Annotated in this window: 51 protein-coding genes and 4 tRNA genes (1 of these 55 only partly in view); 28 read left to right on the forward strand and 27 right to left on the reverse strand. The window is 63.6% G+C overall.

Annotated features, from left to right (window positions below):
* The first annotated feature begins 236 nt into the window (after positions 1-236).
* From ACYVB7_RS11475 to ACYVB7_RS11505, 7 genes are all read left to right on the forward strand, one after another.
* Positions 237-743: a DUF4405 domain-containing protein gene (locus ACYVB7_RS11475; RefSeq protein ID WP_460507609.1), complete on the forward strand. Its 507-nt coding sequence runs from the start codon at positions 237-239 to the stop codon at positions 741-743.
* 25 nt (positions 744-768) lie between these two features.
* Positions 769-1,821: a hypothetical protein gene (locus tag ACYVB7_RS11480; RefSeq protein ID WP_460507612.1), complete on the forward strand. Its 1,053-nt coding sequence runs from the start codon at positions 769-771 to the stop codon at positions 1,819-1,821.
* Positions 1,822-1,857: 36 nt separating this feature from the next.
* Positions 1,858-1,945: transfer RNA gene (locus ACYVB7_RS11485), tRNA-Ser, on the forward strand.
* A gap of 353 nt (positions 1,946-2,298) precedes the next feature.
* A complete protein-coding gene (locus ACYVB7_RS11490; protein ID WP_460507614.1) occupies positions 2,299-5,160 on the forward strand; it encodes an SNF2-related protein in 2,862 nt (953 codons plus the stop codon).
* Positions 5,160-6,977, forward strand: a complete 1,818-nt coding sequence (locus ACYVB7_RS11495; protein ID WP_460507616.1) for an AIPR family protein — start codon at positions 5,160-5,162, stop codon at positions 6,975-6,977. The genes ACYVB7_RS11490 and ACYVB7_RS11495 overlap by 1 nt, the downstream gene beginning before the upstream one ends.
* On the forward strand, positions 6,974-8,659 hold the full coding sequence (locus ACYVB7_RS11500) for a site-specific DNA-methyltransferase (protein ID WP_460507619.1): 1,686 nt from the start codon (positions 6,974-6,976) through the stop codon (positions 8,657-8,659). The genes ACYVB7_RS11495 and ACYVB7_RS11500 overlap by 4 nt, the downstream gene beginning before the upstream one ends.
* Positions 8,659-11,394 carry a DEAD/DEAH box helicase family protein gene (locus ACYVB7_RS11505; RefSeq protein ID WP_460507621.1) on the forward strand — a complete coding sequence of 912 codons (2,736 nt, stop codon included), beginning with the start codon at positions 8,659-8,661 and terminating at the stop codon, positions 11,392-11,394. Before ACYVB7_RS11500 ends, ACYVB7_RS11505 begins: the two co-directional genes overlap by 1 nt.
* Before the next feature lie 30 nt (positions 11,395-11,424).
* On the opposite strand, the gene ACYVB7_RS11510 is transcribed toward ACYVB7_RS11505, so the two are convergent.
* The 3 genes from ACYVB7_RS11510 to ACYVB7_RS11520 form a co-directional block, all read right to left on the reverse strand.
* The gene (locus tag ACYVB7_RS11510) at positions 11,425-11,955 is read right to left on the reverse strand and encodes a virulence RhuM family protein (RefSeq protein ID WP_460507623.1); all 531 of its coding nucleotides are present in this window, start codon (positions 11,953-11,955) and stop codon (positions 11,425-11,427) included.
* Entirely contained in the window at positions 11,952-12,086 is a 135-nt protein-coding gene (locus ACYVB7_RS11515) for a hypothetical protein (protein ID WP_460507625.1), read from the reverse strand. Before ACYVB7_RS11515 ends, ACYVB7_RS11510 begins: the two co-directional genes overlap by 4 nt.
* A 77-nt stretch (positions 12,087-12,163) precedes the next feature.
* A complete protein-coding gene (locus ACYVB7_RS11520; RefSeq protein WP_460507627.1) occupies positions 12,164-13,546 on the reverse strand; it encodes a Fic family protein in 1,383 nt (460 codons plus the stop codon).
* 201 nt (positions 13,547-13,747) lie between these two features.
* Here ACYVB7_RS11520 and ACYVB7_RS11525 point away from each other — a divergent pair, with 201 nt between their 5' ends.
* Positions 13,748-14,761, forward strand: coding sequence for an AI-2E family transporter (locus ACYVB7_RS11525; RefSeq protein WP_460507629.1), 1,014 nt, complete (start codon positions 13,748-13,750; stop codon positions 14,759-14,761).
* Positions 14,762-14,791: 30 nt separating this feature from the next.
* On the opposite strand, the gene ACYVB7_RS11530 is transcribed toward ACYVB7_RS11525, so the two are convergent.
* A complete protein-coding gene (locus ACYVB7_RS11530) occupies positions 14,792-15,751 on the reverse strand; it encodes a LysR family transcriptional regulator (RefSeq protein WP_460507631.1) in 960 nt (319 codons plus the stop codon).
* Between the two features lie 185 nt (positions 15,752-15,936).
* Between ACYVB7_RS11530 and ACYVB7_RS11535 the strand changes: the two genes are divergently transcribed.
* The gene (locus ACYVB7_RS11535) at positions 15,937-16,236 is read left to right on the forward strand and encodes a hypothetical protein (protein WP_460507633.1); all 300 of its coding nucleotides are present in this window, start codon (positions 15,937-15,939) and stop codon (positions 16,234-16,236) included.
* 102 nt (positions 16,237-16,338) lie between these two features.
* Here the strand turns inward: ACYVB7_RS11535 and ACYVB7_RS11540 are convergent, their stop codons facing one another.
* Genes ACYVB7_RS11540 through ACYVB7_RS11555 form a run of 4 tightly spaced genes read right to left on the reverse strand, consistent with a single transcriptional unit; the run spans position 16,339 to position 22,634 of the window.
* Positions 16,339-16,791, reverse strand: a complete 453-nt coding sequence (locus ACYVB7_RS11540; protein WP_460507635.1) for a hypothetical protein — start codon at positions 16,789-16,791, stop codon at positions 16,339-16,341.
* A gap of 10 nt (positions 16,792-16,801) precedes the next feature.
* Entirely contained in the window at positions 16,802-18,235 is a 1,434-nt protein-coding gene (locus ACYVB7_RS11545; RefSeq protein WP_460507637.1) for an outer membrane factor lipoprotein domain-containing protein, read from the reverse strand.
* A complete protein-coding gene (locus tag ACYVB7_RS11550) occupies positions 18,228-21,395 on the reverse strand; it encodes an efflux RND transporter permease subunit (RefSeq protein ID WP_460507639.1) in 3,168 nt (1,055 codons plus the stop codon). Before ACYVB7_RS11550 ends, ACYVB7_RS11545 begins: the two co-directional genes overlap by 8 nt.
* A gap of 15 nt (positions 21,396-21,410) precedes the next feature.
* Positions 21,411-22,634, reverse strand: a complete 1,224-nt coding sequence (locus ACYVB7_RS11555; protein ID WP_460507641.1) for an efflux RND transporter periplasmic adaptor subunit — start codon at positions 22,632-22,634, stop codon at positions 21,411-21,413.
* Between the two features lie 136 nt (positions 22,635-22,770).
* On the opposite strand from ACYVB7_RS11555, the gene ACYVB7_RS11560 reads away from it, so the two are divergent.
* Positions 22,771-23,412, forward strand: coding sequence for a TetR family transcriptional regulator (locus ACYVB7_RS11560; RefSeq protein ID WP_460507644.1), 642 nt, complete (start codon positions 22,771-22,773; stop codon positions 23,410-23,412).
* Here ACYVB7_RS11560 and ACYVB7_RS11565 read toward each other — a convergent pair.
* Complete coding sequence (locus ACYVB7_RS11565) at positions 23,358-24,290, reverse strand: LysR family transcriptional regulator (protein ID WP_460507646.1); 933 nt, start codon at positions 24,288-24,290, stop codon at positions 23,358-23,360. The genes ACYVB7_RS11560 and ACYVB7_RS11565 overlap by 55 nt on opposite strands.
* 104 nt (positions 24,291-24,394) lie before the next feature.
* On the opposite strand from ACYVB7_RS11565, the gene ACYVB7_RS11570 reads away from it, so the two are divergent.
* Positions 24,395-25,594 carry an acyl-CoA dehydrogenase gene (locus tag ACYVB7_RS11570; protein ID WP_460507648.1) on the forward strand — a complete coding sequence of 400 codons (1,200 nt, stop codon included), beginning with the start codon at positions 24,395-24,397 and terminating at the stop codon, positions 25,592-25,594.
* Positions 25,595-25,607: 13 nt separating this feature from the next.
* Entirely contained in the window at positions 25,608-26,813 is a 1,206-nt protein-coding gene (locus tag ACYVB7_RS11575) for a CaiB/BaiF CoA transferase family protein (protein ID WP_460507650.1), read from the forward strand.
* Here ACYVB7_RS11575 and ACYVB7_RS11580 read toward each other — a convergent pair.
* On the reverse strand, positions 26,798-27,385 hold the full coding sequence (locus ACYVB7_RS11580; RefSeq protein WP_460507652.1) for a hemerythrin domain-containing protein: 588 nt from the start codon (positions 27,383-27,385) through the stop codon (positions 26,798-26,800). The genes ACYVB7_RS11575 and ACYVB7_RS11580 overlap by 16 nt on opposite strands.
* A 40-nt stretch (positions 27,386-27,425) precedes the next feature.
* On the opposite strand from ACYVB7_RS11580, the gene ACYVB7_RS11585 reads away from it, so the two are divergent.
* On the forward strand, positions 27,426-27,944 hold the full coding sequence (locus tag ACYVB7_RS11585; RefSeq protein WP_460507654.1) for a GNAT family N-acetyltransferase: 519 nt from the start codon (positions 27,426-27,428) through the stop codon (positions 27,942-27,944).
* A 42-nt stretch (positions 27,945-27,986) separates the two neighbouring features.
* On the opposite strand, the gene ACYVB7_RS11590 is transcribed toward ACYVB7_RS11585, so the two are convergent.
* The gene (locus tag ACYVB7_RS11590) at positions 27,987-28,895 is read right to left on the reverse strand and encodes a LysR family transcriptional regulator (RefSeq protein WP_460507786.1); all 909 of its coding nucleotides are present in this window, start codon (positions 28,893-28,895) and stop codon (positions 27,987-27,989) included.
* A gap of 99 nt (positions 28,896-28,994) precedes the next feature.
* Here ACYVB7_RS11590 and ACYVB7_RS11595 point away from each other — a divergent pair, with 99 nt between their 5' ends.
* Entirely contained in the window at positions 28,995-30,071 is a 1,077-nt protein-coding gene (locus ACYVB7_RS11595; RefSeq protein WP_460507789.1) for an ABC transporter permease subunit, read from the forward strand.
* Between the two features lie 15 nt (positions 30,072-30,086).
* On the opposite strand, the gene ACYVB7_RS11600 is transcribed toward ACYVB7_RS11595, so the two are convergent.
* The 6 genes from ACYVB7_RS11600 to ACYVB7_RS11625 form a co-directional block, all read right to left on the reverse strand.
* Positions 30,087-30,800: a CBS domain-containing protein gene (locus ACYVB7_RS11600; RefSeq protein WP_460507656.1), complete on the reverse strand. Its 714-nt coding sequence runs from the start codon at positions 30,798-30,800 to the stop codon at positions 30,087-30,089.
* An 89-nt stretch (positions 30,801-30,889) separates the two neighbouring features.
* Complete coding sequence (hemW, locus tag ACYVB7_RS11605) at positions 30,890-32,152, reverse strand: coproporphyrinogen-III oxidase family protein (protein ID WP_460507658.1); 1,263 nt, start codon at positions 32,150-32,152, stop codon at positions 30,890-30,892.
* 4 nt (positions 32,153-32,156) lie between these two features.
* Entirely contained in the window at positions 32,157-32,780 is a 624-nt protein-coding gene (gene rdgB, locus ACYVB7_RS11610) for a non-canonical purine NTP pyrophosphatase (protein WP_460507660.1), read from the reverse strand.
* Between the two features lie 45 nt (positions 32,781-32,825).
* Entirely contained in the window at positions 32,826-33,566 is a 741-nt protein-coding gene (gene rph / locus ACYVB7_RS11615; RefSeq protein WP_460507662.1) for a ribonuclease PH, read from the reverse strand.
* Between the two features lie 8 nt (positions 33,567-33,574).
* The gene (locus tag ACYVB7_RS11620; RefSeq protein WP_460507665.1) at positions 33,575-34,477 is read right to left on the reverse strand and encodes a PP2C family protein-serine/threonine phosphatase; all 903 of its coding nucleotides are present in this window, start codon (positions 34,475-34,477) and stop codon (positions 33,575-33,577) included.
* Complete coding sequence (locus ACYVB7_RS11625; RefSeq protein WP_460507667.1) at positions 34,474-35,487, reverse strand: serine/threonine protein kinase; 1,014 nt, start codon at positions 35,485-35,487, stop codon at positions 34,474-34,476. Before ACYVB7_RS11625 ends, ACYVB7_RS11620 begins: the two co-directional genes overlap by 4 nt.
* A gap of 59 nt (positions 35,488-35,546) precedes the next feature.
* Here ACYVB7_RS11625 and ACYVB7_RS11630 point away from each other — a divergent pair, with 59 nt between their 5' ends.
* The 4 genes from ACYVB7_RS11630 to ACYVB7_RS11645 all read left to right on the forward strand — a co-directional run bounded on the left by ACYVB7_RS11630 (position 35,547) and on the right by ACYVB7_RS11645 (position 39,671).
* Positions 35,547-36,449: a YicC family protein gene (locus ACYVB7_RS11630; RefSeq protein WP_460507670.1), complete on the forward strand. Its 903-nt coding sequence runs from the start codon at positions 35,547-35,549 to the stop codon at positions 36,447-36,449.
* A gap of 7 nt (positions 36,450-36,456) precedes the next feature.
* Positions 36,457-37,092: a guanylate kinase gene (gmk, locus tag ACYVB7_RS11635; RefSeq protein WP_460507672.1), complete on the forward strand. Its 636-nt coding sequence runs from the start codon at positions 36,457-36,459 to the stop codon at positions 37,090-37,092.
* 18 nt (positions 37,093-37,110) lie between these two features.
* Positions 37,111-37,314, forward strand: a complete 204-nt coding sequence (gene rpoZ / locus ACYVB7_RS11640; RefSeq protein WP_460507674.1) for a DNA-directed RNA polymerase subunit omega — start codon at positions 37,111-37,113, stop codon at positions 37,312-37,314.
* Between the two features lie 110 nt (positions 37,315-37,424).
* Entirely contained in the window at positions 37,425-39,671 is a 2,247-nt protein-coding gene (locus tag ACYVB7_RS11645) for a RelA/SpoT family protein (protein ID WP_460507675.1), read from the forward strand.
* Between the two features lies 1 nt (position 39,672).
* Here ACYVB7_RS11645 and greB read toward each other — a convergent pair whose 3' ends face one another.
* The 4 genes from greB to hrcA all read right to left on the reverse strand — a co-directional run bounded on the left by greB (position 39,673) and on the right by hrcA (position 41,655).
* Positions 39,673-40,218 (reverse strand): transcription elongation factor GreB, encoded by a 546-nt coding sequence (greB, locus tag ACYVB7_RS11650; protein ID WP_460507677.1) that lies wholly within the window; start codon positions 40,216-40,218, stop codon positions 39,673-39,675.
* A gap of 95 nt (positions 40,219-40,313) precedes the next feature.
* A tRNA-Arg gene (locus tag ACYVB7_RS11655) sits at positions 40,314-40,390 on the reverse strand.
* Positions 40,391-40,500: 110 nt separating this feature from the next.
* Positions 40,501-40,577 (reverse strand) — tRNA-Ile (locus ACYVB7_RS11660).
* Positions 40,578-40,626: 49 nt separating this feature from the next.
* Positions 40,627-41,655, reverse strand: coding sequence for a heat-inducible transcriptional repressor HrcA (gene hrcA, locus ACYVB7_RS11665; RefSeq protein ID WP_460507679.1), 1,029 nt, complete (start codon positions 41,653-41,655; stop codon positions 40,627-40,629).
* Between the two features lie 36 nt (positions 41,656-41,691).
* Here hrcA and ACYVB7_RS11670 point away from each other — a divergent pair, with 36 nt between their 5' ends.
* Genes ACYVB7_RS11670 through rapZ form a run of 3 tightly spaced genes read left to right on the forward strand, consistent with a single transcriptional unit; the run spans position 41,692 to position 45,134 of the window.
* Positions 41,692-42,618, forward strand: a complete 927-nt coding sequence (locus ACYVB7_RS11670; protein ID WP_460507682.1) for an NAD kinase — start codon at positions 41,692-41,694, stop codon at positions 42,616-42,618.
* A gap of 12 nt (positions 42,619-42,630) precedes the next feature.
* Positions 42,631-44,277, forward strand: coding sequence for a DNA repair protein RecN (gene recN, locus ACYVB7_RS11675; protein WP_460507684.1), 1,647 nt, complete (start codon positions 42,631-42,633; stop codon positions 44,275-44,277).
* Positions 44,274-45,134, forward strand: coding sequence for a RapZ family nucleotide-binding protein (gene rapZ, locus ACYVB7_RS11680; RefSeq protein ID WP_460507686.1), 861 nt, complete (start codon positions 44,274-44,276; stop codon positions 45,132-45,134). Before recN ends, rapZ begins: the two co-directional genes overlap by 4 nt.
* Positions 45,135-45,170: 36 nt before the next feature.
* Here rapZ and mutY read toward each other — a convergent pair whose 3' ends face one another.
* Genes mutY through mutM form a run of 3 tightly spaced genes read right to left on the reverse strand, consistent with a single transcriptional unit; the run spans position 45,171 to position 49,115 of the window.
* Complete coding sequence (mutY, locus tag ACYVB7_RS11685; protein WP_460507688.1) at positions 45,171-46,256, reverse strand: A/G-specific adenine glycosylase; 1,086 nt, start codon at positions 46,254-46,256, stop codon at positions 45,171-45,173.
* Between the two features lie 12 nt (positions 46,257-46,268).
* On the reverse strand, positions 46,269-48,218 hold the full coding sequence (locus tag ACYVB7_RS11690) for a dynamin family protein (RefSeq protein ID WP_460507690.1): 1,950 nt from the start codon (positions 48,216-48,218) through the stop codon (positions 46,269-46,271).
* A gap of 60 nt (positions 48,219-48,278) precedes the next feature.
* A complete protein-coding gene (gene mutM / locus ACYVB7_RS11695; RefSeq protein WP_460507693.1) occupies positions 48,279-49,115 on the reverse strand; it encodes an Fpg/Nei family DNA glycosylase in 837 nt (278 codons plus the stop codon).
* Positions 49,116-49,161: 46 nt separating this feature from the next.
* On the opposite strand from mutM, the gene ACYVB7_RS11700 reads away from it, so the two are divergent.
* The 7 genes from ACYVB7_RS11700 to pth all read left to right on the forward strand — a co-directional run bounded on the left by ACYVB7_RS11700 (position 49,162) and on the right by pth (position 54,955).
* Positions 49,162-50,928, forward strand: coding sequence for a tetratricopeptide repeat protein (locus ACYVB7_RS11700; RefSeq protein ID WP_460507695.1), 1,767 nt, complete (start codon positions 49,162-49,164; stop codon positions 50,926-50,928).
* Positions 50,922-51,455 carry a lipoprotein insertase outer membrane protein LolB gene (locus ACYVB7_RS11705; RefSeq protein ID WP_460507697.1) on the forward strand — a complete coding sequence of 178 codons (534 nt, stop codon included), beginning with the start codon at positions 50,922-50,924 and terminating at the stop codon, positions 51,453-51,455. The genes ACYVB7_RS11700 and ACYVB7_RS11705 overlap by 7 nt, the downstream gene beginning before the upstream one ends.
* 10 nt (positions 51,456-51,465) lie before the next feature.
* Positions 51,466-52,326: a 4-(cytidine 5'-diphospho)-2-C-methyl-D-erythritol kinase gene (ispE, locus tag ACYVB7_RS11710; protein WP_460507699.1), complete on the forward strand. Its 861-nt coding sequence runs from the start codon at positions 51,466-51,468 to the stop codon at positions 52,324-52,326.
* A gap of 68 nt (positions 52,327-52,394) precedes the next feature.
* A tRNA-Gln gene (locus tag ACYVB7_RS11715) sits at positions 52,395-52,471 on the forward strand.
* 77 nt (positions 52,472-52,548) lie between these two features.
* Positions 52,549-53,520, forward strand: a complete 972-nt coding sequence (locus ACYVB7_RS11720) for a ribose-phosphate pyrophosphokinase (RefSeq protein ID WP_460507701.1) — start codon at positions 52,549-52,551, stop codon at positions 53,518-53,520.
* Positions 53,521-53,622: 102 nt separating this feature from the next.
* The gene (locus ACYVB7_RS11725) at positions 53,623-54,246 is read left to right on the forward strand and encodes a 50S ribosomal protein L25/general stress protein Ctc (protein WP_460507792.1); all 624 of its coding nucleotides are present in this window, start codon (positions 53,623-53,625) and stop codon (positions 54,244-54,246) included.
* Positions 54,247-54,334: 88 nt separating this feature from the next.
* Positions 54,335-54,955: an aminoacyl-tRNA hydrolase gene (pth, locus tag ACYVB7_RS11730; protein WP_460507703.1), complete on the forward strand. Its 621-nt coding sequence runs from the start codon at positions 54,335-54,337 to the stop codon at positions 54,953-54,955.
* Positions 54,956-54,961: 6 nt separating this feature from the next.
* Here pth and ACYVB7_RS11735 read toward each other — a convergent pair whose 3' ends face one another.
* The 3 genes in view from ACYVB7_RS11735 to rsmD are tightly spaced (at most 28 nt apart) and all read right to left on the reverse strand, a layout consistent with a single transcriptional unit that may run on beyond the window.
* Positions 54,962-55,222: a 4Fe-4S dicluster domain-containing protein gene (locus ACYVB7_RS11735; protein ID WP_460507705.1), complete on the reverse strand. Its 261-nt coding sequence runs from the start codon at positions 55,220-55,222 to the stop codon at positions 54,962-54,964.
* A 9-nt stretch (positions 55,223-55,231) separates the two neighbouring features.
* Complete coding sequence (gene coaD, locus ACYVB7_RS11740; RefSeq protein ID WP_460507707.1) at positions 55,232-55,717, reverse strand: pantetheine-phosphate adenylyltransferase; 486 nt, start codon at positions 55,715-55,717, stop codon at positions 55,232-55,234.
* A gap of 28 nt (positions 55,718-55,745) precedes the next feature.
* Positions 55,746-55,899 carry the 3' end of a 16S rRNA (guanine(966)-N(2))-methyltransferase RsmD gene (gene rsmD, locus ACYVB7_RS11745; protein WP_460507709.1) on the reverse strand. The gene runs 500 nt beyond the window's last position, so the window shows 154 of its 654 coding nt (coding positions 501-654); its start codon lies off the right edge, out of view; its stop codon occupies positions 55,746-55,748.

The raw sequence follows: 55,899 nt of genomic DNA on the forward strand, positions 1-55,899 counted from the left end.
TTTATTTGAAAGCGTAAGAAGCTATATTTTCAGTAGCATGCAACACCTGAATGACCCACCGTTCAGAGGCGCGCAGCGTGCTCGCGGCGGTCGAACGCCACCGGGTTGGCCGCCGCAGCCTGCGCCGGGCGGGGCTGAAGCCCACCCAAGGGTTTACCCCAGGTTTACACACCCGTTACCGGCGCGGCACACCGGCTGCCGACACTCCTTGGGGTAGACACCTCAAGGAGAACACCATGAACCTCAACCCCCACCGCCCCTGGATCACCCCGCTGGTCATCGGCAGCTTTGCCCTGTCGGCCGTCACCGGCGTGCTGATGTTCTTTCACTGGGATACCGGGCTGAACAAAACCGCCCACGAGTGGCTGGGCTGGTTGATGGTGGCCGCCGTGGCGTTCCACGCCCTGCTGCACTGGCCCGCGTTCAAGCGCCATTGGGCGGCCCCCGTGGGCAAGGCCGTCATCGTGGCCTGCCTGGCCGTGCTGGCCCTCAGCTTTGCGCCCCTGGGGGGCAGCACGGGCGGCGAGCCGCCGTTCATGCGCCCCATCAAAACCCTGGCCGCCGCCCCCCTGCCGGTGCTGGCCCAGGTGGCGGGGGTGGACCTGCCCACCCTCAAAGCCCGGCTGGCCGCCGCAGGCAAACCCGCCACTGCCGACGACCAAACCCTGGCCCAACTCTCCGGCCCCGACCCCAAGGCCCAAATGCGCCTGCTCAACCAGGTGCTGGTCGCCAAAGCCCCCTGATGCGCCCAGCCGCCAAAATGGCGGCATGGCCGACACCACGCCCCCCAACCCCACCTACCAGATGCTGTGGCGCTGCACCCAGTGCCACACCGCCGACCTGCTGGCCCTGACCCAGCGCTTCTGCCCCGCCTGCGGCGCGGCACAAGACCCAGACCAGCGCTACTTCCCCCCGCCCGGGCAGGAAGTGGAAGTGCAAAACCACCGCTACGTGGGCGCCGACTGGCCCTGCGCCTACTGCGAAGCGCCCAACGCCGCCGCATCCGCCTTCTGCACCCACTGCGGTGCCCCCAAGGACGGCCACAAGGAAGTGGCCCGGGTGGCCTCACCGGACGAAGCCGCCGCCCCACCCTCCCCGCCCTCCCCACCCAGTGCGCCCGCCCAACCCGCCCAAACCGCCGCGGCCCCCTCCGGCTTCCCCTGGGGCAAGGCGGTGTTGGCCGTGCTGCTGCTGGCCCTGGTCGGCTGGGCCACGCTGTTCTTCAGCCGCCACGACGAAACGGCGCAAGTGGTGCAGCAGCAATGGGCCCGCTCGGTGGAGGTTGAGCAGTACACCGCCGTGTCTGAATCCGCCTGGTGCGACAGCCTGCCCGCCGGGGCCTACCAGGTCAGCCGAAGCCGCGAACAACGCGGCACCCGCCAGGTGGAAGACGGACAGGTGTGCCACGACGTGCGCCAAGACCAGGGCGACGGCACCTTCATCAAACGCCGCGAGTGCGAAACCCGCTGGCGCGACGAACCGGTGTATGACGACCGCTGCCGCTTCCGCCTCAACCGCTGGCAGGCGCTGCGCACCGACGCCCTGCAAGGCGACGCCGCCCTGGCCCCCGCCTGGCCCCAACCCCGCCTGGGCAACGGATGGGTGGCCAACGGCCCCGCCCTGCTGGGCATGCAACGCCTGGGCGCCCGTACCGAACGTTACGAGGTGAAGGTGCGCTCCAGCCAAGGCAAGGAATGGACCTGCACCCTGCCCGAAGCCCGCTGGGCCGCCCTGCGCCCCCACACGCCCGTGACCCTGGCCGTGCGCGGCACGGGCGGCGCCGATTGCGCCACCCTGGCACCCGCCGCTGCGGTGCGCTGAGCCCCTGCGGAGTCAGGCTAGAATCCAGCCCTCTTCGGAAGTGTGGCAGAGTGGTCGATTGCACCGGTCTTGAAAACCGGCGGCCCGCAAGGGTCCGTGAGTTCGAATCTCACCGCTTCCGCCAGATATAACCCTAAGTGATTGATTCACTTAGGGTTTTTTCTTTTAGATAACAAAAACCCACCCAAATACCCGCCCAAAACCTACCCAGTAGGAGGTGCACACGATTGCATAGATTTACGGGCGAACTTCTCGGCAAATTTCTGAGCCGCATGTACTCAAGACGGTAGGTCAATCTGTGGTTTGTTGCCATATTTGGTTCTTCTTGCAAGCACGAGCCAATTTGTAGGCACTGAGTGCCCGCCCGAGTCAAACTGCCACCATCAGCACCAGACAACCCTTGTGAGTCGATTTCTGCCCCGACAAATCGTTGCTACGATAGAACACAAAATTAGGGGGTGACGATTGGATTCAGAGATGCGATTAACGCAGCATCAAAGCCAGTATTACGCTTGGCTTTTGACGCGACGTGCGCCAAGCGACACGGTCGAGTCGCTTGCATCCACCCTCGTCGACTCGCAGGTCGACCTCAACCCGCATCAGGTCGAGACGGCTCTCTTCGCCTGCAGCAATCCGCTGTCGCGCGGCGTCATCCTGGCGGACGAGGTCGGGCTCGGAAAGACCATCGAGGCTGGTCTTGTCATCTCACAGCGCTGGGCCGAGCGCCGTCGCCGCATCCTGATCATCGTACCCGCCAACTTGCGCAAGCAGTGGCATCAAGAGCTGCAGGACAAGTTCAGTCTGCAGGGCCTGATCCTTGAGGCCAAGAACTACAACACCATCCGCAAGCAGGAACGCCAGAACCCATTCCTGATGGCATCGGGGCCGGTCATCTGCTCGTATCAGTTTGCAAAGTCCAAAGCGGACGACATCAAGGACATCGACTGGGACTTGGTCGTGCTCGACGAAGCGCATCGTCTGCGCAACGTCTACAAGACCAGCAACGTCATCGCCAAGACCCTGAAGGAGGCGCTGGCCCGCGTTCACTCCAAGGTGCTGCTGACCGCCACGCCGCTGCAAAACTCGCTGCTGGAGCTCTACGGCCTGGTCAGCATGATCGATGACCGAGTCTTCGGCGACATCGACAGCTTTCGATCCCAGTTCACTGCCCAACCCAGAGAGCAGGCGTTTGCCGCGCTTCGGACCCGGCTGGCACCGGTTTGCAAGCGAACCCTGCGCCGCCAAGTTCAACAGTACGTCCCGTACACCGCTCGCAAGGCAATCGTCGAGGAGTTCACGCCCTCCACAGAGGAGCGGGAATTGTCCAACCTCGTTGCGGATTACCTGCGGCGCCCCAACCTCAAGGCTCTGCCAGAGGGCCAGCGCCAGTTGATTTCTCTGGTGCTCTGGAAGCTGCTTGCCTCCTCCACTCACGCCATCGCGGGTGCCCTGGAGACGATGGCCAAGCGCCTGCAAGGAGAGCTGGACGAGTCCTCGGATGTTCCAGATCTTGCCGACGTGCTGGACGAAGACTATGAGTCGCTCGACGAAACCGCCGACGAGTGGAATGGGCAAGACCCAAGCACAGCGCCGCCGACGCCCAACGAGCGCGATGCCGTAGCGCAGGAGATTGCCGAGCTTCGGCACTTCAAGACGCTGGCGACCAACATCCGCGATAACTCCAAGGGCAAGGCGCTCTTAACTGCCCTGGATCGAGCGTTCGCCGAACTGGAACGCCTAGGTGCGGCCAAGAAGGCCATCATCTTCACCGAGTCAAAGCGCACGCAGGAATACCTCCTCTCGCTCTTGGCGGACACGTCCTACGGGGAAGGCATCGTGCTGTTCAACGGCACCAACAGCGATGCCCGGGCACAAGCCGTCTACAAAGACTGGCTCAAGCGCCACGAGGGAACGGATCGCATCACGGGCTCGAAGACCGCCGATACCCGAGCCGCCTTGGTCGAGCACTTCAAGGAGCGCGGCACGGTGATGATTGCCACCGAGGCCGGTGCCGAAGGCATCAATCTCCAGTTCTGCTCATTGGTCATCAACTACGACCTGCCCTGGAATCCGCAGCGCATCGAACAACGCATCGGGCGCTGCCATCGGTATGGCCAGAAGTTCGACGTGGTGGTGGTGAATTTCGTCGACCGCAGCAACGAGGCAGACGCGCGTGTCTATGAGCTGCTGGCGCAGAAGTTTCAGCTCTTCGAGGGCGTTTTCGGAGCCAGCGACGAGGTGCTTGGGGCCATCGGCTCGGGCGTGGACTTTGAACGGCGCATTGCCGATATCTACCAGAACTGCCGTGATCCGGATGCCATCAAGGCCAGCTTCGAGCAGTTGCAGCTCGACCTGTCGGGCGAGATCAGCGAGGCGATGGTCAAAACGCGCCAGATCTTGCTCGAGAACTTCGACGAGGAAGTCCAAGACAAGTTGCGCGTCCGCGCAGAGGACAGCCGCGCCGCACGCAGCAAGTACGAACGAATGCTCATGGATCTGACCAGGGCAGAGTTGGCCGACTGCGCCACTTTTGACGCCGACGGATTCGTCCTTCAAAGCGCACCGGAAGCGGCTCTCGACGGCATCGATCTGGGGCGCTACGAGCTTCCTCGACGCTCCGGTGATGCACACCTCTACCGGATCGGACATCCGCTCGCCGTCTGGGTTACCCATCAAGCGAAAACCCGCGAACTCGCCAGCACCCGGCTGGTCTTTGACTATGACGCTTACGGCACGCAGATCAGCACGCTCAAGGCCTATCGAGGCAAGACTGGCTGGCTGACCCTGAAACTGGTATCCGTGGAAGCGCTCGGTAACGAGGAACAGCACTTGGTGGTGGCGGCCAGTACTTCAGATGGACAGGCACTCGCAGAGGATGACCCGGAGAAGTTGCTGCGTCTGCCTGCACGGTCGCAATCGGCCGGGCTTTTCAACGCGGCGGACGCCACCCTCGTGGACGACGTGGAGGCCCGCAAGATTGCCCTGCTCCGTGAGATCAACCAGCGCAACCTCGGCTACTTCGACCAGGAAGTCCAGAAGCTGGATGCCTGGGCCGATGATTTGAAGCTGGGGCTTGAGCAAGAGATCAAGGCCATCGATGCCGAGATCAAGGAAGTGCGCCGTACAGCGGCAACCTCACCCACGCTCGAAGAAAAGCTGGCTCATCAGAAGCGCCAGCGGGAGCTTGAAGCCAAGCGCACCAAGCTGCGGCGCGAGTTGTTCGCCCGGCAAGACGAGGTCGAAGCCCAGCGCAACGACCTGATCACGCAACTGGAAGTGCAGCTGCAGCAGCAGGTTGTCGAACACACGCTGTTCACCATCGAATGGGAGCTCGTGTGATGGCTGCACTTGCCCCCAATTTTCTGAACATCCTGAGAGACAAACTCGGGAAAGACTTCGTACCGCATCTACCTGAGCTTCTCGATAAGAAGCCCCCGCAAGAAGAGCAAGACAAGAAGCAGCTATCGCGAGCCTTTAGCGCTTTTGCTCTGCACAAGATGCTGGATATCGGAATCGCAGTGTCGGCGAAATCGGTTGTTGATGATTTTGATGACAATGGCATCGATGCAATCTACTACGCAAGCACCAAGAAAACTCTTTATCTAGTTCAAACGAAATTTCGCGAGCGCGAACAGTTCAGCGAAGAAGACGCCATTAAGTTCCGGAATGGTGTGGAACTGCTACTCGATCAAAAGTACAAGCGCTTCAATGCAAACGTTCAACTTCGAGAAGAAGAGTTAGACAATGCGTTTGACGAAGCAGACCATATTCAATTGGTTATTGCCTATATCGGAACAGGAGTTTCTGAGCACGCGAAAGCCGCGCTAAAGGAGCTCACTGAAGCAGAAGATCACCACGAATCCTCGCGCATTGCGTCTCAAGTCGAAGAATATGGACCCGAGAGGGTCCAAGCAGATCTTCTCGCAGAGCAGAGCGTCGGCGTTGTGAATGACTCGTTGAACTTGAGTAAATGGCAACATCTCGGAGGGCATCCTGATACGCACATTGGCATCGCCTTGATCTCCGATTTAGTGGACCTGCACAACAAGCATCAGAAGGCGCTATACGAACGCAACATTCGCTATTTCCTTGGCACAAGGACGTCGGACGTCAATAAGTCGATCCAGGAAACCTTGCGAACAGCGCCTGATGAGTTCTTCTACCTAAATAACGGCATCACGGCGCTGGCGGATCTAATCGAGCAGCCAAGAGGCACTCGGGCCACGAAGCGGTTGAAACTGCGCGGACTTTCGGTCATCAACGGCGCACAAACTATCTCTTCGTCTGCAGATTTCGTTGCACAGAATCCGGATTGCGACATCTCGACTGCGAAGGTCTTGGTGACGATCATTAAGGCCGACTCAGAAGGCAAATTCGGACGGTCAGTGACACGTGCACGCAATCACCAAAATCCTGTTTCGACCGGCAATTTTGCTTCGCTTGATCCACGCCAGGAAGACTTGCGCCGAGAACTGTCTTATCTCGGTTTCAGCTACCACTACCGGCCTGAAGCGACACCTGTTAACGCAGAGAGATCGCCCAACACCATCACCATCGAGCAGGCCATGAAGGCTCTCGCCTTGTTCGAGGCCGATCCGAGATACGCGTTCTGGTTGAAAAACGAAGTTGTCAGATTTCAGAATGCCGATTCCCCCGAGTACAAGACCTTGTTCTCCGCTTCATCGTCCGGCGCGCAACTCGCAAATAAGGTCTTGTTCTTTCGGTTTGTCCGGGATGTGCTTGCAGCCAATTCTGCGGCGACTCGAGGAGCGGAAGGACTTTTTTACCAACACGGCATCTTTGTCGTAACCAGTGTGCTTGCAAAAGTTTGTCGCAAGCTATTGACTGGTCATGAGGTAATGGACGCAACGCGACTCAACGCGCTCCTAAGCCCCACTCTCGACCAATACCGGCAGCTCTGTTGGGAGCAAGCGGAATCACAAGTTGGTCAAGGGCGTAGCGTGTTGGCTTTCTTTAAGAATCAAGGTAACACCGTCCGGTTGCTGGACAAATGCATGGCCGTAGCCTACGGGCTTGATGAGACCGACGAATATAAGGCGGTAAAGGGTGTAGCGCAAAAGAAGGAAGACTTTCCATTAGAGCGCGTTTTCCGGTACCTGACATCCAAAGCGCCGCAGATTGAGGAAAAGAAATGAAGCAAAAGCTCGAACTCACATGGATTGGCAAGGAAAAGCGCCCAAAGCTTGAGCCACGCATCTTGGTTGAAAACTCGGAAAAATCGTATCACGCCAAGCACCGTGTTTCGGACGCGGACAATTTCGATAACCGCCTGATCTTTGGCGACAACTTGTTGGCACTGAAGGCCCTAGAGCAAGAATTTTCAGGCCAAGTGAAGTGCGTCTTCATCGACCCACCCTACAACACTGGCAGTGCTTTCACACATTACGACGATGGACTAGAGCACTCAATTTGGCTTGGCTTGATGCGCGACAGACTGGAGATCATCAAGCGCTTATTGTCTTCCGATGGTTCGCTTTGGATTACGATTGATGACAACGAAGCACACTATCTAAAGGTATTGTGCGATGAGATTTTCGGGAGATCCAACTTCGTCTCCAATGTTGTCTGGCAGAAGAAATTCTCTCCTCAGAACGATGCAAAGTGGATCAGCAGTAGTCATGACCACATTCTTTGCTACGCATTGGACAAGAGTCGTTGGTTTCCAAACGCTCTCCCGCGCTCAGCAGAAATGGATGAGAGATACAAAAATCCAGACAACGATCCAAGAGGCGCATGGACAGCGACTGACCTTACGCGTGCGGAGCATCGGGACCGGGACTACTGGGGTCTAATTACTCCCTCTGGAAAAACGGTATTTCCAGCCAAGGGGCGCAGTTGGAGCCGTCCAAAAGAAAATATTGAAAAGCTGAAAGCGGATAACCGCCTATGGTTCGGCCCAAATGGCAGCAACCTTCCACGCCTAAAAAAGTATCTCAGTGAGATGGAGGGCGGCCTCACACCGCAATCAATTTGGTTCCATAACGAAGTTGGAAACAACCAGGAGGCAAAGAAGGAAATCCTCCAGATTGATGCAGACACGGTATTTGACACCCCAAAACCTGAGCGACTCATCCATCGGATTCTTCATCTCGCAACCCTTCCTGGCGACCTTGTCCTGGACTCGTTTGCGGGCTCAGGAACCACAGGTGCAGTTGCGCACAAAATGGGCCGCCGTTGGATCATGGTGGAGCTGGGTGAGCATTGCCACACGCACGTTATCCCACGTCTGCGAAAAGTTATTGACGGCGACGACAAGGGGGGCATCACCGACGCAGTTAATTGGCAGGGCGGCGGCGGCTTCCGCTATTTCACTCTTGCGCCAAGCCTCATCGTCAACGATCGCTGGGGCAATCCGGTCATTAATCCGGAATATGACGCGACGCACCTCGCAGAAGCATTGTGCAAACTCGAGGGCTTCAATTACGCGCCATCTGAAGTGCAATGGTGGCAGCACGGCCACTCCAGCGAACGCGACTTCATCTACGTGACCACGCAGAACCTCTCTGCGGAACAGTTGCAAGCACTCTCCGACGAAGTCGGCAGCGACCAAAGTCTGCTCGTGTGCTGTGCCGCCTTCCACGGTGTCACGGCAACCAAGGCGTCCGAGCGCTGGCCGAATCTGACGCTGAAGAAGATTCCAAAGATGGTGCTGGCCCGCTGTGAATGGGGCCACGACGACTACAGCCTGAATGTGGCGAATCTGCCTATGGCTCAGGTCGAAAAGGCCGTGGCTGCGGATAGCTCTACAGCACTGAAAAGCAAGAAATCTGCCCCCGCGAACGCCGGGCAAGGCGGTCTGTTTGGGGAGAACGAATAATGAACGCACGCGTCCTGAACGCCGTCACCGGTCGATTGTCTCTTCGGCCTCCACAGGCGGAATCTCTCTCGAAATTGGTGCGTGCGCTGGAAGCAGCCCCTGATCTGCTCGGTCATGAGCAGGATGTGACGGCGATTCTCTCCACACTGAAGGCCGAGTTCTCAACCTTAGAGGACTTCGAGCGGGAGTTTCCGTCGTTGTGCTTCGCGCTCGCCACCGGCGTCGGCAAGACTCGCCTGATGGGCGCATTTATCGCCTACCTCCATTTGGCGCACGGCATCAACAACTTCTTCGTGCTGGCACCGAACCTGACGATCTACAACAAGCTGATCGCAGACTTCACGCGCAACACGCCAAAGTACGTCTTCAAGGGCATTGCCGAGTTCGCACAACAGCCACCGCTGATCATCACCGGCGACAACTACGACCAGACCGGCGCGGTTGTTCAAGATCAGACGATGGGCTTTGCCCACGATGTGCGCATCAACATCTTCAACATCTCCAAGATCAACTCCGAGGTGCGTGGCGGCAAGGAGCCGCGCATCAAGCGGATGAAGGAAGTGCTTGGGGACAGCTACTTCAACCATCTGGCCAATTTGCCAGATCTCGTGCTGCTGATGGATGAGTCGCACCGCTATCGCGCCAGCGCTGGTGTTCGCTCCATCAATGAGCTGAAGCCGCTGTTCGGCCTGGAGGTGACGGCGACACCATTTGTGGAGTCCACGCGCGGCCCCGTGCCGTTCAAGAACGTGGTGATGGACTACCCACTGGCACGAGCGATGGAAGACGGCTTCGTCAAAGAGCCCGCCGCAGTGACCCAGCGCAACTTCGACGCAAAGGCGCACACGCCCGAGGAGATCGAAAAGACCAAGCTGGAAGACGGCGTGCGCCTGCACGAAACCACCAAGGTGGAGCTGCTGACCTATGCCCGCGAGAACGGCGTGAAGGTGGTGAAGCCGTTCATGCTCGTGATTGCGCGTGATACCACTCACGCTGGGCAACTTTTGGCGCTTCTAGAGTCAGAAGCCTTCTACGAAGGACGCTATCAAGGCAAGGTGATTCAGGTCGACTCCAGCCGCACGGGGGCGGAGGAGGAAGAGATGATCACGCGCCTCCTCGCGGTGGAGAGCGTGGACGAGCCGACCGAGATCGTCATTCACGTCAACATGCTCAAAGAGGGCTGGGATGTCACCAACCTCTACACCATCGTTCCGTTGCGTGCGGCCAATGCGCGCACGCTGATTGAGCAGTCGATTGGTCGCGGGTTGCGTCTGCCCTACGGCAAACGCACAGGCGTGGCAGCAGTTGATCGCCTCAACATCGTCGCGCACGACAAGTTTCAGGAAATCATCGATGAAGCCAACCGGGGCGATTCACCGATCAGGCTGAAGCAGGTGATTCTTGAAGCGCCGAGCGCCGACGACAAGAAGGTGAGCGTCCAGGTCGGCTCGGGTGCGATGACGCGCCTGGGGCTTGCCGATGCGCCCACTATCGCCAACGCCCCGACAAACGCAGGCACGGCCTCGGCCAGCCCAGCCCCCGCGCCAGTATTCGCCACGGAACGCGAACGCCAAGCCGCCCGCGTTGTGATGGACGTCATCGGCAAGTACGAGGTCAAGCGCGATCTCGTCCCGACCAGCGGCGCACTGCTCAACGTAGACGTGCAGGCTGCGATCTTGGCTGAGGTGACCGAGCGCCTGAAGCCTGCTCAGGGTGAGCTGCTGACGGGTGCCGACGACGGGGTGCCTGCACTTGACCTCTCGGCCGTGGTGGCCAAGACCACTGAGATCGTCGTCCAGCAAACCATCGACATTCCCCGCATTGCGGTGGTGCCGACCGGCGAAGTCACCACGGGCTTCCACCCGTTCAAGCTCGACGTCGCTCAGTTACACCTTCAGCCCGGCGAGCGCGAGATCATCATTCACAACCTGCACACCAACGAGCAGGACACGCTGGCGTCGGAAGTCGGCCTTAAGGAGCAGCGGCTGGAGGACTACATCGTCCATGCGCTGGTGGACTTCGACGACATCGATTACTTCACGCACGCCGATCTGCTCTATGACCTCTCCGGGCAGATGGTGCAGCACCTGCAGGGGTACCTATCCGAAGCGGATGCCAGAGGCGTGCTGGATCGGGATCGCCGCCTGATCGCTCGTGAAATTCACGCGCAGATGATGGCGCACTTCTGGGAGGAAGCGACCGAGTACGAGGTGCAGGTCAGCCGTGGTTTCACGGAACTGAAAGCCTGCAACTACACAGCCACTGCAGGACAGACAGCACACCACTTCCGGGAAACCGTGACTGAACTGGGCCGGATCAAGCAGATGCTGTTCGGTGGCTTCGCGCGCTGTCTCTACCCGCTACAGAAGTTCGACTCCGACACGGAACGTCGCTTCGCCGTCATCCTTGAGCGCGACGCGTCGAAGTGGTTCAAGCCTGCCAAGGGCCAGTTCCAGATTTACTACAAGCTGGGCACTGAGCAGCCGGAGTACATCCCTGACTTCGTGGCGGAAACGGATTCGACCATCTTCATGGTCGAAACCAAGGCAAGAGCCGACATCAATACTCAGGAAGTTCAGGCCAAGGCTGCTGCCGCTGCGCGGTGGTGCAAGCACGCTTCGGATCACGCGGCAACAGTCGGCACCAAGCCGTGGCGGTACTTGCTGGTGCCGCACGACGACGTTGCGGAGTCGAAACACCTAAGTGACTTCTTACGATACGAGGTAAAACTCTGAATTGCTCTTGTTGAACGTTGATCTCCCGGTTCAAACCAAGCCCCTTTCCGCAAAGCTCAGAGAACTATTGCCGGCAATGATCAAATGATCCAGAACTCTGACGTCCACAAGAGCCAGCCCCCGGCCCGTGTCGGCGTTGAGTTCGGGCGTTTGGGCGGCTTTGCGGATGAGGGTGAGCGCGGCCTCCAGCTCGGCGGCGTTGGCCTCGAAGCGCTGGCGGTTGACGGTGTAGCCCAGCGTGAGGTACTCGCGCAGCAGGCGGGTGGCCCATTGGCGAAACTGCACGCCCTGGGGCGATTTGACGCGGTAGCCGACGGAGATGATGACGTCGAGGTTGTAGAACCGGACGGGCTTGTCGGAGTGGGGAATGTGCAAATTTTGCACATTGCTTTTTTCGTCCAACTCGCCCTCTGCAAACACGTTGCGCACGTGCTTGGTAATGACAGAGCGTTCACGGCCAAAAAGCTGGGTCATCTGCTCTTGGCTCAGCCACACGGTGTCGTTGTCCAGCCGAACTTCGACCGCTCCGCTGGCACTTTGGTAAATGGCAATGGGGTTCATGGCCGCCCTCCTTCCAGGCTCTGCACCAAGATGGCTTTCAACGTGTCGCGCAGGCGGATCGCCCGGTACAGCGGGTCCATGCGGCTGAACGTGTCGCAGACGTCGCTTTCGGAGAGGTTCTTCTTGTTCATTCCCTGTGGCCACTTTGTGGGCATCAAGCCCATGTCAATCAAGCAGTATCGAATGATGCCTGGAGTGAACCGATCCGCTACCCCTCGCCCCGCTGCAAGCCCAACCACGCTGAAAACTCCAACGGCCGAATGCCAAACCGCACGGCATTGCCTTCGTGCAGCGCTGCAAATTCGGCCAGCACCAGCTGAACAAAACGTGCGTGCTCGGCCCGGGGCACCGCTGTCGGCATCAGGCTCAGCACCGCGTGTTCTGTGGCCGCATGTCCCTGTCGCACGATGGCGGCAACCACCTCGGCCAGCGCCTGCCGGTGGCGCAGCCGAAACAAATCTGGCGGCACCAGGTTTTGCTTGACGGCCACGTACTGCTGGCATGAGCGTTCGTAGGCCCACACAAACACGTCGCGCAGCAGCTCCACCCGGTTCAGCTCGTACACGCCCAGCATGGCATCCACATAGACCTGCTGCGGCACGTCGATGAAGGACAGTGGGCAGAGGTTGTGGCGAATGAACGGGATGTTGGCCGCCAGCCGCGACACGCGCTTGTTCACGTCTTCAAAAGGCTGTAGGTAGGGCAGGTGCACCATGAGGAAGAAGGCCTGCTCGAACGGGTCCACCACCTCGGCGGCCATCTGCACCACGATGCCCAACAGCTCCTCCAGCCGCTGGGGCAGCGCCATGGGCTGGTACACGCTGCCGCCAATCTCCACGGCGCGGCGGCGGATGCGCCCGACCGCGGCGGGGTCGGCCATCAGGCCGTCGGACAGGAAGGCATGCAGCGCAATCAGGGTGGAGGTTTGCACCTGGGCGTGCTCGGGGTGGAGCACCAGGTACTCGATGGCCTGCTTGTGGTTCAGGATCATCTGGGTTTCCAGTGCGTCCTTGCCTTCGGCGGCTTGGCCGTGTTCGATCAGCCGCTGGGTGTCCAGGCGGCTGTAGGTGTTGCCTTCCAGGTGGGATGAGGCCCAGGACAGGTCGATCAGCAGCCGGTTGAGGATGTCCTTGGCGAACGTGCCCGCCGGGGTTTGATGGGCGGGCGAGCGGCCCAGGGCATGGAGCTGCTCGCGCAGCGCCTGCGGCAGGTAGGCCGTGTGGTTGGGGTGGTATTGCTCCAAAAACGCCAGCCGGTAACCCATGGGGCTGCGCAGGTGCCGGGGTCGGGACACATGGGCACGGATCTCGGCCCCTTGGGCGGACAAGGGAATGCCGTCTGGTGCAGGGGTTTCCAACGGGGTGGGCGCCTGGGGCGGGGGGTCCAGGCGGCGGTAGCGGGCGGCGCGCTTTTCTCCCTGCATCACAATGCGTTGCTGGGCCACCAGCAGGGCCAGACGTCGCTGCAGGGTGCGGCGCTGGTAGCGGTCGCCCAGCTGGTTCAGCAGGGTGTCGATGCGCAAGCCCGCAGGGTCGGCCCCGATCCGTTCGACCAGCATGTCCAACTCTTGGGATGACGTGGTGCGTGGCATGGGAAAGGCTCCAAGTGTCGCAAAGAATTTTATGCGACAGATAAAGTGTCGCAAAATCAGATTGTGCGACACTTCTCCGCACAAGAATATTCAAATTTGATAGCTGCTCACGCTTGATATAAAAGCGCCAGAAGCCAATTTGATGCATACATTCAGCCACCCCAGCGCGGTCCCCGCCATCTTCCAGGGAGTTTTTGCCTCATGACCTCAATGAACCTCCGGCCCATGGCCAGTTACGTGTTGGCCGCCTTGGCCATTTTGTTGTGCCTGTGGTTGCACCTGGTGCCTGCGGCGCTGTCGGGCTTTTTGGTGTACGTGCTGGTGGCGGGCATCAGCCGCCGGTACCTGAGCCACCTGGACGATGCCCGCGGGCGTTTGTGGGCCACGGCGGCCATTGCGGTGGTGGTGGTGCTGGTGTTTTCGCTGGCGGTGGCGGTGCTGGTCAACCAGCTGCACTTTGCCTCGGCGCAGGGGCTGGCCGGGCTGTGGCAGAAGATGGCCGAAATCATTGCCAATGCGCAGGGCATCCTGCCCAGTTGGCTGGTGGGCTCGCTGCCCACGTCGGCGGACGACATCCAGTCGGAGGTGGTGCAGCTGCTCAAGGACCACGCCGGTCAGCTGCAAGCGGCGGGCAAGGACGTGGGTGTGGGCCTGGTGCACGCCATCATCGGCTGCGTGGTGGGCGGCATGGTGGCGGCGCGGCAGGTGTCTGCCGACGAAACCCAGGCCCCGCTGCGGGCGGCGCTGATCTGCCGCGCCCGCCGGTTCACCGCCTGTTTTGAAAAGGTGTTTGTGGGCCAGGGCAAGATTGCCGCCATCAACGCCACGGCCACGGCGGTGTACCTGATGGCGGTGCTGCCCTTGTTCGGCATTTCGCTGCCCTTCACCAAGACCATGGTGCTGCTGACGCTGGTGATGGGGTTCATCCCGGTGCTGGGCAACCTGGTGTCCAACACGGTGATTGTGGTGGTCAGCGCGTCGTCGGGCTTTGTGGCGTCGGTGGCGTCGCTGGTGTTTCTGGTGGCGCTGCACAAGGCCGAGTACTTTCTGGCCGCGCGCATCCTGGGCTCGCAGATCAACGCCCGGGCCTGGGAGTTGTTGATGGCCATGCTGGTGATGGAGGCGGCCTTTGGCGTGCCCGGCGTCATCACCGCGCCGGTGATTTACGCCTACCTCAAGACCGAATGGCTGGCGGCGGAAACGGGGGCCCACTGACCCCCGGCCCCCCGCCCCGTCCTGGGCCGCTCAGCCCGCCGACGCGGCGCAGCACTCGTTGATGCCCTTCATCACCTCGTTGACCAGTTCGCGGGTGTGGTCGGTCAGGTAGTCCAGAAACACCCGGGTCCGGCGGGGCACAAACCGGCGGCTGGGCATGGCGGCGTACACCGAGTACTGCCCGGCAATCCACTGCGGCAGCACCCGCACCAACTGGCCTTCCACCAGGTGGCGGGCCACCAGTTCCACGGGCATGGCGGCAATGCCGGCCCCATCCAGCGTGGCACGCAGCAGGGTGTCCAGGTGGTTGCAGGCGAGGATGCTGGACACCGTCAACTCCTGCGCCTCACCCTGCGGAGCACCCGCCTCCCAGCGACTCAGGGACCACACGTTGTACCGGGTGCCGGGCACACGCAAGCGCATGCAATCGTGCAAGGGCAGTTCGCTCAGCTCGGTCGGCAAGGGGCGGCGTTGGGCATAGGACGGTGCGGCCACCAGGATCACCCGTGACTGCACCACGGGGCGGGCGATCACGTTGGCGTCGAACACCCCTTCCACGCCGATCAGCGTGAGGTCGTGGTCTTCAATGCGGGGCTCGTGGGCGTCGTCCACGTTGATGTCCAGGGTCACCCGGGGGTAGAGCTGGCGGAACTTGGGCACCACCGGGGCCAGCAAATGCGTGGCCGACACCGCCGGGGCCTGGATGCGCAGCACGCCGCTCATGTCTTCGGTCTGGGCGCTGACCAGGGCGTCGGCTTCTTCTATGTCTTGCAGGATGTGGCGCACCCGTTCCAGGTAGGCCTGCCCGGCCTCGGTCAGGGCCACCCTCCGGGTGGTGCGCTGCAACAGGCGTGCGCCCAGGTGGGCTTCCAGGTCGGCCACCAGGCGGGTGACCACGGCGGCGGACATGTCCAGGTCCCGGGCGGCCCCGGAAAAGCTGCCGCCTTCGGCCACCTGCTGAAACACACGCATGGACATCAGTCGATCCATGACGACTCCTTCTCTCGGGGCATGGGGGCTGTGAACTTCATTATTTCTATTTCAAAAATATATCATGGAATTTTTGGCTGTTTTTCTTCAAAAAACACAAGAGTACAGTTCAACCCATCGGTGAGTCGCACATCAAACAGCCCACCGCCCGACCCCTCCAAACCCAGCCTGAAAGGACGTTCATCATGAACCGCACATTCCGCTCCATCGCCGTTGCCGCAGCCCTGATCGGTGCCACCGCCGCGTTTGCCTTCCCCGCCTCCGGCGAGTTCTCTGCCGTGGACCAGGTGGAAGCCCCTGCCCCCTCCCTGCTGACCCGCGAAACGGTGCGCAACGAGGCCGTCACGTCGGCCCAGGCCGCTCACAAGGTGAATGGCGAAACCGTGCAGGAAGCCGCCGCCCCCCTCACCCGCGAGCAGGCCCGCGAAGAAGGCCGCACCGCCCTGCGCAACCACACCATGCCCGTGGGCGACGCCAACTTCTGAGCCTGAGCGAGCCACCCAGCCCGTGTCAGCGGGACGGGGTGATGCAATCAAAAACATAGCGCCTATCGCTTATTTAAAAAGCGGTAGGCGCTGTTTTTTTACTCAATTCACCACCACCGCGGTGTTGCCCGGCATGGGCTCAAACCCCTTGGAGAACGACGGCCCGCGGGTGGAAAACAGCTTTTGCAGCGTGGCCTCCAACTCGGTGACCAAACGGGTGGCCTCGTGGGTGGTGGCGGGGTCGGCATAGGCCATCAGGAACAGGCGAATCAGCTGCACCAGCTCGCCCTGCACGCTGTGGTTGCGTTGCAGCGCAATCACGGCAAAGTTCTCCAGCAGATCGGCCGGGGCGGTTTTCAGGTGGTCCACGCTGGTGGCCTTGGCAATGTCGCGAAACGCCACCTCCAGCAGCAGGCGGCGCTCGGCCTCGGGCAGGGGGAGTCCGTCGCGGGCCAGCCGGATGCCGGACTCGATGGCCAGGGCTTCGGCCACCTTGGCCTGCACGCAGTGTTCAAGGCGGTCGTCGCCGCCGCCGGGGGTGTCTAAGTGGGTCATGGGCGGGATGTTAGTGCGCCACGCCGCCGCCCAGCGCCTTGTACAGCGCCACCTGGTTTTGCAGGGTGGCCAGGCGGGCCTGCACCGCGGCCTGCCGGGCGGCAAACACGCTGCGCTGGGCATCCAGCCATTCCAGTTGGCTGGACGCGCCTTGTTGGTAGCGCAACTCCACCAGGCGCAGGCGTTGCGCCTCGGACTCGGCCTGCGCCTCCAGCGCCAGCAGCTGGCGGGCCAGGGTTTCACGCCCGGCCAAGGCGTCGGCCACCTCACGGAAACCGGCCTGGATGGCTTTTTCATACTGGGCCACGGCGATGTCACGCGCTGCCTGGGCGCTCTCCAGCGCTGCCTGGTTGCGCCCGGCGTCAAAAATGGGCAGCAGCAGTTGCGGGGCCAGGGTGAAGCCCCACGAACCGTTCTTGAACAGACCCGACAGCTCGCTGCTGGCCGAACCCACCCCCGCGGTGAGCGAAATCCGGGGGAAAAACGCCGCCCGGGCCGCGCCGATGTTGGCATTGGCCGCGATGAGCTGCTGCTCCGCCTGGCGGATGTCGGGGCGGCGGGTCAGCAGCTCGGACGGCAGGCCTGCGGGCAACTCCGGCAGCTGTAGGCTGGCCAAGGCGCTGGCCAGCAGTGCCGGGGGCACGGGCTGGCCCAGCAGCAGGGTCAGGGCGTTTTCGTCCAGGGCACGCTGGCGTTGTTGCTGGGCCAGGGTGGCGCGTGCCGTTTGCACCAGCGAGTCGGCCGAGCGCAGGTCCAGCTCGGACGCCACGCCGTGGTCGTACCGCAGACGCACCAGGCGCAGCGAGTCTTCGCGGGTGGTCAGGGTCTGCTCGGTCAGGCGCAGCAGCTCGGCGTCGGCCAGCAGGGCCATCCAGGTCTGCGCCACCGTGGCCATGAGGCTGATGCGGGCGCTGGTGCTGGCCTCCTGCGTGGCCAGGTACTGGGCCAGGGCCTGTTCCTTCAGGCTGGCCACGCGGCCAAAGAAGTCGATTTCGTACGAGCTGACCAGCAAGCCGCCGGTGTAGGTGCTGGCAATGCCCCCGCTGCTGGTGGGCGTGCGCGAGCCCGCCACCGTGGCGTTGACCGTGGTCCACTGGTCGGCCCGGCGGATGCCCAGCTGCGCCCGCGCCTGCTCGATGTTGAGCGCGGCCACGCGCAGGTCGCGGTTGTGGGCCAGCGCCAGCTCGATCAGCTGTTGCAGGCCGGGGTCGGCAAAGTAGCTTTGCCACGCCACATCGGCCGCGGCCTGGGTGGCCGGGGCGGTGTCCGTGGCTGCATCCGTGGCACCGGCGCTGGCGGGCCATTGCGCGGCCACCGGGGCGGTGGGCCGTTCGTACACCGGCATCTGGCTGCAAGCGCTCAGCAGCAGCGCAGCGGTGGCCGCCGTCAGGGCGGTCAGGCGGCGGGGGCGGAGGCGGGTGCCAGGGGTTTGGATCTCAATCATGGGCGTTGCCTTCCTGCGCGGCGTCGTGCACGTGGCTGTGTGCAAGGTCAAATTGATGCTGGCGGTCGCTGCCCTTGAACAGGCTGCGCACCACCACAAAGAAGGTGGGCACGAACACCACGGCCAACACCGTGCCGGTGAGCATGCCGCCGATCACGCCGGTGCCAATGGCCCGTTGCGCCGCCGAGCCCGCCCCGCTGGCCAGTGCCAGGGGCAACACCCCCAGCATGAAGGCCAGCGAGGTCATGACGATGGGGCGAAAGCGCAGGTGCGCCGCCGCCAGCGCGGCCTCGACCACGCTCTTGCCCTGGGCCTGGAGGTCCTTGGCAAATTCGATGATCAGGATGGCGTTCTTGGCCGACAGGCCGATGATGGTGATCAGCCCCACCTGGAAGTACACGTCGTTGGCATACCCCCGCAGCAGCGTGGCCAGCAACACACCCAGCACCCCCAGGGGAACCACCAGGATCACCGAGAACGGAATGGACCAGCTCTCGTACAGCGCGGCCAGGCACAAGAACACCGCCAGGATGGCAAAGCTGTACAGCACGATGGCCTGGGAGCCCGCCAGCTTTTCTTCGCGCGACTGGCCGGTCCACTCAAAGCCGAAACCAGTGGGCAGCTGGGCGGCCAGCTTCTCCATTTCGGCCATGGCGTCGCCCGTGCTGTAGCCGGGGGCGGCGGAACCGCTGATGCGCATGGCCGGGTAGCCGTTGTAACGCACGGTTTGCTGCGCACCCGTCACCCAGCGGGTGGTGGCAAATGCCGACAACGGCACGCTCTGCGCCTTGTTGTTGAGAACGGTCAGCTTGAGCAGGTCTTCCGGCTGCATGCGGGCCGGGGCATCGGCCTGCACGATGACGCGCTGCATGCGCCCCTGGCTGGGGAAGTCGTTCACATAGGCCGAGCCCAGCGCGGTGGAGATCACGCCGTTGATGGCGTCGAAGCTGACGCCCTGGGCGTTGGCGCGGTCGCGGTCAATGTCCAGCTGGAGCTGGGGGGCATCATCCAGGCCGTCGGGGCGCACCTGGGTCAGCACCGCGCTCTTGCTGGCCATGCCCAGCAACTGGTTGCGTGCACCCAGCAGGGCGTCGTGCCCCAGGCCACCGCGGTCTTGCAGGCGGAAGGTGAAGCCTGAGGCCGTGCCCAGCTCGGGGATGGGCGGCGGGCTCAGCGGGAAGATGAAGGCATCGCGAATGCCCATCAACGCGCCAAACGAGCGCCCGGCCAGGGCCTGGGCGGAGCTGCCGGGGCCCTGGCGCTCGGACCAGTCCTTGAGGGTCACAAAGGCCAGGGCGGCGTTCTGCCCCTGCCCCGAGAAGCTGAAGCCCAGCACGCCCACGATGCTTTGCACCTCGGGCTGTTTGAGGATGAAACCTTCCACCTGCTCCATGACCGAGCGGGTGCGCTCCTGCGTGGCCCCAGGGGGCAGTTGCACGTTGACGATCATGGTGCCCTGGTCTTCATTGGGCAGGAAAGAGGTGGGCAGGCGCATGTACACCCACACCGCCCCCGCCACCAGCGCCAAGTAAATCACCAGGAAGCGTGCCGCCCGCGGCAGCATGCGCGCCACACCGCCTTCGTAACCCTTGGCCGCACGGGCAAACCCACGGTTGAACCAGCCAAAGAAGCCGGTTTTGGCGTGGTGGTGCCCCGCCTGCACGGGCTTGAGCAGCGTGGCGCACAACGCCGGGGTGAGCGACAGCGCCATGAAGGCCGAGAACGCGATGGACACGCCCATCACCACCGCAAACTGCCGGTAGATGTTGCCCACCGAGCCACTGAAAAACGCCAGCGGCACGAACACCGATATCAGCACCACGGTGATGCCGATGATGGCCCCGGAAATCTGGCCCATGGCCTTGAGCGTGGCCTGCAGCGGTGGCAAGCCTTCCTCGCTCATGATGCGTTCCACGTTTTCCACCACCACGATGGCGTCGTCCACCACGATGCCGATCACCAGCACCATGCCGAACATGGTGAGCACGTTGATCGAATACCCCATGGCCAGCAGCGTGGCAAACGTGCCCAGCAGCGCCACCGGCACCACGATGGTGGGAATGAGGGTGTAGCGGATGTTCTGCAGGAACAGGAACATCACCAAAAACACCAGCACCACCGCTTCCACCAGCGTCTCGACCACCTGCTTGATGGAAATTTCAATGAAGCGCGAGCTGTCGTAAGGCACCGTCCACGACATGCCGTGCGGAAAGTAGCGTTCCAGCTCCTGCATCTTGGCGCGCACGGCCTGCGCCGTGGCCAGTGCATTGCCGCTGGGCGACAGCTGCACCCCGATGGCGGTGGACGGCTTGCCGTTCAACCGGGCCGAGGTGGCGTAACCCTGTGCGCCCAGTTCAATGCGGGCCACGTCCTTCAGGCGCACGGCAGAGCCATCGGTGTTGGCGCGCAGCACCACGTTGCCAAACTGGGCCACGTCGCTCAGCTGGCCCCGCACCACCACGGTGGCGGCAATGCCCTGCCCCGCCACGTTGGGCAGGCTGCCCATTTCACCCGAGGACACCTGGGCATTCTGGGCGCGGATGGCGGCTGACACATCGGCGGCGGTCAGGTTGTACGACTGGAGCTTGGCCGGATCGATCCAGACGCGCATGGCCCGTTCGGTGCCGAACAGCTGGGCCTGGCCCACACCGGGCAGGCGTTGGATTTCGGGCACCACGTTGCGCGAGGCGTAGTCGCCCAGCGCAATGGGGTCCCAGGCGGGGTCATCGGACGACAGCACCGCCACCAGCAGGAAGTTGGTGCGCGACTTGTCCACGCGCACGCCCTGCTGCGTCACCGCCGAGGGCAGGCGTGGTGTGGCCCGCGACAGGCGGTTTTGCACGTCCACCTGCGCCAGGTCCGGGTTGGTGCCGGGTTGGAAGCTCAGGGTGATGTTGCCGGTGCCGTCGGCCTGCGCCACCGACTCCATGTAGATGAGGCCGGGCGAGCCGTTCATTTCGCGCTCGATCACGGCCAGCACGCTGTCTTCCAGCGTCTGGGCCGAAGCGCCCGGGTAGGCCGCCGACACCACGATGGACGGCGGCGCCACCGGCGGGTATTGCGAAATGGGCAGCTGGGTGATGGACACCGCCCCCAGGGCGATGATGAACAGGGCGATCACCCACGCAAAGATGGGGCGCTCGGTGAAGAACTTGGCCATGTGTGCATTCCTCCCTCAGCGTGCCGCAGGGGCGTTGGCCGCAGCACCGGCAGCTTTCCACGGCACCGGCTTGACCGGCGCACCGCCGCGCAGCTTCTGGAAGCCGTCCACCATGACCTGCTCGCCGGGCTTGAGGCCGTCCAGAATGACCCACTGGCCCAGCTGCTGCGTCCCCACCTTGACCGGACGGGGGCTGACCTTGCCGTCCTCGGCCACCACCATCACGGTGTCGCCCTGGGCACTGCGGGTGACCGCCTGCTGCGGCAGGGTGATGGCGTTGCTGGCCGTGGCCAGCTCCAGGCGCACCTTCACAAACAGGCCCGGCAGCAACACGCCACCGGGGTTGGGCACCTCGGCCCGCAGGGTCACCTGGCCCGAGGTGCTGTCCACGCTCAGGTCGGAAAACAGCAGCTTGCCCGCCTTGGGATGCTCGGTGCCGTCGTCCAGCACCACCCGCACCGCGGCCGCCTCGGCCCCGGCCTTCTTGAGCTGGCCAGCCTCCAGCGCCCGGCGCAGCTTCAGCGCCTCGGTGGCACTTTGGGTGAAGTTGACGTACAGCGGGTCGATCTGCTGCACCAGCGCCAGCGGCGTGGCTTCTCCCTGCCCCACCAGCGCGCCCTCGGTCACCAGCGCCCGCCCGATGCGCCCGCTGATGGGCGAGGTGACGTTGGCGTAATCCAGGTTGATGCGTGCCGTCTGCACCGCGGCCTTGGCCACGGCCACGTCGGCCAGGGCCTGCTTGTGCGCGGCCTGGGCATTCACGAACTCCTGCTGGCTCACGGCCTTGGCCTCTACCAAGGGCTTGTAACGTTCGGCCAACGCGGCGGCCTGCGACAGGTTGGCCTCGGCCTTGGCCAGGGTGGCCTGTGCACTGTCGAAGGTGGCGCGGTGGCTGCTGTCGTCGATCTGGAACAAGGGCTGTCCGGCCTTCACGTCGCTGCCTTCGCGGAACAAACGCTTTTGCAGGATGCCTGCCGCACGGGCGCGCACCTGGGCCACGCGGGAGGCTTCGAGCCGACCCGGCAGCTCGGTGAGCAGGCCCACGTCACCGGGGGTGACCGTGACCACCCCCACCTCGGCAGGCGGCATGCCCCCGCCGGGCGGTGTGGAGCCGCTGCCGCCTTGGCCACAGCCCGCCAGGGCCAAGGCCCCCGCCAGGCCCACCGCCGTCAGGGCCGATGGAAGGTTCAAACGGTTGCGGGCGCGGCGCGTCAGCGCAAAAAAATGGGAGTGGTGCATGGCGTAAACCCCAGGGAAGAAAATCTTGCAGAAAGTCACAATTCAAGCGGCTGCCGCAGTATACATACACGAATGTATGTTTGCTGATGGGTCACAATAACCCTGTGTGAATGCATGGTAAAGAGAAGAAACTGACGTGAGACGAACCAAAGAAGATGCCCTTGCCACCCGTCAGCTGTTGCTGGACGCCGCCGAGCGGGTGTTTGCCGTCAAAGGGGTGTCGCGCACCTCGCTGGCCGACATTGCCCAGGCGGCAGGCACCACCCGCGGGGCCATTTACTGGCACTTCAAGAACAAGGCCGACCTGTTCAACGCCATGATGGACCGCATCACCCTGCCCATGGAGTCGGCGCTGTGCGAGCACGCCCAGAGCGAGGCCCAGGACCCGCTGGAGCAAGTGGTGCAATCCATGCTGGACGTGATGCACAAGGTGGCCCACGACCCACGAACCCGGCAGGTGTTCGAGGTGGCCACCCTCAAGGTGGAGTATGTGGACGAACTGCTGGCCGTGCAGGAGCGGCACCGGGCGGTGTACAGCCGCTGTGTGGAGCAGATCCAGCACGGCATTGAAACGTCGGCCCAGCGCCAGGGCCTGCAACTGACGGTGCCCACCCACCAGGCGGCCAACGGCTTGCATGCACTGGTGATCGGGTTGATCCAATCCTGGCTGGTGGCACCGGACACGTTCAACCTGGAGGCCACCGCACGCCAGGTGCTGGCCATTTACCTCAAGGGCTTGCTGGGCTCGACCACACCCACTGCACCGGCCACCTGCTGAACCAGCCAGTCCCGAAACGCCGCCAACGCCGGGCGCTCCGGGCGGCTGGGCTGCACCAGGCAGTAGTGGCGGCCACTGGGCCGCCGCTCGTCACACGCCACCACCAGGGTGCCCCGCGCCAGTTCGTCCTGAATCAACAGCGTGGGCATGAGCGCCACGCCCAGCCCCGCTGCTGCTGCCGTGGCCTGCATGGAAAACAGCTCGTAACGCGGCCCGGCCATGGCCTTGGGGGCGTCCACACCCAGCGCGTCGAACCACTGCCGCCACGCCTCGGGCCGGGTGGCGGGTTGCAACAGCGGGGCCTGCGCCAGTTCGTGGGGCGTCCAGGTTCGGCCCCGGGTCAGCAACCCAGGGCTGCACACGGGCACCACCTGCTCGGCCAGCAGGGGCAGGGCCTCCACCCCCACCCACTGCTGCACCTGCTCGGGCGTGCCAGCGTACACGGCGGCGTCCACCCCCGAATCGGTGAACAGGAAGGGCCGGGTCCGCACCTCGATGTGCACCTGCAACTCGGGGTGCAGCCGCATCAGCCCGGGCAGGCGGGGAATCAGCCAGCGGTTGGCAAAGGTGGGCACCACCGCCAACGTGAGGGCGTCGCCCTCGCCTTGGCGGCCCATCAGGTCCAGGGTGTCACGCTCCAGGGCGTCCAGCTGGCGGGACACGCGGCGGGCATAGTCCACCCCCGCCGGGGTGAGGGCCATGCCGTGCTGGCCGCGTTTGAACAGGGGCACGCCCAGAAAGTCTTCCAGCGCCGCCACCTGCCGGGAAATGGCCCCTTGTGTCAGGTTCAGCTCCTGGGCCGCACGGGTGAAGCTGCCGTGGCGTGCCGCGGCCTCGAAACAGGCCAGGGCCTGGGTGGTGGGAATCTTTCGCCTCATGAGTCATGAGATTAACTCATGAATGACCGAGAAAAAATGGCTTGCAGACGGTCACTTATGCCAAATACGATCAACAGCATTGTCAACCCTTCACCCGAAACACCATGAGCACTTCCGCCGCACGCTTTCAATGGGACGATCCTTTGCTGCTGGACCAGCAACTGACCGACGACGAACGCGCCATTCGTGACGCCGCCCGCGCCTATTGCCAGGACAAGCTCATGCCCCGGGTGCAACTGGCTTTCCGCAACGAAAGCACCGACCCGGCCATCTTCCGCGAGATGGGCGAGCTGGGTCTGCTGGGCCCCACCATCCCCGAGCAGTACGGCGGTGCTGGCCTGAACTACGTGGCCTACGGCCTGATCGCCCGCGAAGTGGAGCGTGTGGACAGCGGCTACCGCAGCATGATGAGCGTGCAGTCGTCCCTGGTGATGGTGCCCATCCACGAGTTCGGCAACGACGCCACCAAGCAGAAGTACCTGCCCAAGCTGGCCAGCGGCGAATGGATCGGCTGCTTCGGCCTGACCGAACCCAACCACGGCTCCGACCCCGGCAGCATGCTGGCCCGCGCCAAGAAGGTGCCCGGTGGCTACTCTCTCTCGGGGGCCAAGATGTGGATCACCAACTCCCCCATTGCCGACGTGTTTGTGGTGTGGGCCAAGGAAGTGGAAGAAGACGGCACCGTGGGTGCCATCCGCGGCTTCGTGCTGGAAAAGGGCTGGAAGGGCCTCTCTGCCCCCGCCATCCACGGCAAGGTGGGCTTGCGTGCGTCCATCACCGGGGAAATCGTCATGGACGAGGTGTTCTGCCCCGAAGAAAACGCCTTCCCCGAGGTGCGTGGCTTGAAAGGCCCGTTCACCTGCCTCAACAGCGCCCGCTACGGCATCGCCTGGGGGGCCCTGGGCGCGGCGGAGTTCTGCTGGCACACCGCCCGCCAGTACACGCTCGACCGCCAGCAGTTTGGTCGCCCGCTGGCGGCCAACCAGCTCATCCAGAAAAAACTGGCCGACATGCAGACCGAAATCACCCTGGGCCTGCAAGGCTGCCTACGCCTGGGCCGCATGAAGGACGAAGGCACGGCCGCCGTGGAAATCACCAGCATCATGAAGCGCAACAGCTGCGGCAAGAGCCTGGACATTGCTCGCCTGGCCCGCGACATGATGGGCGGCAACGGCATCAGCGACGAGTTCGGCGTGGCCCGCCACCTGGTCAACCTGGAGGTGGTCAACACCTACGAGGGCACGCACGACATCCACGCCCTGATCCTGGGCCGTGCCCAGACCGGCATCCAGGCGTTTTGCTGAAAGGCCGCTGAACATGGCGGACAACCCCACCGAAACCGCCCCACCCCGTCCGCTGGACGGTGTGAAGGTGCTGGACCTCTCCCGCGTGCTGGCCGGACCCTGGGCGGGCCAGCTGCTGGCCGACTACGGGGCCGACGTGCTCAAGGTGGAGCGCCCCGAAGTGGGCGACGACACCCGCCACTGGGGCCCGCCCTGGTGGGAGCCCTGCGCCCCCGATGCCAGCGCCAGCGCCGACGCCCACCCGGCCACGGCCCGCACCGCCGCCTATTTCATGTGCGCCAACCGGGGCAAACGCTCGCTGGCCATCGACCTTGCCACGCCCGAGGGGGCGGCCCAGGTGCGCGCCTTGGCCGCCCAGGCCGACGTGCTGCTGGAGAACTACAAGGTGGGCCAGTTGGCCAAGTACGGGCTGGACGCCGAGAGCCTGCGCGCCCTCAACCCCGGGCTGATCTACTGCTCCATCACCGGCTACGGGCAAGACGGCCCGCTGTCGCACAAGGCGGGGTACGACTTCGCCATCCAGGCCGAAGGCGGCTTGATGAGCATCACCGGCGAACCGAACGGTGAGCCGCAGAAGGTGGGCGTGGCCGTGGTGGACCTGATGACCGGGGTGTACGCCACCACCGCCATCCTGGCCGCGCTGCACGAGCGCCAGCGCACCGGACGGGGCCGACACATCGACGCCTCGCTGTTCGACGTGCAGGTGGCCATGCTGGCCAACCAGGCCAGCAACCAGCTCATTGGCGGCAAGACGCCCCAGCGCATGGGCAATGCCCACCCCAACATCGTGCCCTACCAGGTGTTCCCCACCGCCGACGGGCACATGGTGCTGGCCATTGGCAACGACGGCCAGTTTGCTCGCTTTTGCATAGCAGCAAATGACGCCAATAAAGCAGCAGATCCTCTTTTTTCCACAAACGCTGCACGCGTGGCCAACCGCGCCACGCTGATCCCGCTGATCACCGGCTGGACCCTGCAGCGCACCACCGCCGAATGGGTGGCGTTGCTGGAACATGCCGCGGTGCCCTGCTCCCCCATCCTGGACGTGGGCCAGGTGCTGGCGCACCCCCACACCCAGGCCCGGGGCATGACCCTCACCGCCAGCACCGACGGTGCGCCGCCCATGGTGGCCAACCCCATGCGGCTGGACGGCCAACGCCCGCAAAGCCCCCTGCCCCCGCCGGGGCTGGACAGCCTGGGCGGTCAATCCCCCTGGTGACGGGGGGCGCTGCGGCGCGCCTGCATCTCGTGGCCCATGGCCGCCAGCACCTCGGGGGGCAGCAGCGCCTGGGCGGCGGGGTAGACCACCCCGTCTTCCAGCGCGATGTGCTGCGCGTAATGCCCGGCAAAGCGGGCCAGGTGTGCATGCTCGGGGTCCGTCAATGGCACCCAAGGGGCGGCGGGTTCATGGGCCGCCACGCGTTGCAGCACGGCGCGGGCGGCGGGCCAGTCGGCGGACATGGCGGCATGGTCTTGCTGCAAGCGTTGCACGGCGGCGCACAAGGCGGCGTCACCCTGCGCCAGCAGCGGGGGAAACACATGCAGCTCTTCATCCTGGTGGTGATGCGGGGCGGCCAGGTCAAAGTAACGCATCACGTCCGATGCGGCAGACGCCGCCTGCCCATCCCAACCGCGTTGCGTCAGGTGGTCGGCCAGGCGTTGCATGAGCGTGAGTGAGCGTTGCACCCGCTCGTGGCAGGCCGACAGCATCTCGAACGGCTGTTCAAACCCCACACCGGGGGCACGGTGCCCAGGCACCGCTGAGGAAGGCATGGGCATTTTGCCGGCCATGTTCAAATCTCCTGTCCACCATCCCACCGTGCAGAACCCCATGGTCCCCATCGACATCGTCACCGGCTACCGCCCCGGCCTGATCGGCCAGGTGGTGAACCTGCATGCAGCCTACTACAGCCAGTCCATGGGATACGGACAACCCTTCGAAAGCCGGGTGGCTGCCGGGCTGGCCGAATTTGCGGGCCGGTTGGACCACCCCTGCAACCAGGTGTGGACGGTGTGGCACCAGGGGGTGGTGGCTGGGTCGGTGGCGATTGACGGCCAGGACCTGGGGAACCACCTGGCGCATTTGCGCTGGTTCATCGTGGGCGATGCCTTGCGCGGCACCGGCGTGGGCCGCCAGTTGCTGACGCAAGCGCTGCAGTTCTGCGACGACCAGGGGTTTGACGCCACCCACCTGTGGACGGTGCGCGGGCTGGACGCCGCCGTGCACCTGTACCAAAGCCAGGGTTTTGCACTGGCTGCGGAGTACGACGACCATTCCTGGGGAAGGCCTGCGCGGGAAATGCGATTCGAACGCCCTCACCCCCACCGCACGCCATCCAGCACGCCATAGAGCGGGCCACTCAGCGCTCCATCAAACGCGCCGCCAAAGGCCTCAGCGGCCTGAGGGCGGGCGGGACACCAGGTGCTCCCGCAAATGGTCCACAAACACCCGCACCTTGCTGGGCACATGCCGCCCGGAGGGCCACAGCGCCTTGAACTGGCCATGGGCCCCGCAGTGCGGCGCCAGCACCTGCACCAGCCCGCCTTGGGCCCGCGCGCCCAGCGCCCAGAAGTCGGGCATGCAGGCGATGCCCAGGCCGCGCAAGGCGGCATCCAGCACGGCCTCCATGTTGTTGCAGGCCAGCACGGTTTTCAGCGGCGGCAGTGACACATCGGCTGCCGGGTCCAGCACCGGCCAGTCCAGCAATTTGCCGGTGTCGGGGTGCCGAAAACGAACGCTGCGGTGGCGAACCAAGTCCTGGATGTCCTGGGGCTGTCCCCATTGCGCCAGGTAGTCGGGCGACGCCCACAGCCCCAGCGTGAAGGTCTGAAGCGGCACCGACACCAGGCGCGAATCCGGCAGGTCGCCACTGCGGATGGCCACGTCGATGCGGTCTTCAATCACGTCCACCGTCCGGTCGGTGTAGTTGATGTCCAGCTCCACCGCCGGATACCGCGCCAGAAAGTCCGACACCAGCGGCATGAGGAAGTGGTAACCCACGATGGGTGCACTCACCCGCAAGCGGCCACTGGGCACTGCGCGGCTGTGTTGCAGCAGGGTGTGGGCTTCTTCCAGGTCGTCCAGAATGCGTTTGCAGCGTTCATGGAAGGCGCGGCCCTCTTCGGTCAGTTGCACCTTGCGGGTGCTGCGTTGCAACAGGCGCACACCCAGATCGTGCTCCAGGCGGGCCACGGCCTTGCCCACCGCAGACGCCGAGATTTCCAGCACCCGGCTGGCGGCCACAAAACTGCCGGTGTCCACGGTTTTGACAAACGCCTGCAGGCCGGTGAGCTTGTCGATCTTCATGCCACTTGATTCAAGAAATTTTTTCCGTAAAGAACGGAGTTCTGGCCAGTTTATCGGCGATTCCATCCAAATTAACCTGCACGCATGCCCCAGATGCCTTCAAGCCCCCTGCTCGCCTTGCACCGACTTTCCGCCCGTCGCTGGTGGGGTTGGGGGTTGCTGCTGGCCTTGCCCCTGGTGTTGCAGCCCCTGGGGCTGCATTGGGTGCGGGTGGCCGACGTCTGCCTGCTCTACGTGCTGCTGGCCTTGGGCATGAACGTGGTGGTGGGGTTTGCCGGGCTGCTGGACTTGGGTTTTGTGGCCTTTTACGCCGTGGGCGCCTACCTGTTGGCCTTGCTGGCGTCGCCGCACCTGTCGGTGCACTTTGCGGCGGTGCAGGCCCTGTTCCCCGCGGGGCTGCATGCGCCGTGGTGGGTGACCCTGCCTGCTGCTGCCGCATTGGCGGCAGTGGCGGGCATGTTGCTGGGGCTGCCCACGCTCAAGCTGCGGGGTGACTACCTGGCCGTGGTCACGTTGGGCTTTGGGGAGATCGTTCGCATCCTCATCGTCAACCTGTATCACCCGGTCAACCTCACTGATGGGGCGCAGGGCATCGGCTTCATCGACCCATTGCACATCGGGGGCTGGAGCCTGAACCGCGCTTGGACGCTGGGTGGCCCGGGCGGGCTGCGCCTGGAACCGGTCACCTTGCACTACTACCTGTTCCTGGCCATGGTGGTGCTGAGCGTGGGTGTGTGCCTGCGCTTGCAGCGCTCCCGCATCGGGCGGGCCTGGATGGCCATCCGCGAAGACGAAATGGCCGCGCAGGCCATGGGGCTGAACACCCGCAACCTGAAGTTGCTGGCCTTTGCGGTGGGGGCCGCCATGGGCGGTGTGGCCGGGGCGCTGTTTGGCGCGTTCCAGGGGTTTGTGTCGCCGGAGGCGTTCAGCCTGCAGGAGTCGGTGATCATCGTCGCCATGGTGGTCTTTGGCGGCATGGGCCACATCCCGGGCGTCATCCTGGGGGCCGTGTTGCTCAGTGCACTGCCCGAAGCCCTTCGCTATGTGGTCGGCCCGTTGCAAGCCCACACCGACGGGCGGCTGGATGCGGGGGTGCTGCGCCCGGCCCTGATCGGCCTGGTCATGGTGGTGACCATGCTGGTGCGCCCGCGGGGGCTGTGGCCCGCGTGAACGCCTGTTGAACCGTCAGGTCCACAGGTCCAGCGGGGGATCGTGCACCACGGCCTTGAGCACATCGGTGCGCGACACAAAGCCCACCAGCTCGTCGGACAGGGACACCACGGGCAATCCGGGCAGGCCGGCGTCGATCAGCACCCGGGCCACGCGCCGCAGCTCGGTGTCGGGCAAGGCGGCGGGCACCGGGGTGATCATCACCGAGGCCACGGGTTGCATCAGCCAGGCGCGCCACACCAGGGTGCTGTGCTCGGGCGACGGCAGGTGGTCCAGGCTCAGCAGCTCGGCCCGGGTCAGCATGCCCACCAAATGCCCTTGCGCGTTGAGCACCGGGGCCTGGCCCACATGGGCGTCGGCCAGGGCCTGCCAACCCTGCTGGATGGTCTGGGTGTCCAGGACGGACGTGGGTTTCACCGTCATCACCTCGGCCACGGTGCGCAGCGGGTGACGCACCGGGGGCGGTGGGGTCTGCACCTTCTGGTACGCCCCGGCGGCGTGCTGTGCCGGGGACGACGGCGGGCTCGACGGCTCTGAAGGGTGGTGCGCCTCGCGCTCTGACACCTGCTTCAACAGCCGACGGAAGGGCTGGGCGTCCACATCGTCCATGTGGTCGGTGACGGCGTTCAGGGGCGGCGTGGCCTGCAGGCCCAGCGTGCGCGAGACGCGCTTGAGGTCTTCCATCGGTCCGCGGAACAGCGGGCCGCTGGTGCCGAAGATGGAAAACAAGCGGGGCCTCCTGAGGTCGTGATTCAGGGCGCATGGTCCACCCATGCACCCTCAGCGTCAAGCCACCCGCGGCCCTGCCCGTTCGAGCGTCACGGCAAAAACAACGACTGCAGGTCGCTCAAAAAGTCAAAGCCCCGCTCGGTGGGGCGGATGGTCTGCCAGTCGCGGCTGATCCAGCCCTGGCGCTCGGCCTGGGCCAGCCCGGTTTCGAACGCCCCGGGCGGCAGGCCGGTGCGTTCGGTCAGCCACGCCACCGGGAAGCCCTGGCGCAGGCGCAGGGCGTTCAGCATGAATTCAAAGGGCAACTCGTCCCGCGCCACCTCGTCGTGCTGCACCACGGCGTTGCCTTGCGTGGCCAGGCGCATGTACAGCGCGGGCTCGCGGGCGCGCACCTGGCGCAGCACGCGGTGGGCAAAACTCAGCTTGCTGTGGGCACCCGCGCCCAGACCCAGGTAGTCGCCAAACTGCCAGTAGTTGAGGTTGTGGGCACAGCGGTGGCCCGCACGGGCGTAGGCCGACACCTCGTAGCGGTCCATGCCCAACGCCCCGGTGGCGTCGGTGATCTGGTCGAGCATGGCGTAGGCGTCGTCGTCGTCCGGCAGTGCGGGCGGGTGCTTGGCAAACCAGGTGTTGGGCTCGATGGTCAGGTGGTAGACCGACAGGTGCGGCGGCGCAAACGACAGCGCGGTGTGCAGGTCTTCCGCGGCCTGGGCCAGGGTCTGGCCCGGCAGGGCGTACATCAGGTCCAGGTTGAAGGTGTCGAAGGCACGGGCGGCCTCGTCCACGGCGGCCAGGGCCTGGGCGCGGTTGTGCACCCGGCCCAGGGCCTGCAAATGCCCGTCGTTGAAACTCTGCACGCCAATGGACAGGCGCGTCACCCCCGCTTGGCGGAAGGCCTTGAAGCGGTCGGTTTCGAAGGTGCCCGGGTTGGCTTCCAGGGTGATTTCGGCGTCGGGCTCCACCCGCAGGCGGGCCCGCACGTCGGACAGCAGGCGGTCGATGCCCTCGGGCGAAAACAGGCTGGGCGTGCCCCCACCCAGAAAAATGCTGTGCACCGTGCGCCCCCACACCAGGGGCAGCGAGGCGTCCAGGTCGGCCCGCAGGGCGTCCAGGTAGGCGGATTCGGGCAACTCACCCGGCACGGCGTGTGAATTGAAGTCGCAATAGGGGCACTTCTTCAGACACCAGGGCAAATGGATGTACAGCGTCAGCGGTGGCAACGCACCCAGTTGCAGGGTGCCGGGGCGCATGAGGTGGAGCACGTCGAACGCGCCGTCCACGGTGGACGACGAGGCCGACGGCGCTGCGGGCACAGGCACCACCGGCACCACCGTTTCAGACGTGGAAACCATGGCCTCAGGCCGCCGGGGCCAGCCAGTGGTCGCGCATCAGCGCCACCATCTGGGCGCTGGCCTTGCCGCGGTGGCTGTGGGCGTTTTTCACGTCGGGCGGCAGCTGGGCAAAGGTTTTGCCAAACGAGGGGATGAACATCACCGGGTCGAAGCCAAAGCCCCCGTCACCCACGGGCTCGGGCGCGATGAGGCCGCTGACGCGGCCCACGGCCACCAGGGGTTCGGGATCGTCAGGGTGGCGCACAGCCACCAGGGTGCTGACCATGGCGGCCCGGCGATCGGTGATGCCCTGCATCTGCTGCAACAGCGCGGTGACGTTGTTCGCATCGCCTTTGGGCAGGCCAAACTGGGTGGCGTAATACGCCGTCTGCACGCCAGGAAGACCGCCAAAGGCGTGCACGCACAGCCCGGCGTCGTCGGCCAAGGCGGGCAGGCCGGTGGCCGCAGACGCATGGCGGGCCTTGGTGAGGGCGTTTTCCAGGAAGGTGTGGAAGGGTTCCTCCGCCTCGGTCACGCCCAAGGCCCCTTGGGCCACCAGTGTCACGCCCAAAGGCGTGAACATGGCCTGGAGTTCTTTGAGCTTGCCCGCGTTGTTGGACGCCAGCACCAGCTTGAATTCATCAGTCAAAATGGCCTCTACCGCTTTATTTACAAGCGCAAGCAGCTATCAAAATCAGCTGTTCAGGTGGGGTTGCAGCGCCGCGCGCTGGTGCTGGATCAGCTCGGCAATGCCGCGCTCGGCCAGATCCAGCAACTGGTTCATTTCGGGGCGGGTGAAGGCCGCGCCTTCGGCCGTGCCCTGCACTTCCACAAAATGGCCCGCGCCGGTCATGACCACGTTCATGTCGGTGTCGCAGGCCGAGTCTTCGGTGTACTCCAGGTCCAGCAGGGGCGTGCCTTGCACAATGCCCACCGACACCGCGGCCACGGCCCCCAGCAAGGGGCTTTGCGTGATTTTTCCGGCGGCCAGCAGGGCCGACACCGCGTCGTGCGCGGCCACGTAGGCCCCGGTGATGGCCGCGGTGCGCGTGCCGCCGTCGGCCTGCAGCACGTCGCAATCGAGGGCGATGGTGCGTTCACCCAGCAGCCGCAGGTCGAACACGGCCCGCAGGCTGCGCCCGATGAGGCGCTGGATTTCCTGGGTGCGCCCGCTCTGCTTGCCCTTGGCGGCTTCGCGGTCGCTGCGGGTGTGGGTGGCGCGGGGCAGCATGCCGTATTCGGCGGTCACCCAGCCCTCACCCGAGCCGCGTTTGTGCGGTGGCACTTTTTCCTCGACCGAGGCCGTGCACAGCACCTTGGTGTGCCCAAACTCGATGAGCACCGAGCCCTCGGCGTGCATGGTGTAGTGGCGGGTGATGCGGATGGGGCGCAGCTGATGCGCCGCGCGGCCGCCGGAACGGGTGTACTCAGACATGGAAAAGCTCAGCCCTTGCGGGCCGCAGTGCGCCGGATGGCTTCGTTGATTTCAGCGATGGAACGCTCGATGGCGTCTTCGTCCAGTTCTTCCCCGGCATCCAGGCCATCGCCTTGGATGGTGGACTCGAACTCGCCCACGCCAATGGAGTCGGTGGAAATGCTGCGCGTGGGCTCGAACGCGTCGGGGGTTTCCCACTCCATGGCCAGGATGGTCACGTTGTCGCTGTTGGCTCCGGCCTTGCGCAAGGCCCGTTCGGCCAAGTCAGGCACCGCCTGGGCCACCGGGTGGGCGGAGAGCACGTTGACGATTTCGTGGTCGGGCAAGGCGCTCCACAGCCCGTCGGAGCACAGCAGCAGTTTGTCGCCCTGTTGCAGGGTGAGCGGGGCCGACAGGTCGTAAATGGGCCGCTGGGGCGAGCCCAGGCAGGTGAACAACACATTGCGGTTGATCAGGTCCTCGGAGCCACGCCCCAGGTGGGCATGCTGCTCCATGTAGGAATGGTCACGGGTGCGGGTCAGCAACTGCCCATCGCGGACCAGGTACATGCGGGAGTCACCGCAGTGCACCCAGTGCAGGCAACCGTGTTCCACCACCGCCGCCACCAGGGTGGTGCGGGGAGAGTCGATCATGCCTTTTTCAGAGGCATACCGAACAATCTGGTGGTGGGCCGACAACAGGGCACTGGAGAGAAATTCGGGCACCGCCCCCACCGTGGGGTGAGCGGCCCGCTGGAAGTACGCCGACACGGTTTGCAAGGCCAGCTGCGCCGCCACTTCACCATCTGGGTGCCCTCCCATGCCGTCGGCCAGCAGAAAGAGGCCGGATTCCCGCGTGTAGGAGTACCCCATGCGATCTTCGTTCTTGGCACGGCCACCCCGACGGCTCACCTGGAAGACGGAAAACTTCATTTGGCCGGTGCCTTTGCGATGTCGGTCCGTGGTTTGCTCTTGGGCTTGCCGTCAGCCCCCAACAGGCTGTCGAGCTGCAAACGCATGCGTTCACCCATGCTGAGCTTGGTGTAGCTGCGCTCGGTTTCCCGGCTGAGTTCCTTTTGCAGGGCAAACACCGACTGCGGACGCGACAGCGGGTCCAGGGCCATGCACCACTCAACCACCTCAATCAGGTTGTCGGAATACACACCCCGCAAACGGGACAGCGCCAGGGACAGGCGGTCCTTTTCCTGCCGTTGCGGGGCGTCGTTGGGCGGATAACCTTGCATGCAAGCGTAGATGCAGGCCCCGATGGCGTAGATGTCGGTCCAAGGCCCCATGGCCGTGTCTCGCCGGTACATTTCCGGTGCCGCAAAGCCGGGGGTGTACATGGGCCGGATGAAGTTGCCTTCCTTGCTCAGCACCTCGCGGGCCGCACCAAAGTCAATCAACACCGCCTTGTTGTCGTCGGTGATGAAGATGTTGGCGGGCTTGATGTCGAGGTGCAGCATCTTGTGCTGGTGCACGATGCGCAGCCCACGCAACACCTCGTCGAACAGCGAGCGGATGGTGGACTCGCGAAACACCTTCTGTTTCTTGAGTTCACGTGCGGTGATGATGAAATCCTGGAGGGACGCGCCTTCCAGGTAATTCATGACCATGTAAACGGTGTCGTTCTCGCGGAAGAAGTTGAGCACGCTCACCACAGAGGCATGCGAGATCTGGGCCAACGCCCGACCTTCCTCGAAAAAGCTCTTGAGCCCCAACCGATACAACGACAGCTTGTCAGGCTGAACCTGGGGCGACAACTCCCCCACGCCTCGCGTGGCCAGCGATGCGGGGAGGTATTCCTTGACGGCCACCTGCTGACCCTGGGGATCCAGGGCCAGGTAGACCACCCCGAAACCTCCGGCAGCAAGTTTGCGAATGACGCGGTAGCCCCCAATGACCGTGTCGGCTGGCAGCGGCGCGGGTTTGACCTTTGACATAATTCTTAGTTGGCTGCCCCGTCTCAGTGGGCAGATATACACCCTTTGGGAACCAGCCGATGTCAGTTTACAGCATGACCGGGTACGCCAGTGTCCACAGTGACCCTGTGGGCGCAGACGGCACCACCACCCCTCCACTGGGGTTGGAAATACGCTCGGTCAACAGCCGATTCCTGGACCTCACCTTCAAGCTTCCGGACGATCTCCGGTCTGCCGAACCGATGCTGCGCGACCTGCTGGCGCGTGAATTCAAGCGCGGCAAAATCGAAATCCGGGGGTGGATTGAAGGTCGACAAGACAGCGGCCCCCGCATGCCCACCAGTGCCGAGCTTCAACGCCTCAACACATTGCAAGACGGTGTGCGTGCCTGGTTGCCTCAGGCCACCCCCTTGTCGGTGGCCGAGGTGCTGAGTTGGACCACTCGCCAGCAACCCTCGCCCGCAGGACTGCAAGACCAGTTCTTGGCTTTGGCCACCACAGCCATTGATGCGCTCAAGGCGGCACGGGGCCGGGAGGGTGAGCGTTTGACGCAAATGCTCAAAGGCCACGCCAAAAAGCTCAGCGAGCTGTCTGCCAAGGCGCAACCGCTGATCCCGCAACTGGTGGAACAGCAACGGCTGCGTTTTCTGGAGCGGTGGAACGACGCCCTCCAGGGTGCTGGCGGCAGCAGCGCCGACAGCCCTGCGGCCCAAGACCGGGCGCTCAGCGAAGCGGCCGCATTCGCCATCCGCATCGATGTGGCCGAGGAACTCACCCGGCTGTCGTCTCACCTGCAGGAAATCCAGCAGTTGCTCACCAAAGGCGGTGAGCTGGGCAAGCGCCTGGACTTCCTCATCCAGGAACTTCACCGCGAAGCCAACACCCTGGGATCCAAATCCTCCAGCCTGGAACTGACCCGCATCTCGGTGGACATGAAAGTCCTGATCGAGCAAATGCGCGAACAGGTTCAAAACATTGAGTGACCACAGCATGAACGCGCCTTCCAGCGAATACCCCGGCAACCTGTTTGTGGTTGCAGCCCCCTCAGGAGCGGGCAAATCCAGCCTGGTCAATGCCCTGATGGAGGTGGACTCCCGCTTGGCCCACTCGGTGTCGCACACCACACGCCCCCCACGCGGGCAAGAGGTCCACGGGCGTGAGTACTACTTCGTGTCCAATGAACAGTTCGACACCATGGTCGCTCAGGACTCGTTTCTGGAATGGGCCAAGGTCCATGGCAACCGCTACGGCACCTCCCGGCACGCCATCGAGGAGCGGATCGCCCAGGGGGGCGACATCATCCTGGAGATCGACTACCAGGGCGCACTGCAAGTCAAGAAACTGTTTCGAAACGCCATCCTGATCTTCATCCTGCCGCCGAGCTGGGATGAGCTGAAGTCCCGCCTGCAGCGCCGGGGCGAAGATGCCCCTGAAGTCATTGAGCAGCGCCTCATCAACGCCGCCCAGGAAGTCGCCCAGGTCAAGGAGTTTGATTACGTCATCATCAATGAGCGCTTCGAGCTTGCGCTCTTTGATTTAAAATCCGTGGTCCACGCGCAGCGGCTCAAGTACGCCGCCCAGAGCCGCACCAAGGCTGAAACCTTTCAAGCCTTGGGCATTTCCTGAACCCCCATCTGATTCACCATGGCCCGCATCACCGTCGAAGACTGTCTGGAAAAAATCCCCAACCGCTTTCAGTTGGTGTTGGCGGCGACCTACCGCGCTCGCATGCTGAGCCAAGGCCACACCCCCAAGATCGACAGCAAGAACAAGCCTGCCGTGACGGCTCTGCGCGAGATTGCTGCGGGCAAAGTGGGCCTGGAAATGCTGAAGAAAGTTCCCATCTGACCCGTCGGTCTGTTTGACCCCACCCAAAAGCACCGCACGCGGTGCTTTTGTTTTTTCATCTTCCTGCAACACTGCCGACAAGGGTTGTCGGTTGTCGGTACAGTAGCGGCATGAGCATTCCCGGTCGGTCCGAGATCCCCCCAACCCCTTCGTCCAATGCCGCTGCGGCCAGTTTCGCAGCCCTGGTTTCCTCATTGGACTACCTGTCGCAAGCCGACATCGACAACGTTCGGCGCGCCTATCGTTTTGCCGATCAGGCCCATTTGGGCCAATTGCGCAAGAACGGTGACCCCTACATCACCCACCCCATTGCGGTGGCGCTCCAGTGCGCAGAGTGGAAGCTGGACGCCCAGGCCTTGATGGCGGCACTGATGCACGACGCCATGGAAGACTGCGGCGTCACCAAGATCGAACTGATCGAACAGTTCGGTGCTCCCGTGGCCGAACTGGTGGACGGACTGACCAAACTCGACAAACTGGAGTTTGACAACCGGGAGCAAAACCAGGCCGAGTCCTTCCGCAAGATGCTGTTGGCCATGGCCCGGGACGTGCGGGTCATCCTGATCAAACTGGCCGATCGCAGCCACAACATGCGCACCATGGGGGACATGCCGCGCAGCAAATGGGAACGGATTTCGCGGGAGACGCTGGAAATTTATGCGCCCATTGCGTATCGATTGGGGCTGAACACCACATTCCGCGAACTTCAGGACCTGGCGTTCAAACACATCTACCCGTGGCGCTACGGCATCCTGTCCAAGGCCGTGGGCCGCTCTCGCGCCCGCCGCAAAGACCTCATCTCCAAGGTCAAAGCCGAGGTGAAAGAGGCCATTGCAGCCAAGAACCTGCACGCCAAGGTGCTGGGGCGTGAAAAAACCCTGTATTCCATCTACAAGAAGATGGACGACAAGCGCCTCAGCTTTGCCCAGGTCACCGACATGTACGGGTTTCGGGTGGTGTTTGAGGACCTGATGGATTGCTACACCGCATTGGGTGTGCTGCACCAACTGTACAAACCACTGCCCGGCAAGTTCAAGGACTACATCGCCATCCCCAAGGTGAACGGCTACCAGTCCATCCACACCACCCTGGTGGGGCCGTTTGGCACCAACGTCGAGTTTCAGCTGCGAACCACGTCCATGGACGTGGTGGCCGAGTCTGGTGTGGCGGCCCACTGGCTCTACAAAGCCGCTGCGCCTGAAAGCGCCGCAGCACAGCGCCTGGGCAACCAGTGGTTGCAGTCCCTGCTGGACATTCAACAGGAAACCAAGGACGCCGCCGAGTTCTGGGACCACGTCAAGATCGACCTGTTCCCCGACTCCGTGTACGTGTTCACACCCAAAAGCAAAATCCTGTCCATGCCCCGCGGCGCCACGGTGGCCGACTTTGCGTACACGATCCACAGCGACATTGGCAACCACATGGTGGCCGGCAAGGTCAACGCCGAGCAGGTGCCATTGAGCACCGAACTGAAAAACGGCGATGTGGTGGAAGTCATCACCTCACCCGATCAACGCCCCAACCCGGCCTGGCTCAGCTTTGTGCGCACCGGGCGTGCGCGCTCGAAAATCCGGCATCACCTCAAAACCATGGCGCACGACGAGTCCCGAACGCTGGGAGAAAAGGTGCTCCACCAAGCCCTTCGCGCAGAAGGAATGGCCGACTTCCCCGACCCTTACGCGCGCGACCTTCAGGGCCTGTGGGAAAAACTGCTGCGCTTCACCGGCAACCGATCTGTCGACGAATTGCTGGTGGACATCGGCATGGGCAAACGCATTGCCAGCATGGTGGGCAAGAAACTGGCCATGCTGCTGGCCGAGCGCGGCATCAAGGCCGACGTGGTGCTCATCAGTCAGGCACGGTATGCCGAAGAAAAGGAAACCATCAGCCAAGGCGTGGTCACAATCGACGGCAGCGAAGGTGGATCGGTCCAGTTCGCCAACTGCTGCCACCCCATCCCCGGTGACCGCATCGTGGGCTACCTGGGGCGCGGCGAAGGCTTGGTGGTGCACACCGAGGAATGTTCGGTGGGCAAAAAACTGCTCTACCGAGACCGCGAACGCTTCTTGGAAGTGGAATGGGCAGAAGACACCGCCCGCACTTTCGAAGTGGCCCTGCTGGTCACTGTGGAAAACGGCAAAGGGGTGCTGGCCCGGGTGGCCTCCACCATCGCATCTGCTGGCGCCGACATCACCCACGTCAACATGAATGACGAGCGCGCTCAGTTGGCAACCGACCTGCGTTTTGCCATCACCGTGAAAGACCGGGCCCATCTGGCCGATGTGCTTCGTTCACTGAAACGGACACCATCGGTTTTGCGTGCACAACGCATTCGCCCTGGCAAAGAGCGGGCTTGAATCAGTCGTAGTGCACATCCAGCACTTCGACCGACTCCGCGCCCGACGGTGTCATCACCGTCACCTCGTCCCCCACCTTTGCCTTGAGCAAGGCCCGAGCCACGGGTGAAATCCAGGTGATTTCCCCCTGGCTGCTGTCCGCTTCATCCAAACCCAGAATGCGGACGGTCACTTCCGCCCCCGAAGGCCTCAAGTAGGTCACCCGGGCGCCAAAGAAAACCTGATCTGTGCCGCGATGGACGGAGGGATCGACGATTTCCACATGGTCCAGCCGCTTGGTCAGGAATCGGATGCGGCGGTCAATTTCCCGCAAGCGTTTTTTGCCGTAAAGGTAATCACCGTTTTCGGAACGGTCGCCATTGCTCGCAGCCCAGTGCACCACCTCGACCACCCGGGGACGCTCCTCATCAATGAGCGTCAGCAACTCGTTGCGCAGGCGGTCATAGCCTGCTCGGGTGATGTAGTTTTTGCCTGAATGGACAAGGGGAGAACCGACGCTGTCTTCGTCGTCGTCCTGATCCGTTTCTCGGGTGAATGCTTTGCTCATGTCACACAGAACAGTTGCACATCAAGGGCCAAAGCGCCTTGAGGATCAGAAGTGAAAAAGCCTCGCAACTTCTTCAAGTTGCGAGGCTTCCATTTTGGTGCGGCTGGCAGGATTCGAACCCACGACCCCTTGGTTCGTAGCCAAGTACTCTATCCAACTGAGCTACAGCCGCTGAAGCCATGATTATAACGCGAAAATCGATGGCTCTTCAACTTTTTCAAAACAATCTGCATTCACCGGGTGTTTGCACATTGCCGTCACACGATGAACCCCTCGGGTGACTGGTAGGGCGTGCTGGGCTCGAACCAGCGACCAAGGGATTATGAGTCCCCTGCTCTGACCAACTGAGCTAACGCCCCGACCAACCCGACATTGTATGCCGGGCTGCCCAGGGCGCAGAAAACGTGTTCAACCTGTGGGCTTGTTTTGACTGAGGGCGTTGGACACCAGCTTGGACGTGATGTCCACGATCTGGATCATTCGGTCATAGGCCATGCGCTGCGGGCCGATGACGCCCAGCGTGCCCACCACGGTGCCGTCCACCTCGTAGGGTGCTGAAACAATGGCCAAGTCTTGGTAAGGCACCACCTGACTTTCGCCCCCGATGAAGATGCGCACCCCATCGGCCTGCTCGGACACGTCCAGCAGCCGCATGAGTTGTGCCTTTTGTTCGAACAGGTCGAACATGCGGCGCAGGTTGCCCAGGTCGTTGGAGAAGTCGGACACGGTGAGCAGATTGCGCTCCCCGGAGATGACCACCTCGTCCTTGGAGGCCATGGCCTGCATGCCCACGTCCACCGCTGTTTGCATGAGTGCGGTGATTTCACCTCGCAACGTGTCCACCTCGGCCCGGAGGCGCTCGCGAACCACGTCCAGGCTGAGTCCTGAAAAATGCGTGTTGAGAAAATTGGCTGCCTCAACCAGCTGACTGGCGGTGTAGGTCACTGGCGTGGTGACCACCTTGTTCTGCACATCCCCATTGGGCGAGACGATGATGACCAGGATGCGCTGCTCGGAGAGCGCCAGAAACTCGATGTGCCTGAACACCGACGCATGGCGCGGCGTCATCACCACACCCACAAAGTGAGACAGGTTGGACAGCAACTGAGCCGCATTTGAAATGACGCGCTGAGGCTGATCGGGCTCAAAGCCCGTGGGCGGCAATTCGGTGGACAGGTCGAGCGAGTCACGGCGCACCGTCAGCATGGTGTCCACAAACAGCCGATACCCCTTGGGAGTCGGAATGCGCCCGGCCGACGTGTGGGGGCTGGCGATGAGACCCAAGTCTTCCAAGTCACTCATCACGTTGCGGATGGTGGCTGGCGACAGGTCCAGCCCCGCGGCTTTCGACAAGGTGCGAGACCCCACGGGCTGACCGTCGGCGATGTACCGTTCGACCAAGGTCCTCATCAACAACTGTGCGCGACTGTCTAGCATGCGTGCCCTAGGTTTGAGCTGTGTTGTAATTTCAGCATGATTTTGCCCGGGCAAACGCCACCGTCCAACCCTTTGGCCAACCCTCCCCGATTTGGCCGCGTGGCCGTTGTGGGGAAGTACCAGGCCATGGGTTCCCGAGATGCGCTCGACAGCATTGCCGCCTTCGTGGTGGGCCAGGGTTGCGAAGTGGTGCTGGAACACGAAACCGCCCACAACACCGGCCTGACCCAGTACCCTACCCTTTCCTTGCCCGACATCGGCGCCCAATGTGATCTGGTGCTGGTGGTCGGCGGAGACGGCACCTTGCTGGGCGTGGCCCGGCAGTTGGCCCACCACGGCGTGCCGGTGATCGGCATCAACCAAGGGCGGCTGGGCTTCATGACCGATGTGCGCTTCGAGGAGTTTCCCGCCACCCTGTCGGCCATGTTGAGGGGAGAGTACGAGGAAGACCCGCGAACCCTGATGCATGCCGAGGTGTGGCGCGACGGTGAGTGCATCTTCGACACCCTGGCCATGAACGATGTGGTGGTCAACCGCACGTCGGCTGGCATGGTGGAAGTGCGCATCGAGGTGGGCGGACGCTTCGTGGCGCGCCAGCGCGCGGACGGCCTCATCATTTCCACACCCACTGGCTCAACGGCGTACTCGCTGTCGGCAGGGGGGCCCTTGCTGCATCCGTCGATTGGGGGTTGGGTGATGGTGCCCATTGCGCCCCACACCCTGTCCAACCGCCCCATTGTGCTGCCCAGCACCCAAGAAATCGTGGTCGAAGTGGTGGGCGGACGTGAAGTGAGTGCCAACTTCGACATGCAGACCATCACCAGCCTGCTGCACGGCGACCAGATCCGTGTGCGAGCATCTACCCACACACTGACGCTGCTGCACCCCCTGGGATGGAGCCATTTCGACACCCTGCGCAACAAGCTGCACTGGAATGAAAACACCGTCGGTGCCCAGCCCTGACCTTGCCTGTTCATGAGCCTGCTTCGCATTGCCCTGAAAGACTTCGTGATCGTCCCTCACTTGGACCTCGACCTGGCCCAAGGCTTCACCGCGCTGACGGGGGAGACCGGTGCCGGCAAATCCATCTTGATTGACGCCTTGCAATTGGCCTTGGGTGGAAGGGCCGACCCGACCGTGGTGCGGGCTGGACAGGACAAAGCGGACATCACCGCCGAGTTCCAACTCACACCCGACGTGGCCGAGTGGCTCACCGCCCAAGACCTGGATGCATCCGAATCCACGGTGCTGCTTCGGCGCACCGTGGACACCCAGGGCCGCAGCAAGGGATGGATCAACGGCACACCCGCCAGCGCCACCCAGTTGCGCGAATTGGGGGGATGGCTGGTGGACATCCACGGTCAACACGCCTGGCAGGCCCTCACGCGACCCGACTCCACGCGTGCCTTGCTGGACGGGTACGCCCGCATCGACACCACCGAGATCGCCAGCCTGTGGCGCCAATGGAAAGACGCCACGGCGGCCTTGTTGGAATCCCAGCAAGCGGCAGGTGAACGCCAGTTGCAGCGCGAAAAACTGTCCTGGCAAGTGGCCGAACTGGACAAACTTCAGCCACGGCCCAACGAGTGGGATGCCTTGCAAGCCGAGCACCTCAAGCTGGCCCATGTGCACAGCCTGCTGGAAGCCGCAGAACAAGCCAGCCAATGCCTGGTGGATGCGGAAGTCAACGCCTTGGACCTGGTGAACCGTGCAACGCAAAGCCTTGCGGCGCGTGAACACCTGGAACCCGAGTTCACCCGTCTGCGCCAACTGCTGGACCAAGCCCAGGTGCTGCAACAGGAAGCTGCGCGTGACCTGCACGCCTACAGCCGCCGAACCGAAGCCGACCCCCAGCGCCTGAACCAGCTGGACCAACGCCTGAGCCAGTGGATGGCGCTGGCCAAACGCATGGCCTGCGCCCCCGAAGCGCTGGCCAGCACCCATGTCCGCCTGCGTGAGCAGTTGCAGGCACTGGACAGCGCCAGTGACACCGAGCAACTGACCCAACGCGTGGACGCTTGCTATCAGAAATTGATGGGAAAGTGCAAAGAAATATCCAATCTCAGGCTTGAATACAAAGACATTCTTGCTATGGAAATCTCTAACAAAATGCAAGACCTTGGGATGAACGGCGGGGTGTTTGAGGTGGTGCTGAACCCACTGACCCAACCCCAATCAACGGGCATGGAAACCGTGGAATTCCGGGTGGCCGGACACGCGGGGGTGGAACCCCGCCCCATTGCCAAGGTGGCCTCTGGTGGAGAACTGTCGCGCATTTCGCTGGCCATTGCCGTCAGCACCAGCCGCGTGCGGGGCTGTCCCACGCTGATTTTTGACGAAGTCGACTCTGGCGTTGGAGGCGCGGTGGCCCACACGGTGGGGCAACTGATGGCCGACCTGGGCCAACACCGCCAAGTGCTGGCGGTGACCCACCTGCCTCAGGTGGCGGCCTGCGCCCACCACCACCTGCGCGTCACCAAGGCCGAACAGCTGGGACACGTGCGCAGCCAAGTGGAACCGCTGACGCCTGAGCAACGGGTGGATGAAATCGCCCGCATGCTGGGGGGTGCGGTGGTGACCGACACCACCCGCGCCCACGCCAGAGAGATGTTGTCGGCATGAACACGCTTGAGTTGGTGCTGATCACCGGCATGTCCGGCTCCGGCAAATCGGTGGCACTGGCGGCACTGGAAGACGTCGGCTACTACTGCGTGGACAACTTGCCGCCGGAGCTGATGCTGGCCTTCGTGCGCCTGCAGGACCAGCACCGGGTGCGCAAAGTGGCCGTGGCCATTGACGTCCGCAGCAAGTCGGCCCTGCCCGACGTGCCCTACCTGCTGGGTGAACTGAAGGGCCTGGGGGTCAAACTCACCCCCATTTTTCTGGATGCTTCCGACGAAACGCTGTTGCGCCGGTTCTCCGAAACGCGCCGAGCCCACCCGCTGTCCAGCCGCACCGAAGGAACGGACGGCCCTGCCGCCCTGCTCGAAGCCATCGGACAGGAACGGGAGTTGACCCAAAGCCTGCGGGAGCGGGCCTCGGTGATCGACACCAGCCTCATCAAACCCGCCAAGCTGCTCAGCCTCATCAAAGACATGGTGGGCGTCACCCAGCATGGGCTGACGTTGGTGTTTGAGTCGTTTGCGTTCAAACGGGGCATCCCACTGGACGCCGACTTTGTGTTTGACGTTCGCATGCTGCCCAACCCCCACTACGACCCGGAGTTGCGGCCCCTCACGGGCCGGGACGCCCCTGTGGCGGACTACCTCCGCCAGCAGCCGGAAGTGCAGCGCATGCAACACCACATCGCCGCCTTTCTTCACAGCTGGCTGCCCGAACTTCGGCATGACCACCGCAGCTACGTCACCGTGGCCATCGGTTGCACCGGTGGCCAACACCGCTCGGTCTATTTGGTGGAAACGCTGACCGCCGAATTTGCGGCGGACTGGCACGCCCGCGCTCGCCACAGGGAGCTTTGACCCTCCAGCCCCCCCACGGGGGCGGCCCCACCCCATTCACAGGGTCAGCAGTTGCCCCAACACCTTGCTGACCGGGGCGGGCAAGCCCAGTGCCCGGGTGTCGTTCGGACAGGAATGCCATTCCCCTGGCAGGGCATTCAGCCACGTCGCCTGTTCGCCGATGGCGTGGGCCGACAGGCGAAGCACCCTGGCGTGAAGAACCAGGTCCATGTGGGTCAACACATGGGTGAACGCGGGCCACGCCGTCAGGCTGGAACGCCAGTCAGCAGGCAATGCCGCCTCCAGCGAAGCTTCCGCGTCGAAGGAGGGGAAGCTGTGCAACCCACCCCAAACCCCCCGGGATGGACGCCGGGCAAGCCACACCCGCCCGTCATCCCGCCACAGCACCAACCACCACCACAGCTGCGTGCGCCGCACCAGCTTGCGGGTTTTGACGGGCAACACGTCCACCCGTCCCTGCGCACGGGCCTTGCAATCGGCAGCCAGTGGACATTCGGAGCACCTGGGACGGCGTGGGGTGCAAACCGTGGCCCCCAGGTCCATCAAGCCCTGGGTGTAAGCAGGCATGAGGTGTTCATGCCCGCTCGAAGGAACACGCTGGTCCACCTGGGCCTTGAGGGCTCGGTCTGCCGCCGTGGACGACAAGTCCTGCTCAAAGCCCAAGTGGCGCGCCATGACACGCTTGACGTTGCCATCAAAAATCGACACCCGCTGGCCAAAACAGAACGACGCAATGGCCGCCGCCGTGGATGGCCCAATGCCGGGCAGCTGAGTCAACTCGTGTGCGCTGGACGGGAAACACCCGCCGTGTTCTTGAACCACCACCTGTGCACAGCGGTGCAGGTTTCGCGCCCGGCTGTAGTACCCCAGGCCACTCCACAACGCCAGCACGTCGCCCTCGGCTGCGCCAGCCAATGCCTGGACATTGGGAAAACGTGCCAAAAAACGGTCGAAGTACCCCAGCACCGTGGACACCTGGGTCTGCTGCAACATGATTTCCGACAGCCAGACCCGGTAGGGATCGCGGGTGCCTTGCCACGGCAGGTGATGCCGTCCTGCGCTGACTTGCCAGGCAATCAGGCGTTGTGCAAAGTCACCCAACGGGTGAGGAACGTCACGCATCCGACGTCGGCGTCATGCCGTCAACGGCAGCGGCTGGGTCAGCACGCCTCGCTGTGTTTCCACCATGGCATCGGTCATGTGACGCAACTCATCGGACTGCTGCTCCAAATCACCCACCTGCCCCAGCAACTCCGCAATGCGAGCGTCCAAGTCGCCTGCGGCGTCCTGGATGCGTTTGACCGCATCCACCCGCTTGGCATAGCTGCGACGGCGGTCGCGCAGCTGGGTGTCCAGCTGCGCGGCGGCGGTTTTGTTCCACAGCTCAAGGTCATTGGCTGCCGATTCATACACCACCCGCAAACGACTGGCCAACGCCCGCCCCAGGCGCTCGGAAAACTCGGGCTGGGCCAGCTTCAACGCGTTCCCCACCCCCAGAAAGCGAACGTGGCTTTGCTCAATGTCGCCCAGTTCACGGAGGTATCGGTCCAAATCGGGCAACGGTGGCAGGAGCAAGGATAAACCGTGCTCTGTGTTGAGCTGGGCAAACGCCGACGACAGCATGGAAGAAATTTCTTCACCCAGCTTGCGCCCCTGGGTCAACAGATCGGCCAATGCGGCAAAGGTCTGCTCGTAGGTTTTCCGGACCCCCAGCTTCAACCCGGGTTCGCGCAGCTTCTCGGTGAGTTTGAGCACTTCCTGGCGGAACCGGGCATGCCCCAGCACCTTGAAAAGCTCGCGCAGCAGCTTCATGTGCACCGAGCGGACGGCCTGGATGCGTCCGCCTTCGCCTTCGAACTCCTTTTGCTCCTGCTCGATGCGTGCCCGCATGTGGCGGATGACCGCCGTGTTCTTGCCGCGAAGGCTCTCCAGTTCCTGGATCTGCTCGGTCACCTCCCGAATCCGCGACTGCGTGGTCTGGTTGGCCAACGACACCAAGCGGGTGACGCCGTCGGACACCGCATCCACCAACAGTTGCCGCCGCTGCCCCACAATGCCTTGCACCAACACCGCCTCCAGCTCGGCCAGGTGACTGGCCGCGAGCAACTCTGGGTCGTTCTGGATTTTGGCCACCAAGCCCTTCTGTGCAGACACCGCCAGCACGCGGGACGGGTCCATGCCCAGGATGTTGGCCGAGCTGACCACCTGACGCTGAATCTGGTCGGCCACCACTTCGGGCGAGCTGAGTTCGTCCCACAGAGTGTCGATCTTGTTGAGCACCACCAACCGGCTGGCCTCGGTCCCGTGTGTGGGTGCCAGGTGCTCCCGCCAAATGCGCAAGTCGGACTGGGTCACCCCCGTGTCGGCACCCAGGATGAACAGGATGGAATGGGCCTGCGGCAGCAAGCTGACCGTCAGCTCGGGCTCGGCACCGATGGCGTTGAGCCCCGGTGTGTCCAGAATGACCAGGCCTTGTTTGAGGATGGGGTGCGCGATGTTGATGAGCGCATGCCGCCAGCGGGGAACCTCCACCAGCCCGTCCGGCCCCACCATGCTCCGATCGGCCCCACCCTCATCCAGCCAGAAGCCCAGCGCGGCCGCCTGCTCAGGGGTGACCCGATTCACTTCGGCCACACGGGCCATGGATGCGGCCAGGCCATCGGGGTCCTTGACGTCCAGGGCAATGGTTTCCCAGGCGTCGGTCTGCTCACGCCACTCGACCAGCGCCCGCGACTCCAGCCGGGTGTTGATGGGCAGCAAGCGAAGACACGGAGGCAACTCGGGGTTGTACGCCAGCTCCGTGGGGCACATGGTGGTCCGCCCGGCACTGGCAGGCATGATGCGCCGACCGTACCCTGCGAAAAACAGCGCATTGATGAGCTCTGACTTGCCACGGGAGAACTCGGCCACAAAGGCCACCATGACCCGGTCGTCCTGCACCTGACGGCGCAACAGGTCGATGTGCTCCTCCACCGCCGCGTCCAGCAAATCCCGCTGCGACAGCCAATCGGCCAGTCGCTGCAAGTCCGCTGAAAACGCCCTGCGCCACCGACTGTGCAGGTCAAAATTCTGATTGAAGCTCATGTGATCGCATCCCTGGGGCAAGTACTGGCCATCCGACCCAATATACACGGGCCAACACGCTCAACCCCCTCTGGGTTTGGGCTGGCAACGGCGGCAGAAGTAGGTGGCCCGTTGCCCCTGCACCATCCGTTCGATCGGTGTGCCACACACCGTGCACGCCTGTCCCGAACGGCCATACACCTGTGTGGCCGTCTGGAAGTGGCCCGATTGTCCACTCAGGTCACTGAAATTGCGCAGCGTGCTTCCCCCCATGTCCAAGGCCTGAACCAGCACCTGAACAATGGCATCATGCAAAGCGGCCACCGTGCGCCGAGGAATCTGCCGCGCCGGGGTGGCCGGGTGGATGCGAGCGCGAAACAGTGCCTCGCTGGCGTAGATGTTGCCCACCCCCACCACCACATCGCCTTTCAGCAGCACCTGCTTGATGGCCGTTTGGCGAGCCGCCAGCCCCTGGGTCAGCACCTCCACGGTGAAATCGTCCGACAAGGGCTCCACCCCCAGGCCACCCAGCAAGCGACTGGCCGACGGTTGCGACAATGCTTGAACAAACAGCAGTGCCCCAAAGCGGCGGGGGTCGTTCATCACCAGGGCTCCACGGTCCGTGAGCACCCGCACATGGTCATGTTTTCCAGGCTGCCCGCCATCGACGGCATCCGGCACCCAGCGCAAGCTGCCCGACATGCCCAGGTGCCCCAGCAACCACCCCCGATCCAACTCAAACAGCAGGTACTTGCCCCGGCGCCCCACCTGAAGGATGCGCATCCCCTTCAGAAACGACGGATCCACGCCCAGAGGCCAGCGCAACGGCTTGCCCAGCACCACATCTCGGATGACCGCGCCCTCCAGGGAACCTGCGAGACCCCGGCGAGTCACTTCCACTTCGGGCAATTCAGGCATAGAGGTCTCGAACTTGCTGCGATGAACGTTCCATTATGATGAACCGATGACCCTGAAACGTCCCTTTGGCCAGACGCGGCACCTCCTCCAACGTTTGGCTTGTGCCGCCCTTGCCGCGGGCACCCTGACGTTGGCCCATGGACAGGACAAGGCAGCCATCGAACGCAGCCGCACGGCCTTCAACAACGCAGAAGTGGTGTACCTCACGCTCCTGGGCGAAATCGAGGTCCAGCTGGGTGAACCGGGCGCTGGTTACTCGCTGATCCTGAACGCGGGGCGAAAGTCGGGAGACGGCGAATTGTTCAAACGCGCCATCCACCTGGCCCTGCAAGCGCGGTCTGGAGAGTCGGCGGTGGATGCCGCCAAAGCCTGGAGCGCCTCCCTGCCCAACGATCCGGAACCCCTGCGCGTGCTGGTGCAGGTGCTGCTCAGCCTGCAACGGACGGATGAAACCGGCCCTCACCTGACCAAGCTGCTGGACCTGACCCCGGACAGCGAACGGGTGGCCTTGCTCGATGCCATCGGCCAGATCTACAGCCAGAGCCGCGATCCACAGACGGCGCTGAAAGTGGTGGCGCCGCGCTTGCGCACGTGGCGGGACACGCCCGCCACCGCAGCTGCCGCACAAGCGGCGCTGGCACGGGTGCAGCGGGCCGCGGGTCAAGAAGCTCAGGCCGCCGACACCTTGAAGCAGGCGCTGGCCGCGCCCGTGCCATCCAACCTGGCCGGGGTATTGGCCGTGGAATGGCTGGGCGGCACAGCCCCCGTGAGCGAGCAATGGGTGGTTACGTTGCTGGAACGGCACCCCCAGCTGAGCCCTGTGCGGCTGGCCTACGCCCGGCATTTGCTGCGCACCGAGCGCTGGGACGAAGCCGAACGACAACTCGACCAACTGACCTCGGGCCCACAGGCCGACCAGTCCCCTCCCGAGAGCTGGCTGATGCTGGGTGCCCTGCAACTGCAGTCACGCAAGCTGGAAGCCGCGCAGCGCAGCTTCCAGCGTTTCCTGGCGGCCCCTGACGTGGCCACCACCGACACCTTTGCACGCGGAAGAAACCAAGCCTACCTGTCACTCTCGCAAATTGCCGAAGAACAGCATCGCCTGGACGAAGCCCGCCAGTGGCTGGACAAGATCGAGGACAACGAAGACCCGCTGCGTGTGCAATCCCGCCGGGCGGGCCTGCTGGTGCGGTCCGGACAATGGCAACAAGCCGTTGACCTGATCCGCTCGGTGGCCGACAACCCCGACGACGGCAACCGCGCCCGTTTGTTGGCCGAAGTTCAGGTGCTGCGAGACGCGGGCCAACTCCAGGCCGCCTACGACCGACTGGCCCAGGCCGTCGCCCTCATGCCCGGCGACCAGGACCTGCTGTACGAGCAAGCCACGGTGGCCGAGCGACTGGGGCACCACGACGACATGGAGCGGTTGCTGCGCGAGGTGCTCCGACTCAAACCGGACCACCACCATGCCCTGAACTTCCTGGGATATTCGCTGGCCGACCGCAACGAACGCCTGCCCGAAGCCAAGGCCCTGATCGTGCAGGCCCTGACACTGGCACCAGGGGACCCCTTCATCACCGACAGCCTGGGCTGGGTGGAATACCGCATGGGCAACCTGGACCAGGCACTGAAAAACCTGACCATCGCCTACGCCGCACGGCCGGACGCCGAAATCGCCGTCCATCTGGGAGAAGTCCTGTGGGTCCTGGGCCAACAACCGGCGGCCATGGAGCACTTTCGCAGGGCACAGGCCATGCAACCCGACAACGATTTGCTCAAGCAGACCGTGCAGCGGCTGAAAGTGCCATGGTGAGCACCCCAAGCCGCACGGCGCTGCGGGTCCGCGGGCTTCGGATGTTGGGCGCACTGATTGCTACATTTTTCATAGCTGCTTGCGCAAATGTAAAAAGCGCTGGAGCGCTGAAAGATGAAGATGCCCCGTACTGGAGTGGACGCATCAGCATTTCCACCACCCAGCCCAAGCCGCAGCGGATGACGGCATCGTTCGAACTCAGTGGCACCCCGGAAGTCGGCATGCTCACGCTCACCAGCCCGCTGGGCACCACACTGGCCACCGCCCGGTGGTCACCGGGTTTGGCCGAGCTGGAACAGGGCGGCCAGCGCATGCGTTACCCGGACATTCAATCGCTGATCAGCACCGCGCTCAGCCAGCCACTGCCCCTTGAAATGGTTTTTGCCTGGCTGAACGGTCAGGATCCATCCACCAACGGCTGGACCGCTGACCTCAAAGACCTGCCCCAAGGTCGCCTGGGCGCCCACCGCAGCGACGCCCAAGGCGACGCCGACGTGCGCATCGTGCTGGACACGATCGCCCGCTGATCCTTTTGCCATGCAAACCCTGTACGACCTGCCCGCGCCGGCCAAGATCAATCTGTTCCTGCACATCACCGGGCGGCGGGCCGATGGCTACCACCTGATGCAATCGGCCTTTGTGCTGCTGGACCTGCACGACACCCTGCACCTCTGCCTTCGCACCGACGGGCAAGTGTCGCGCGAGGACCTGCAGAGTCCCCATGCATCGGAAGCACTGCCGCACGACGACCTCAGCGTGAAAGCCGCCAAGCTGCTGAAACAAGCCACTGGCAGTGCATGCGGCGTGCACATCACCCTGCAAAAGCGCATTCCGTCGCAAGCGGGCATGGGCGGCGGTTCCTCTGACGCCGCCACCGTGCTGCTGGCACTCAACCGACTGTGGAACACACACCTCAGCCGAACCGACCTGATGCGCCTGGGCCTGCAACTGGGGGCCGACGTCCCCTTTTTCCTGTTCGGAGACAACGCCTGGGCCGAAGGCATTGGCGAGCAGCTTCAGCCCCTGGACTGGTCACCCCAACGCTATCTGGTGGTGAAGCCCCCCCAAGGTTTGCCGACCGCTGCCATTTTTTCCGACCCAAATTTGAAACGCGACACAAAAGCTGCTACAATGCAAGGCTTCGCTGATCACTGCAAAACAAACAGCACGCTGTTTGGATGCAACAACCTTCAGCCTGTCGCGCAACAGCATTGCCCGAGCATTCGGCACTGCATCGACTGGCTGGCCCGGCAAGGCCTTCAAGGCCGGATGACGGGTTCTGGAAGTGCAGTGTTCGCTCCTGCAGTCAACACGTTGACGCTGCCAGCAGCCCCTGAAGAGTGGTTTCTGGCAACAGCCAACAGCCTGCCGGAGCATCCGCTCAAGCGATGGATCTGAGCGATCCGGCTGCCACGAAGCGGTTACAATGCGAAACGGTTTCGGTTGATCTTCGGATCATCCTGCGTAGGGGAGTCGCCAAGTTGGTCAAGGCACCGGATTTTGATTCCGGCATGCGAGGGTTCGAGTCCTTCCTCCCCTGCCAAAACATTCACCAGACATCGCCGACACCCGTCGGCGATTTTCTTTGGTCAGCTCAAAGAGCACTGCTGGACAGGCATCATGCAAGCACCCACCCCTGATTTCATGATTTTCACCGGCAATGCCAACCCGGTATTGGCCACCGAAATTGCCAAACACACGGGCACCACCGTGGGGGCTGCCAACGTGGGCCGCTTCTCCGACGGCGAAGTGTCGGTGGAAATCACCCAGAACGTGCGTGCCCGCCACGTGTTCGTGGTCCAGTCCACCTGCGCCCCCACCAATGAGAACCTGATGGAACTCATCATCATGGTGGACGCCCTCAAGCGCGCCTCGGCCGACAGCATTTCCGCCGTCATCCCTTACTTTGGCTACGCCCGCCAGGACCGTCGTCCCCGTTCCAGCCGCGTGCCCATCACCGCCAAGGTGGTGGCCAACATGCTGCAAGCCGTGGGCGTGTCCCGCGTGCTGACCATGGACCTGCACGCCGACCAGATCCAGGGCTTCTTCGACATCCCGGTGGACAACATCTACGCCTCGCCGGTCCTGCTGGGCGACCTGCGCCAGAAGAACTACTCCGACCTGCTGGTGGTGTCGCCCGACGTCGGGGGTGTGGTGCGCGCCCGCGCCCTGGCCAAGCAGCTGGACTGCGACATGGCCATCATCGACAAGCGCCGCCCCCGCGCCAACGTGTCCGAGGTGATGCACGTCATTGGTGACATCGAAGGGCGCAACTGCGTGATCATGGACGACATGATCGACACCGCCGGCACGCTGGTCAAAGCCGCCGAAGTGCTCAAGGAGCGCGGCGCCAAGAACGTCTACGCCTACTGCACCCACCCCATCCTGTCTGGCCCCGCCGTGGAGCGCATCGCCAAGGGTGCGGTGGACGAGGTGGTGGTGACCAACACCATTCCGCTGAGCCAGGCCGCCCAGGCCTGCCACAAGATTCGCCAACTCTCCGTGGCCCCGCTGATTGCCGAGACCATCTCGCGCATCGCGTCCGGTGAGTCGGTCATGAGCCTGTTTGCCGATCAGGACCACCTGTTCTGACCGTGTGAACACCACCCTCGAACCCCGCATCCGGCGGGGTTCGTTTTTGAAACCGAGGTGTGCCCTGGTCGCGGGGTGTGCCTCACAAGGAGTCTCATCATGATGAAATTTGTCGCTTTCGAGCGCGCCAAGCAGGGCACGGGTGCGAGCCGCCGTCTCCGCAACACCGGTCGTACCCCAGGCATCGTCTACGGTGGCGCCACGCCCGCCGTGCAAGTCGAGCTGGACCACAATGCCCTGTGGCACGCCCTGAAGAAGGAAGCTTTCCACGCCTCCATCCTGGAAATGGAACTGGCCGGTCAGACCAGCCAAGTGCTGCTGCGTGACGTGCAATACCACCCGTTCAAGCAACTGGTGCTGCACGTGGACTTCCAGCGCGTGGACGCCACCACCCGTCTGCACAAGAAGGTGCCCCTGCACTTCGTCGGCGCTGAAGATTCGCCTGCCGTCAAGGAAGACAAGTGCCTGGTCAACCACGTGGCCAACGAAGTGGAACTGGAGTGCTTTGCCACGGCCCTGCCCGAGTTCATCACCGTGGACCTGAGCAAAGCCGTCAAGGGCCAGTCCATCCACCTGAAGGACCTGGTGCTGCCCGCCAACACCAAGGTGGTCACCCATGGCCGCCCCAACCAGACCCTGGCCACCCTGGTCGAACCCGAACCCGAAGTGGTCGTGGTCCAAGAAACCAAGACCGACGACAAGAAGAAGGGCAAGGGCAAGAAATAAAGCCCTTGGGTGGCCCGACACGGCCACTCACCCGCGAAGCCCGCTCCTGCCAGCGGGCTTTTTTTTGAGCTGAAACTGCGGCCACACCATGATCAAGCTGTTTGTGGGCCTGGGCAACCCCGGGCCCGACTACGACGACACCCGCCACAACGCCGGTTTCTGGTGGATCGACGCCCTGGCCTCGCACTGGAAGGTGCGCCTGCAGCCCGAGCGCAGCTACTACGGGCTGGCGGCGCGCACCACGGTGGCCGGTCAAACCGTCTGGTTGCTGGAACCCCAGACCTTCATGAACAAGTCGGGGCAGTCGGTGGCGGCGCTGGCGCGCTTCTTCAAGATCCAACCGTCTGAAATCCTGGTGGTCCACGACGAATTGGACCTGCCCCCAGGCGAAGCCAAACTCAAGCTGGGCGGCAGCCACGCGGGCCATAACGGCCTGCGCGACATCCATGGCCAACTGGGCAGTGCCGACTACTGGCGCCTGCGCCTGGGCATTGGACACCCCGGCGACAAGGCCGAAGTGGTGAACTGGGTGCTGAAAAAACCCAGCCCGGAGCACCGTGACGCCATTGCACAGGCCATTGAACGCAGCCTGAAGGCCGTGGACGACCTGGTGGCCGGGCGCATGGACAAGGCCACGGTGCAAATCCACACCAGCAAGCCCCCGCGCCCCAAGCCACCCAAACCTGTGGCGCCCCCCGCGGCGGAGTGACGGGCGTCAGGCCACCTTGGCCTGTTGTTGCAGGCGCTCAAACTTCTGCATCAGCGTTTCGCGGGTTTCCACATGCTCGGGGTGGACCGGGATGCAGCTCACCGGGCACACCTGCATGCACTGTGGTTCGTCGAAATGCCCCACACACTCGGTGCACTTGTGGGGGTCGATGTCGTAGTGTTCCTCCCCCATGTAGATGGCCTGGTTGGGGCATTCGGGCTCGCACACATCGCAGTTGATGCACTCGGCGGTGATCATCAGGGCCATGGTGTCTCCTCAGGCCTGCACCACCGGGGGACGCAGCGCCGCGGCCACCCCCGGACTGACCATCGCGGACACGTCGCCGCCCAGCTTGGCGATCTCGCGCACCAGGGTGCTGGAGATGCACTGCAACTCGGCCTGCGGCAGCAGGAACACCGTTTCCACCGCCGGGTTGAGCTTGCGGTTCATGGCGGCCATCTGGGCCTCGTAGTCGAAATCGGTCACGTTGCGGATGCCTCGCACCACCGCGGTGGCCCCCTGCTGGCGGCAGAAGTCCATGATCAGCCCATCGAACGGCTGTACCTCCACGCCCGGCAGGTCGGCCAGCGCGTCCTTGGCCAAGGCCATGCGCTGGGCCAGCGTGAAGCGGGTGTTCTTGTGGTGGGCCATGGCCACGGCCACGATGAGCCGATCGAACAGGCCCGCCGCACGGCGCACCACATCTTCGTGGCCCAGGGTGATGGGGTCGAACGTGCCGCTGTAAACCGCTGTGCGAGTCATGTCTGTCAAGAAAAAAGCAAAGGCGTGATTATCCGGGCAGCGGTATCCCCGCAAGCAGCGCATGGTGAACCGCACCGGTCTTGCCTTGGCGCTGGATGCGCAGGCCCAGCGGGGCCAGCTCGTCGTCGGTCCAGGCGCGGGGGGACTCCAGGTAGACCTGGCCCCGGGTCTCGTGCAAGGCG

The sequence above is a fragment of the Hydrogenophaga soli genome, assembly GCF_054777695.1.

What these genes read in the sequence shown, in the direction of transcription:
- ACYVB7_RS11475 (WP_460507609.1), top strand. Translation starts at nt 237, where the DNA reads ATGAACCTCAACCCCCACCGCCCCTGGATCACCCCGCTGGTCATCGGC.
- ACYVB7_RS11480 (WP_460507612.1), top strand. Translation starts at nt 769, where the DNA reads ATGGCCGACACCACGCCCCCCAACCCCACCTACCAGATGCTGTGGCGC.
- ACYVB7_RS11490 (WP_460507614.1), top strand. Translation starts at nt 2,299, where the DNA reads ATGCGATTAACGCAGCATCAAAGCCAGTATTACGCTTGGCTTTTGACG.
- ACYVB7_RS11495 (WP_460507616.1), top strand. Translation starts at nt 5,160, where the DNA reads ATGGCTGCACTTGCCCCCAATTTTCTGAACATCCTGAGAGACAAACTC.
- ACYVB7_RS11500 (WP_460507619.1), top strand. Translation starts at nt 6,974, where the DNA reads ATGAAGCAAAAGCTCGAACTCACATGGATTGGCAAGGAAAAGCGCCCA.
- ACYVB7_RS11505 (WP_460507621.1), top strand. Translation starts at nt 8,659, where the DNA reads ATGAACGCACGCGTCCTGAACGCCGTCACCGGTCGATTGTCTCTTCGG.
- ACYVB7_RS11510 (WP_460507623.1), bottom strand. Translation starts at nt 11,955, where the DNA reads ATGAACCCCATTGCCATTTACCAAAGTGCCAGCGGAGCGGTCGAAGTT.
- ACYVB7_RS11515 (WP_460507625.1), bottom strand. Translation starts at nt 12,086, where the DNA reads ATGAACAAGAAGAACCTCTCCGAAAGCGACGTCTGCGACACGTTCAGC.
- ACYVB7_RS11520 (WP_460507627.1), bottom strand. Translation starts at nt 13,546, where the DNA reads ATGCCACGCACCACGTCATCCCAAGAGTTGGACATGCTGGTCGAACGG.
- ACYVB7_RS11525 (WP_460507629.1), top strand. Translation starts at nt 13,748, where the DNA reads ATGACCTCAATGAACCTCCGGCCCATGGCCAGTTACGTGTTGGCCGCC.
- ACYVB7_RS11530 (WP_460507631.1), bottom strand. Translation starts at nt 15,751, where the DNA reads ATGGATCGACTGATGTCCATGCGTGTGTTTCAGCAGGTGGCCGAAGGC.
- ACYVB7_RS11535 (WP_460507633.1), top strand. Translation starts at nt 15,937, where the DNA reads ATGAACCGCACATTCCGCTCCATCGCCGTTGCCGCAGCCCTGATCGGT.
- ACYVB7_RS11540 (WP_460507635.1), bottom strand. Translation starts at nt 16,791, where the DNA reads ATGACCCACTTAGACACCCCCGGCGGCGGCGACGACCGCCTTGAACAC.
- ACYVB7_RS11545 (WP_460507637.1), bottom strand. Translation starts at nt 18,235, where the DNA reads ATGATTGAGATCCAAACCCCTGGCACCCGCCTCCGCCCCCGCCGCCTG.
- ACYVB7_RS11550 (WP_460507639.1), bottom strand. Translation starts at nt 21,395, where the DNA reads ATGGCCAAGTTCTTCACCGAGCGCCCCATCTTTGCGTGGGTGATCGCC.
- ACYVB7_RS11555 (WP_460507641.1), bottom strand. Translation starts at nt 22,634, where the DNA reads ATGCACCACTCCCATTTTTTTGCGCTGACGCGCCGCGCCCGCAACCGT.
- ACYVB7_RS11565 (WP_460507646.1), bottom strand. Translation starts at nt 24,290, where the DNA reads ATGAGGCGAAAGATTCCCACCACCCAGGCCCTGGCCTGTTTCGAGGCC.
- ACYVB7_RS11570 (WP_460507648.1), top strand. Translation starts at nt 24,395, where the DNA reads ATGAGCACTTCCGCCGCACGCTTTCAATGGGACGATCCTTTGCTGCTG.
- ACYVB7_RS11575 (WP_460507650.1), top strand. Translation starts at nt 25,608, where the DNA reads ATGGCGGACAACCCCACCGAAACCGCCCCACCCCGTCCGCTGGACGGT.
- ACYVB7_RS11580 (WP_460507652.1), bottom strand. Translation starts at nt 27,385, where the DNA reads ATGGCCGGCAAAATGCCCATGCCTTCCTCAGCGGTGCCTGGGCACCGT.
- ACYVB7_RS11585 (WP_460507654.1), top strand. Translation starts at nt 27,426, where the DNA reads ATGGTCCCCATCGACATCGTCACCGGCTACCGCCCCGGCCTGATCGGC.
- ACYVB7_RS11595 (WP_460507789.1), top strand. Translation starts at nt 28,995, where the DNA reads ATGCCTTCAAGCCCCCTGCTCGCCTTGCACCGACTTTCCGCCCGTCGC.
- hemW (WP_460507658.1), bottom strand. Translation starts at nt 32,152, where the DNA reads ATGGTTTCCACGTCTGAAACGGTGGTGCCGGTGGTGCCTGTGCCCGCA.
- rph (WP_460507662.1), bottom strand. Translation starts at nt 33,566, where the DNA reads ATGTCTGAGTACACCCGTTCCGGCGGCCGCGCGGCGCATCAGCTGCGC.
- ACYVB7_RS11620 (WP_460507665.1), bottom strand. Translation starts at nt 34,477, where the DNA reads ATGAAGTTTTCCGTCTTCCAGGTGAGCCGTCGGGGTGGCCGTGCCAAG.
- ACYVB7_RS11625 (WP_460507667.1), bottom strand. Translation starts at nt 35,487, where the DNA reads ATGTCAAAGGTCAAACCCGCGCCGCTGCCAGCCGACACGGTCATTGGG.
- ACYVB7_RS11630 (WP_460507670.1), top strand. Translation starts at nt 35,547, where the DNA reads ATGTCAGTTTACAGCATGACCGGGTACGCCAGTGTCCACAGTGACCCT.
- gmk (WP_460507672.1), top strand. Translation starts at nt 36,457, where the DNA reads ATGAACGCGCCTTCCAGCGAATACCCCGGCAACCTGTTTGTGGTTGCA.
- rpoZ (WP_460507674.1), top strand. Translation starts at nt 37,111, where the DNA reads ATGGCCCGCATCACCGTCGAAGACTGTCTGGAAAAAATCCCCAACCGC.
- ACYVB7_RS11645 (WP_460507675.1), top strand. Translation starts at nt 37,425, where the DNA reads ATGAGCATTCCCGGTCGGTCCGAGATCCCCCCAACCCCTTCGTCCAAT.
- greB (WP_460507677.1), bottom strand. Translation starts at nt 40,218, where the DNA reads ATGAGCAAAGCATTCACCCGAGAAACGGATCAGGACGACGACGAAGAC.
- hrcA (WP_460507679.1), bottom strand. Translation starts at nt 41,655, where the DNA reads ATGCTAGACAGTCGCGCACAGTTGTTGATGAGGACCTTGGTCGAACGG.
- ACYVB7_RS11670 (WP_460507682.1), top strand. Translation starts at nt 41,692, where the DNA reads ATGATTTTGCCCGGGCAAACGCCACCGTCCAACCCTTTGGCCAACCCT.
- recN (WP_460507684.1), top strand. Translation starts at nt 42,631, where the DNA reads ATGAGCCTGCTTCGCATTGCCCTGAAAGACTTCGTGATCGTCCCTCAC.
- rapZ (WP_460507686.1), top strand. Translation starts at nt 44,274, where the DNA reads ATGAACACGCTTGAGTTGGTGCTGATCACCGGCATGTCCGGCTCCGGC.
- mutY (WP_460507688.1), bottom strand. Translation starts at nt 46,256, where the DNA reads ATGCGTGACGTTCCTCACCCGTTGGGTGACTTTGCACAACGCCTGATT.
- ACYVB7_RS11690 (WP_460507690.1), bottom strand. Translation starts at nt 48,218, where the DNA reads ATGAGCTTCAATCAGAATTTTGACCTGCACAGTCGGTGGCGCAGGGCG.
- mutM (WP_460507693.1), bottom strand. Translation starts at nt 49,115, where the DNA reads ATGCCTGAATTGCCCGAAGTGGAAGTGACTCGCCGGGGTCTCGCAGGT.
- ACYVB7_RS11700 (WP_460507695.1), top strand. Translation starts at nt 49,162, where the DNA reads ATGACCCTGAAACGTCCCTTTGGCCAGACGCGGCACCTCCTCCAACGT.
- ACYVB7_RS11705 (WP_460507697.1), top strand. Translation starts at nt 50,922, where the DNA reads ATGGTGAGCACCCCAAGCCGCACGGCGCTGCGGGTCCGCGGGCTTCGG.
- ispE (WP_460507699.1), top strand. Translation starts at nt 51,466, where the DNA reads ATGCAAACCCTGTACGACCTGCCCGCGCCGGCCAAGATCAATCTGTTC.
- ACYVB7_RS11720 (WP_460507701.1), top strand. Translation starts at nt 52,549, where the DNA reads ATGCAAGCACCCACCCCTGATTTCATGATTTTCACCGGCAATGCCAAC.
- ACYVB7_RS11725 (WP_460507792.1), top strand. Translation starts at nt 53,623, where the DNA reads ATGAAATTTGTCGCTTTCGAGCGCGCCAAGCAGGGCACGGGTGCGAGC.
- pth (WP_460507703.1), top strand. Translation starts at nt 54,335, where the DNA reads ATGATCAAGCTGTTTGTGGGCCTGGGCAACCCCGGGCCCGACTACGAC.
- ACYVB7_RS11735 (WP_460507705.1), bottom strand. Translation starts at nt 55,222, where the DNA reads ATGGCCCTGATGATCACCGCCGAGTGCATCAACTGCGATGTGTGCGAG.
- coaD (WP_460507707.1), bottom strand. Translation starts at nt 55,717, where the DNA reads ATGACTCGCACAGCGGTTTACAGCGGCACGTTCGACCCCATCACCCTG.